This is a genomic window from Haloferax profundi, from assembly GCF_001469865.1.
In the GTDB taxonomy this organism is placed as follows: Archaea; Halobacteriota; Halobacteria; order Halobacteriales; family Haloferacaceae; genus Haloferax; species Haloferax profundi.
Genome location: NZ_LOPV01000118.1, coordinates 1 through 51,004, shown reverse-complemented (window position 1 = coordinate 51,004; position 51,004 = coordinate 1). Strand labels below are relative to the sequence as shown.

Below are 51,004 nucleotides of genomic sequence, written 5' to 3'. Positions count from 1 at the left end.
ACAGTGACCGCGGCTGGAACGTGATTTCGAGACCCCACGGGCAGTAGCGACTCAGTCGCTCGTCGTAGAACGGGGCACGCGTCGTCGGGAAGATGGGTTCGCCGCCGAAGGAGAACTCCCACGTCGAATCGTCGGGGTCGGTCGGGATGTCCGCCGGCCACGGTTCGGGGTCGTGGACGTGGAGGAACTGGAGGATGTGCCACAGGCGTTCGTGGTAGTCTGCTTCGGTCAGGTTCTCTGCGGGCGGTTTGAAGAATGTGACCAGCGAGCACGCCTCGGAGTAGTCGCGGTACACGTCGAGGTACTCCAAGACCGTGTCACGAAGCGCCAACAGGGCGTCTTTGTCGGTCATCGAATCGACGAACGTGTACAGGGCGTCGCCGTTTCGCTCGGACTCGACGCCGAAGTAACACGGAAAGGGTGCGCCGTCGTTCTCGCCGAGCATCGTCTCGCGGAACGTCTCGTAGTGCTGCACTGCCCACTCGGGAAGGTCACCGTCGTCAAGACGGCGACGAAGCACGTCTTGCTCCATCAACACCTGGTGTCCCGACTCGTTCATGCGCGGGGGTTAGTGTGTGGAGATTTGAGGATTCGGGTTTGGTGGTCGAATTCCACCCCCGAAATCGAGAGGGGTCGATGTCGACACAGACCAACGGTTCACAGGGGTCGGTCCATCTTCACGTAGCGCGTCTCGTAGCCAATCGACTCGTAGCAAGACTGTGCCGCCTCGTTGCGGGCGTGGACGCTCAACGCGGCGCGTTCACACCCGCGCTCGCGTCCCCACTCGTGCGCACGTTCGAGTAATTCCGTCCCGAGTCCCTCGCCGCGGGCGTCCGGGGCAACGTAGAGGTCCTTTACTTTCGCCACCGGGCCACGGGCAAAGATTGGCGGCGACTCGGAGTAGACGATGGTGGTATACCCGACGAGACACGCGTCGCCGTCGCCGTCGACTGCCACGAACGTCTGTACGTCCTCGTCGGCGAGTTGGTCTTGACGATACGCCACTGCGTCGGCGCGAACGTCGACGTCCTCGGCCAACGCGTCGTACTGGTCGACGTCGGTCATCTCGTCGGCGAAGGGGAGCCACAGTTCGTCGACGAGGGAGGGTACGTCGTCGTCGGTAACGGGGCGAATCTGCATGGGTACGGACGACTCGTAGAGGTGTCAAAAAAGTATCCTCATCGGGCGGGGGAAATCGGTTACTCGATTTCCAAGCCGCCGCCTGCACCGCCGTCGCCGCCGTCTTCGTCCCACTCCAGTTCGAACTCGATGCTCAGTTCGCCGGGTTGGCCCGCGGGCCCTTCGCGTTCGGCTTTCACCTCGAACGTCGGCGATGCCGGCGGTTCCATCGTCACGGACTGGTCGCCCGCTTTCAGCGTAATCGGTTCGCCAGCGTCGAGTTTGTCGGCGACGGCGCGGAGGTACGACGCGATTTCGGCACGTGTCTGTCGGCTCTCGGATTTGAACAGGACTTCTTCAGGCATAAGAGAACGATGGTCGCACGAGGGAATAAATCTCCCCTCGGTGGCAGGAGGTGTCCTGGAGAGCGATGGTCAGCGGGACTCGGAGCACGCTGGTCTGTGCCGGTCGGTGTGTGGAACTCAGTCTGCTCGCAGTCCTTCGGAGAACCGACTCTGGTTCTCTTCGGGTGCGGTAGCCGTGAACGCAGAGACGCCGAGCGTCAAGACGGCGGAGAGGAGCATCCCCCAGAGGGCGAAGTCCCACGTGAGATACGTCGGACCGAACACCGAGACGCCGGCGATTTCGACCGTCGGCAAGAAGACGTGTGCGAGGTAGAACGCCTGTCCACCGAGGATGCCGGCGAACATTCCCGTCCGATTCGTCTTCGCCCAGTAGAGTGCGATGATGACGGGGAGCGCCATCTGCGCGAATCCGCCGAACGCGGTGTCACCGACTTCGATGAGCGTGCCGGGGCGGAACAGACTGGCGACGAACGTCAGCGTCGCGAACAGTGCGACACCGATGCGTGCAATCCACGCTTCACGGTCCTCGCTCAGCGAGGCGTCGACGAACGGCCGGTAGAGGTCACGGGTGAAGTACGACGACCCGGAGAGGAGCATCGAGTCGGACGAGGACATCATCGCGGCCATCGCCCCGGCGACGACGAGGGCGGCGAACCAGACGGGCGTGTACTCGTTCAGGAGGACTGGAAGGACGTTCGCCCCCTCGGGAACCGAGATACCGAGGCCCGCCGCCCACGTTCCGAGGATGAAGGCAGGGACGAACAGCAAGACGACGAGAACGGGCCAGAGCGCGAACGAGCGCTTGAGAACCGTTCCCGACTTGGCGACGAAGAACCGCTGATTGATTTGCGGGAACATCGCCACGCCGAACGCGATGGTGACGGCCGTCGAGATGATGAACTGCGGCGAGTAGAGGCCCCCACCGAGGGCGAGGAACTCGGGTTTGTTCGTCGCGAGCGCGTTCGAGAGGGCGCTGGGTCCGCCTGCGGCGGTTGCGACCCACCCGACAGCAAGCCAGACGACGCCGAGCATGAACAGGCCCTGGAGCGTGTCGGTCCACGCGACGCCGCGCAGACCGGCGATGACGACGTACGCAATCATGAACACCGTGATGCCGGCGGCACCGGCCCAGTACGGGACGATTCCGTTCGTGAGGCCGACGATGGCTTCACCGGCACCCATCTGCTGGAGCATCACGTACGGGAACAGCCAAAAGAGGCTGATACCGGCGACGACGGCCCGGAGGCGCTTCGACCCGAAGCGGTCACCGAGCATCTCACCGAGCGTCACGTAGCCGTGGGCCTTGCCGACGAGCCACTGTTTGTAGCCGACGACGTACCAGAGGATGGCGAACAGGACGCCGTCCATGACGCCCATCACCAGAATCCACTCGGGGCCGGCACGGAACGCGAGGTCAGGGCCGCCGAAGAACGTGAACGCGGACAGGAGCGTCGCGAAGGTAGTAAACAGGAGGACGACGGTTCCGATAGAGCGCCCCGCGAGGTAGTAGTCCTCGGCGTTCTTACTCGTGAGGCGGTACGCGAGTAACCCGACTGCGAGGGCCACCACGAGGTAGACGCCGACGACGCCGAGTTGGATGCCGAGTGCGGAGACCATCAGCGGACCCCATCGACGATTCCGCGGTCCCACGCCCGGCGCGTGAACAGGTGGAAGACCACCGCTGTCAGTCCCATCCAGCCGATGTGCCACCAGAGCCACAGTGGGAGTCCGGCGAACACCCGACTATCTCCCCAGAGGAACCACGGGACAGCGAACGTCACGAGGACTGCGAACGTCGCAATCCAGACGTAATCGATGCGTGCTCTCGTCATGCTTGGAGACCATAGTTAACAATAGAACGTAAATCTTACCCTATTGTCCTACGTTACATCGTATTGGAGAATATTTTTCTTCAATACGCAGTGACGAATTTCTCAGACCACTCATAGGGCGTGGAAGTATGCCATCCGGAGTCCCTGCGATTTCCGCAGTCGCCGTCGGTGTGACTGGTGCTGGACAGTGGCCATCGCCGGAACAATTTCCCCCATCCCGCGTGAGCGTCGACGTATGAACTTCGGCATCCAGTTGTACTCGCTCCGCGCACTCGACGAACCGACGTCGGCGCTGGTCGAACGCGCCGCAGACGCCGGATTCGACGGCGTCGAATTCGCGGGACTCGACGACGACGACGCGATACGGACGGCACTGACGGACACGGGCCTGACGGCACCTGCCGCACACGTCGGTATCGACGAACTCGAATCCGACCTCGACGCGGTCTGCGAGCGATACGGGGCACTCGGCGTGGAGACACTCGTCGTCCCCTACCTCCCACCAGAGGCGTTCGCAGACGCCCAGACGGTCGACGAGACAGCACACCGACTCGACGACTTGACCGCGAAGTGTGACGACCGAGGGTTCAGACTCCTCTATCACAACCACGACCACGAACTCCAGACCGTCGCTGGCGAACCCGCACTCGACAGACTCGCCGACGAGTCCGGCGTAGGATTCGAACTCGACCTCGCGTGGGTGTTGGCCGCCGGATACGACCCCGTCGACTACCTCGAACGATACGCCGACCGCACGCCACTCGTTCACCTCAAAGACGTGGTCCTCGATGCGGACGCCGAGCGTGGTGGTCGTCCCGTCTCGCTCGGAGATGGGGAACTCGACGTCGACGCGTGTCTCGCCGCCGCCCGAGATGGGTTCGTCGAGTGGGCACTCGTCGAACACGACGACCCGTCGGACCCGGCCGAGTTCTGTCGCACCGCTGGTGAGACAGTGGCGTCACTCCGTAGAGAGTCGTAATCGAGACGGAGCGACTGCCGCGTTCGAATCGTCGGCCACGATAGATATTTCCCTCGGGCACGACTTATATAAAGACGTTCGTGGGTACCACCCATGACATCATCACAATCATCACATCATCACCTCCTCCGGGAGGACTTCACCAATGGACGACACTGCAAAATATCTCATTCACGCCTCCATCTCCGCCGACGGAGTAGTCGAACGGAGCGACGTCGTCGGGGCCGTCTTCGGGCAAACCGAAGGCCTCCTCGGCGACGAACTCGACCTCCGTGACCTCCAACAGTCTTCTAAGGTCGGTCGGATAGACGTACAGATTGACTCCGAAAACGGCCACTCGTTCGGTCAGATGACCATCGCGAGTAGTCTCGACAAAGTCGAGACGGCCATCCTCGCCGCCTCACTGGAGACGCTCACGCGCGTCGGACCGTGTCAGGCCGTCATCGAAGTCACGAACATCGAAGACGTTCGCGAAGCGAAGCGCCGGATGGTCGTCGAACGCGCCAAGGAACTGCTCACGGAGTCGTTCGACGACACCGTCATGACCTCCTCCGAGATTCTCGAAGAGGTCAAAGAGAGCGTCCGCGTCGAGGACATCACCGAGTATCACGGCCTGCCGGCAGGCCCGCGTGTCGCCGACTCCGACGCCATCATCGTCGTCGAAGGTCGCGCAGACGTGTTGACACTCCTCCGCTTCGGTATCAAGAACGCCATCGCCGTCGAGGGAACCAACATCCCCGACGACGTGGCCACGCTCACACAGGAGCGCACGGTCACGACGTTCTTGGACGGCGACCGTGGCGGGGAACTCATCCTCCGCGAACTCTCGCAAGTCGGCGACGTAGACTACGTCGCGTTCGCCCCCGACAAACAGTCTGTCGAGGACCTCGACCGCGCCGCGGTCATCCGCGCTCTCCGGAACAAGGTGGCATTCTCCTCGCTTCCGGACGACGGCGACTACCGGGCCGCAGTCGCTGCCGCCGGTGGCACGCCGGGAGTCCCGTCGGACCCTCGCCCGGAGTCGCCGACGACTGACGGTTCGTCGTCGACTCCACCCGCAGATGGCCCCACCGATGCGGTTACCGAAGCGAGTTCCGACAATGGCGGGACGGTCACCGTCGAAAAGACGACAGAGGTCGACACTGGCGCAGAGGCGGAATCCGCCCCAGACGACGTGTTCGACGAGTCCGAGGCCGAGACAGTCGCCGAAGCGGTCGACCCCGTCCAACCGACGCTGTCGCTTTCGGACCACGTCCGTGAGACGATTACCGACGGCAGCGGACTCGCTCGACTCCTCGATTCGGACCTCGGCCTGCTGGACGAAGTCGCCGTCGAGAAGATTTACGACACGCTCGAACAGACCGAACCGGCCCCCCGACTCGTCGTCGTCGACGGCGAGGCGAGTCAGAAACTCGTCGACATCGCGGCCCAACGCGGCGTCGGTGACCTCGTCGCCCGTTCGAAAGGCGAGTACGTGAAGAAACCCGTCAGCGTCCGTGTCAGGACCGCCGACCAGTTGCTGACGTAGGGTCGTCGCACCTCACCCGCCGGAGAGCGTTTGCTCACCCGTCGTAGACGAGTCGAATCGCGTCTTCACCGTCGAACGCGTCGGCGACACGTTCGTCGTGACGGAACCCGAGTGCATCGTAACACGCTCGCGCGCCGTCGTTCTCCGGATGGACCAGTAACGTGAGCGACGCGTCTGAGTGGCGTGCGTGATACGCTTCGACGAGTGCAGTGGCACGGCCCTCCCTGCGGGCGTCCGGGGCAACGACGAGTTCGGCGAGGTGGTCGCCGACGCCGAGGAGATAGCCCACCGGATGGTCGGCAGAATCGACGGAGACGAGAAGCGTTCCGACCGCAGGCCACGCGTCGAAGAGTTCGGGAGACGGGTGGCTGAGACGTCTGTGGAGCGACGAGAGCGCGTTCCGGTCGTCGGGGCGGGCGAGGCGGACGGTCACAGCGGAATCCACGCGACGACTGCACCCACCGCACCGCCGAGCGTCATGAGGAAGTTGACCGCCTGATTGCCGAGGCCGGCACCTTCGACGGTTGCGCCGAGGAGACTGTCGACAGTCATGCCGACGACACCGCCGACGAGGATTGCAATCGCCGCCGTCGAATTCGGAATCGGGAGCGGAAGCGACACGTACGCGATACCGGCGACGAGTCCCGCGCCGCCGATGCCTGCGAGTTCACCCTGCCACGTGACCGCACCGTCGGTTCCCGGCGGGACTCGCTTGAACGATGTGATGAGGCGGGGGTTGTCGAACAGGCCGCCGATTTCGCTGGAGAGTGTGTCGCTCATCGCGGCAGCGACTGACCCGGCGAACGCGAGGACGAACAGGTCGCTACCGAGTTGGTATCCAATCGTCTCCATCGCGGCGAATCCGACGACAGCGAGGAGCGAAACGGCCGAGTTGCCGAGGACGTTCCCCGTGCCGCGCGCCCCCTCGTTGCCCTCGGCGACGCCGCGTTCGGCTTTTCGGTCGTAGCGGAACTTGGTCGCGAGTGCGCCGATGCCAAAGAACGAAGCGAGGGCGAGAGCCCACCCGAACCCGCCGAATCCGACGGCGACGAGCAAGAGAAGCACGCCCGTAATCATGCCGGCGACGGAGGCGGTTCCGAGTGCGTAGGCGGCGTAGCCGAGTGCGACAGTCAGCAACAGCGAGACGCCGGTCTGTATGGGCGTGATGGGACCGGCAAGCCAGTCGACACCCCACAGCGCAATCCCTACGGTGAGCATGACGACGGGGTCGTCGCGCTCGTAGAGCGCAGACCGGAGGAGTGCCGCGACGAGTGCACCGAGCGCGGCGATGAAGGTGAACCGGGCAAGGTCCAGCGGGTCGCCGGTGATACTCACGACGGTTGCCTGTCCGAGCGTCCCAGCGAGGGTGCCGGCGGCCACGAACCCGGCAGAGTGTATGAACTCGTCGTCGAATTGCGTATCCACCAGCCGCGCTCCGAGGTTCCCGTAGGCGAGTATCAGCACGGTTGCGACGAACACCGTGAGGGGCATCCGTTCCCGTGGGACCGTCGCCAGAAGCGCCAACCCGGTCGCGGCGAGCGAAAAGCCGGCCAACCCGTTGAGGCGGCCGTCCTCCCGGTCGCCGGGTCGGGCGAACAGCTCGAAGAGCGGCCCGTCGTCGATGACGAAGGCCGCCAAGAGCGCGACTGCGGCGAAAGGTGCGAACGCGGCAGCGCCGAGACTGGGGGCCGCGAGGGCCAACGTCCCGACGACCGCGAATCCACCCGCTCGCCGTAGTGTGGAAGTCACATCGTTCGGTATCCCCGACTCGCACTTAACCCTCCCGACATCGGTGACTCGAACGCTCCACCCGCGTCTGGCGGCCCGCACACCGCACATCACGCCGAACCCGAAGTGTTAGAAACGTCGGCGCGTGTACAGACCTCCGTGGGATTGTACGACTACTACCTCGCCCTCCGATTCCGCCTCGACGACACGGCGGCACCCGAACACGTCGCCCTCGTCATCACCGAGCGCGACCTGTTAGAACAGGGTGCGTACGCCAAACTCGAAGCCGTCATCCGCTGGGCCTTCGAGTACGGGACCGAACGAGTCACTGTCTCGGTGAGCGTCCTCGACGAGGCAGTCGTCCCGACGCTCTCCCGTGAACTCCGCGAACTCGATACACCGTACCCCATCGCCATCCGCGAACCCGGCGATACCGAACGTGCCGACGCTCCCGTACAGGTCAACATCGGCCTCGGCGGAAAACGCGAGTTCGCCGCCGTCGTCCGCTCTCTCGCCGAAGAAGTCGACGCCGGCGAGTTGGACCCGGACGACATCGACGGCACCGACATCGAAGAGCGACTGGTGTTCCCCGACGAACCCGACTTCGTCGTCAAGACGGGTGCCGAACGTCTCTCCGACTTCATGATTTGGCAGTCGGTCTACGCGGAACTGTACTTCACCGACGTGAACTGGCGCGACTTCCGGAAGCGCGACTTCCTGCGGGCGTTGCGGGACTATCAGGACAGACAGCGGAGATTTGGCCGGTAGGGCGAATCACGTGGCAACTGTGTTGACACGCAGATTTGGGTGCCGCCCCGTGACTCAAAGGACCGTTTGGGCTTACAGAAAACATATTGTCGGCTGTGTGAACGTTCCGACATGAAGCGTCGCGAACTCCTCGCGCTCTCGGGTGCCCTCGCCGCCGCGACAGTGGCAGGGTGCATGGGCACCGAGAGTCCCCCGTCCGAGACGGACACGACCGCACCGCCCTCCACAGACACCTCGACCGAGACGCCGACGGACACCCCAACCGAGGAACCGCCCACCGGCGAACCGTCAGTCGACGACGAACGACTCGCCGCGCTCGCGTCCGGAAACGCCGCGTTCGCCCTCGAACTCCACAACCATCTGGCGGCCGAGACGGGTGGCAATCAGTTCCTCTCGCCGTACAGCATCTCTGTCGCGCTGGCGATGACTTACGCCGGCGCTCGGGGCGACACCCGCAAGCAGATGGAAGAGACGCTCCACTACACGCTCGGCGAAGACATTCATCCAGCCTTTGCCGACCTGCAAGCCGAACTCGACAGTCGGGCGACGGCGACGGACCGCATCAACGACAAAGAGGTCGATGCCTTCCAGTTGGCCGTTGCGAACGCCCTGTGGGGCGCAGAGGGCTACCCGTTCTCCGAGGACTACCTCGCGCTGTTGGAGGAGAACTACGGAGCCGGACTCGAACGGGCAGACTTCGCAGGCGACCCAAACGGAGAGCGCGAGCGAATCAACGAGTGGGTCGCCGACCAGACCGAAGACCGAATCGAAGACTTGCTTCCGGCGGACGTCATCACCCCGCAGACGGTCCTCGTGCTCACCAACGCCATCTACTTCATGGCGAGTTGGTTGCACAAGTTCGACCCCGCGAACACCGAAGATGGCACGTTCACCGCACTCGACGGCACCGAATCGACGGTTCCGCTCATGCACCACGAGTTCTCTCGCCTGAATTACGCGTCGGTTCCCGGTGCACAGGCCGTCGAACTCCCCTACATCGGCGAGCAGGTGTCGATGGTGCTGCTTCTCCCCGACGAAGGCGAGTTCGAGCAGTTCGAGCAGAGCCTCACCGCCGACCGACTGTTCGGCATCTTCCAGGAGATGAGCGACGCCACAGGAACGCTCGCGTTGCCCAAATTCGAGTTCGAGACAGAGGTCCAACTGTCGAAGGCGCTCTCGGATCTCGGGATGCCCACCGCCTTCGGGCCCGGCGCGGATTTCGGTGGCATGGTCGAAGACGGCGGCGGTGGCCTCTTCATCGACGACGTGTTCCACAAGTCGTTCGTCTCCGTGGACGAAGACGGAACCGAGGCGGCGGCGGCGACGGCAGTCGTCATGGAAGAATCGTTGCCCCCGTCGTGGGGTGAACTCCGGTTCGACCGGCCGTTCCTGTTCTGTATCCGTGACAAACCGACAGACGCCATTCTGTTCTACGGCCGCGTCGTCGACGCGGGTGCTGCGCAGGGTGCCGACTAACGTCTGAGAATCGGGTTTTACGTTCAGTCCGCCGTCTCGTCGGTCCGCTTCGCCAACTCGGCAGATACCTCGTCGGCCCCCGACGACGGCAGTTGTTCGCGGAGGCGACCCGCCACCGTTTTGGCGTCTTCGAACTCGACTTCGGCGACGGCCCGGACGAGTGCGACGGCGCGTTCGGTTCGCGTCCGCTGCCACGACTTCTCGCGCGACTCGTAGGTCCGGATGCCGCGGAGCAGGTCTATCTTCGAGAACTCCGGCCAGTATGGGGCACAGAAGTAGACGGCCGCTTCGTTGCCGTTGGCGTGCCACGGCAGGAAGTTCGAGGTTCGTTCGTCGCCGCCGGTGCGGATGATGAGGTCCACGTCGCGGACGGGTTGCCGCGACAGGTGGCGGTCGACCGCTTCGACGTCTACGTCGTCGGGCGAGAGGACGCCGGATTCGACGTCGCGGCAGACGTCACGGGCGGCGCTGAGTAGTTCTGCTCGGCCGCCGTACGCGAGGGCGATGTTGAGCGTGAAACTGTCGTAGTCGCCGGTCTGTGACTCGGCGTAGTCGATGGCGTCGCGGACGCGGTCGGGGAGCATGTCCACTTCACCGATGGCGCGGACGGCGACCTCCCGGTCGTGGACGCGTTCGGCGTCGGCGAACTCGTACAACTTGTCCTCGAAGAGGTCGAAGAGGGGTTCGCGCTCGTGTGGAGGGCGCTCGAAGTTCTCGGTCGAGAAGGCGTAGAGCGTCAACTCCTCGATGCCGAGTTCCTCACACCAGTCGAGGACGTTCTCGGTCGTCCGTGCACCCGCGCGGTGACCGTCGGGTGCGTCGTCACCCCGCTTTCTCGCGTAGCGGCGGTTTCCGTCTTGGATGATGGCGACGTGTGTCGGTCCGTCGTCGATTTCCCGAGAGAGCACACGCTCGTAGGCGCGTCGAAAGCCGCGTCGGACCCACCCGAACATGTACCGTCGATTGCATGCAGCGCCTATGTGTCTTGTGGGTCGTCTCGGCCGGGCAGACCGGATGCCGGAGTGACGACGACTGCGAGAGGAATCTGACCGACGAATCGCCATCCGTTTGTACCTCCCCGAGAAGAGACGCACATGAGCGAGACCATCGACGACGACCTCTACAAGCGGACGCTCGCACTACTCGAACCGGGTGACATCGAGTTGGTCGGCGCTATCGTCCACACCACTCTCAGCGGTCGCGAGGACCTCGAGATGCAGGAACTGACCGTCGCAATCAACGACGTCATCTCCGACCACGCAGACAAGGGCGACGCGTGGATTTACGCCGGCAACGACGACACCGACTTCTCCTCGAACCAGTTCCAGGGCCTCAGCGTCGAGGACGACGAGTTCGTCTGGGAGTGCCAGCAACTCCTGCGTGAGGGGACGTTCGACCTCGTGTTCTACTACGAGGCCACCGCCGACCACGACGCCATCGTCGAGGACCTCGAATCCCTCGACCACGTCGACCGCGTCACGCCCGTTCCCTGAACGCTTTTTTCCTCACTTCTCCGAACGCTGAACAGGCAGAATATCGGCCTGTCAGACTCGTCAGCGACCGAATCGTCCAAATCACACCCGTGAGAATAAGCGAGTCGTTTATTCCCTTCGCATCCTGAGTCACGCCCATGATACAGGCGGACGCGGACCTCTCTCATCTCGACCGCGCCATCGTCAACGCCTTTCAGGGTGGATTCCCCGTCGTCGAACGTCCATTCGAACCCGCAGCGGAGGCGCTCCGTGACCGCGGCGTAGACGTGACGGCGTCGGAACTCTGTCGGCGCATCCGTGAACTGGACGAAGAAGGCATCCTCTCGCGGTTCGGCGCACTCGTCAACGCGGAAGAAATCGGCGGAACGGCGACGCTCGTCGCCATGCACGCCCCGCCAGAGCGATTCGACGACGTGGCCGAGCAGGTCAACGACCACCGGGAGGTCGCACACAACTACGAACGAGAACACCCACACCTCAACATGTGGTTCGTCGTCTCCGTCGCCACGGAGTCACGTGTCGACGAGGTTCTCGGCGAGATAGAGGCGGAGACGGGACAACCGACCTACAACATGCCCAAGCGCCACGAGTTCCACGTCGGCGCGAAGTTCCTCCTCGACGGCCCCATCTCCGACGGTGACCTCGACCTCTCGCACCTCGGACCCGACGTCGAACCGTCCGACGAGCGCTTGCTCACCCCGGACGAGCGCGACTTGGTCTTAGAGATTCAGGGCGGTCTGCCGGTCACAGAGACGCCGTACGCCGACGTCGCCGACGCCCTCGGACAGGACACCGAGTGGGTCGTCGAGACCATCAAGCGCTTCGACGTCGAGGGGAAGGTTCGCCGCGTCGGCGTCATCCCGAACCACTACGCCCTCGGGTACAGTGAGAACGGGATGACCGTCTGGAACGTTCCCGACGACATCGTGATGGAGGTTGGCCCGGAAATCGCCTCGCTCGACTTCGTCACCCACTGTTACCGCCGGCCACGACACGAGGGCGTCTGGCCGTACAACTTCTTCGCGATGACCCACGGTCGGTCGAAAGCAGAGAGCGACGCCCGCGTCGAGCGGGTCCGTGAGGTCATGAGCGAACACTGGGAGGTCGGCGACGACGACTGGGACACGCTGTTCTCGACCCGAATCTTGAAGAAGACCGGAATCAGACTGGACGAGCGAGCAGACGCCAACACGGAGTGAGATGATTCCACTGGTTCACGACCTGTCCGGCGAGACAATCCTCGTGTTCGGAGGCGGGCCTGTCGGTGCCCGCAAAGCCCGACGATTCGCCCGCGAGGCCCGAACCGTCGTCGTGAGCCCCGAGTTCGCAGACCGGGACTTCGGCGACGCCGAACTCGTCCGTGCGGCCCCGGGACCCGACGACGTGGCCGGCTGGTTCGACCGGTTCTCGCCGGCACTCGCCGTGGCCGCGACGAACGATTCCGCGGTGAACGACGCCATCGTCGAATCGGCCCGCGAGCGTGGTGTGCTGGTCAACCGCGCAGACCGGAGTGGCGAACGCGAGGCCGGGAGCGTCGTCGTTCCCGCGACCGTAGACGACGGGGCTGTGTCCGTGGCCATCACAACCGGCGGGTCGAGTCCGGCGCTGTCGAAGTACCTCCGAGAACGTATCGAAGCCGAACTCGACGGTGCCGGTGCGATGGCCGAATTGACGGCCGACCTCCGCGCCGAACTCAAAGACGCGGACCACTCGCCGGCCGAACGCCGTGACGCGATTCGCGCCGTCGTGCGCGACCCGTCGGTTTGGAAGGCTTTACGTAGTGCGGATACAAACCCCCGACGAGAGGCAGCGCGCGTGATTACAGACACAATGCGAGGTGATTCATGAGAAACGCGGGTGTCATCTCTGGTGTGAGCGTCGCCCACGACCGGGCGAGCGTTCAGGAGATAGAGTCCGCGTCGAGCGACGACGTCGAGACGGTCGTCGCCCGACTGCTCGCGTGTGAGGGCGTCACGGAGGCGTTTTCGCTGCAGACGTGTAACCGAGCAGAAGCCTACGTCGTCACCGACGACGCCACCCTTGGCCGCCGTGCGCTAGAAGACTTCGCTCCCGACGTTCGAGACGGGAGCGTCCGCCACATGGACCACGAAGAGAGCCTTCGCCACCTGATGCGGGTGGCGTCGGGTCTCGAATCGCTCGTCCTCGGCGAAGACCAGATTATCGGGCAACTCAAGGACGCGTTCGAGGCGGCCCACGACGCCGGCAGCATCGGGCCGATGCTCGAAGATGCGCTGATGAAAGCCATCCACGTCGGCGAACGCGCCCGCAACGAGACGGCCATCAACGAAGGTGCCGTCTCGCTCGGCAGTGCCGCCGTCAGACTCGCTCGCTCGAAACTGGGGCACCCCGTCGAAGACGCCCGCGCCCTCGTCGTCGGCGCAGGCGAGATGGGCACCCTCGCCGCAAAGGCACTCGCGTCCGTCGACGTGTCCGAGTTGGTCGTCGCGAACCGGACCGTCTCCCACGCTGCGCATCTGTCACGCGAAATTCCGGGCATCACCGCCGCCGCGGGACTCGACTCCCTCGGTGAGTTGCTCGCCGACGCCGACATCGTCATCACCGCGACGAGCAGTCCGGACTACGTCGTCGACTCGGCACACCTCGAAGCGGCCGGTGCGACGATGCTCATCGACATCGCACAACCCCGCGACGTCGACCCCGCGGCCGACGACGTAGACGGCGTCCGCGTCCACGACATCGACGACTTAGAGACGGTCACCGACCGGACTGCGGCCCAGCGCGAACAGGCCGCGAAGCAGGTCGAGACGATGATAGACGAGGAGTTCGACCGCCTGCTGGCCGCCTACAAGCGCAAGCGCGCCGACGAGGCGATTAGTTCGATGTACGAGGCGGCAGAACACGTCAAACGCCGCGAGGTTTCGACCGCTATCTCGAAGCTAGAGGCGCAGGGTGGCTTGACCGACGAACAGCGCGAAACCGTCGAGTCCCTCGCAGACGCACTCATCGGGCAACTACTCTCCGCGCCGACGAAGAGTCTCCGCGACGCCGCGGGCGACGACGACTGGACGACCATCCAGACGGCGATGCGGTTGTTCGACCCCGGATTCGACGACTACTCCGTGCCGGACACTGCGACGTCGTCCAGTCGTCTGGGGGACGTCGCTGAGGGAGGCCACCCCGAAGTCGACGGCGAGTCGTCCGAAGACGAGATACCGCGCCGCGTCATCGAGCAACTCTCGGACGACTGACCGCGGCGACGACGACCGTTCTGTTTCGACCTGTTCTCCGGCGAAGGTTCATGTACCAAGCCGAGGCCATTCCACTTCGATGACCGTCTCACCACACCACTGGAGCGTCCAGCGGAGTTCCAACGCTGTCTCGTACTGGGTGCGCTCGGGTGTCAGGCGACTCGCCGCTCGACTCCGCACGTCCCGTGACCGCCGCCTCGCCGAGGCGACACCGCGACGACGAGTCTGTGACCTCGCCGGCGCGAACCGGGCGACTGTCGTCGGGACCGTCACCGAAGTCGCCGGCGACGGCCCGGCACTCCGTACGTGGGTCCAAATCGAGGGCGAAGGCCCGCCAGTCAGCGGGCGGGAGACACGCCCGTTCGGCTTGGACGATGGAACCGGTGTCGTTCGCGTTCGAGTCCCGCCCGATAGCGGCGTCCTCGTCGGCGCGGGCGGAGAGCAAACCGCAGTCGGAGCGCGAACCACCGCTCAGATAGTCGTCGGCGAAGGTGACCGCGTGTCGGTGAGTGGCCGGGTCCGTCGGGGACGTGGTGGGACGCGGATACTGACTGGCCCGCGGTGTGTCGTCACGCCGCCGCCGTGACGCGGGCGAATCCTTATCGGTTCGCCGAACGACATGTTTGGTATGGCCGAGGTACTCTCCGCAGCAGACGTCGACGAGCGATTGAACGACGAGTGGGAGCGTGACGGCGACGAAATCGTCCGTGTCTACGAGTTCGACGACTACCTCGACGGCGTCGCGTTCGCCGCGAGCGTCGGCGAAGTCGCCGAAGAGGAGTTCCACCACCCCGAGATAATCATCCGGTACAAGAAGGTCGAAGTCCGCCTCACGAGTCACGAAGAAGGCGGCATCACCGAGAAGGACCTGCGTCTCGCCGACCTGTTCGACGCCGAGTTGTGAGGGATGCCACTCAGATACGTCTTCAGGGTGCGCTTTCGACTGGATACGGCCCCCGGCGTCGGAACCGACCCCCAAGAGTTCGAGACAGTCGTTCGTGTCACCCCACCGGAACCCGGTGAATCCGGGTGGATGCTGTTCCGTGACGCACTCTGGCGTGGCGAGGTGAACGACCCAGTCTACGCCTGCCAACTCGCAGAGTCGTGGGTCGACGTTCCGGTCGTCTCCTGTGAGTTCGCCGAACTCCGAACCGACGAGGACGACTTGGAGACCCTTCGGGAGGCTATCGCCGCCGAGTTAGACGAGTTCAACGCCGAGTCGGTCCGCGACGTGCTTCACAAGTACTTCGGGAGCGCGATTCACGTCGAGTCGGCGGAGGGTGAGGACTGAGCACCCGCCGGTGGGAACCGACGAGACACCGCCGACAGACGGCGAGACACTGCTGGCGACCGGGGATACTCGTCGGCAGAAGACCTTTATTACCAGATGACCTACTGGATTGTCCGAATGGTCGCCGACAACTACGACTTCTGGCTGTTCGACCTCGATGGAACACTCGTCGATGCCGAGTGGTCGTACACGCGTGACGTGTTCGACCGGGTCGGTGACCGGTTAGGTCGCGAGTTCACCGACCGAGAGGCAGAGACGATATGGCACGGACTCGGTGGCGCACGCGACCCGACGCTCCGCGAGTGGGGTGTCGACCCGGCCGACTTCTGGCCTGCCTTCCACCGCGAAGAAGACCCGTCGAAGCGCGCGGAGGCGACGTACCTCCACGACGACGCCGCCCGACTCGTCGAGGCAGTCCACGACGCCGGCCGACCGGTCGGTATCGTCACGCACTGCCAACAATTCCTGACCGACCCCGTGTTGGACCACCTCGACATCCGCGACTGGTTCGACACCGTCGTCTGCTGTACCGAAGAGACCGGGTGGAAACCCGACTCCGCACCGGTCAAGCGTGCCATCTCACAACTCGGACTCGGTGGCAAACTCATGACCGACGGCGGCACGTCCGGCGTTCTCGCCGGTGACGGCGAAAGCGACATCGGCGCGGCGTGGAACGCTGGCCTCGACGGCGTCCACGTCGAACGCCACGGCCCCGAACACCGCGGGCGATGTGTCCTCGGCGAGTATCGCGTCCAGACGTTCGACGAACTCCTCCGGTCGGTGTGACGACTCGAAGTCCAGTGTGACCGAGAACCCCAAAACTCGTCGAACGGCAAGAAAAGAGATATCGGTTCAGTAGAGCGTCTCGTCGGGTGCCTGTCGAGCGAAGATGTCGCCTGTACTCGTGATGGCGAATTGGAAGTCACCGTACGGGAAGCGAACCTCGATGCCGGGTCGTTCTTCGTCTTCGAGGACCGGCCGGAGTAACGCTTCGAGTGCGTCGGCGTCGATAGATTCGTAGAGTGGGTGTTCGATAGCCGGAAGTCCGGCGTGTGACTCGATGGACTCGACGACGACGATACCCAGTTCCTCTTCACCCAGCCACTGGCCGATGAGTTCCCAGTCCTGGTCGAGACGAAGCGTCGCCTCGGAGGCGGCACTCTCGTGGTCAGCGAGGGCTTCGGCGACTGCCGAGAGACCGCTCGTGAGTGACTTCTCAGCGTCGGAACCGCACACGAGTTCGTCCACGTGTCGAAGGACCGAGACAAAGTCGTCCGGACCGGCCTTCTGGACGTACTCGGATACCTCCGCGTTGGTCGCGGTGCCGGCGACTTCAGACCACTCTTTCGCGGTGAACAGAACGATGGAAACCTCGTCGTCCTGCTTTCGAACTGCTTCCACGAGTGGGACGCCGTCGGGGAGCACCAGCGAGTCACTCACGACACAGTCCACTGGGTGTGACGAGAGGACCTGGAGCGCTTCGGTGGCAGTCTCTGCGGTGAGGAGGGAGACAGCGTCGAGTTGCCGAAATGTCGCCTCTGAGAGCGCGAGCATGTCGGCGTCGTCGTCGACGTGGAGGACCGTCCGGGAGCTACACATACCAGGTCGTACTCACTACGAGGATAAAAACATTCTACTTATCTTATAATTCTCTGAGACGAAACTGTCCAAAAAATCGAGCGCCGTGTTTACCGGCTCTCGTACCCGCTGAGCGATTCGAACACGTCGTCACTGTCTGCGAGTAACTCACCGAAACGGCGCACGCTCTGTTTGTCCGTTCGGTCCGGGTTGGCGACGACACGAACCGGTTGTTCACCGAGTGCCACGAATTCGAGGCCGAGTGTGTCGGCCGTCTCGCGGAGGCCGAGGCCGACGTCTGCCCGCCCGGTGAGGACGGCGCGTGCGGGACTCTCGAACGCTTTCAGTCCGCTGTCGAATCCGACGATTGCCTCGACGAGTTCGTGGCGCGTCGCTCCGCGTTCCTCCGCGAGGGCGGCGACAGCGTTCCCGAGTTCGGTTCGCAGACCGGAGTTCGTATCCCGGTTGACGAACCGAAGGTCCGAATCGACCAGGTCGACGAGGCCCGCCACGTCGGCAGGGTTGTCGGCGGGGACGACGAGTCCCCACTCGCGGGTCCACGACCCGAGTTCGACGGCGTCCACGTCGCCGCGCGAGTCGCCCGCGACGACGGCAACGTCCGGGACGCCGTCACGAAGTCTCCGGAGTCCCTCGCGCGACCCGACGGCGAGATATCGCGGTGACGGCACGTGGTCGAGGAGACGCGACAGTGCCGGGTCGTCCTCGCCGACACCGAGCAGTTCCGGCGGTCGAACGTCCGGTGAGAAGAGTTTGACCGTGACCGCCTCGCCTTCGGCGAGGTACTCCACGTCGGCGTGAACTTCGACCACGCCGTCCGCTTCGACCAGACTCGTCGTCGCACCCGACCCTTTGTCCACCGGGTAGACCAGCGTCTCACCCGACCCGTCAGTCACCAAGCCGACTGGCATGAGTCGCGTCCGTCCCTCGGCGTATCGCTCGCGGACGGCCATCGACCCCTCGATGGTCGCGGTCCGCGGTTCGGGCAGGCCGGCGGCGTCGCGGATGGCCGGCGCGACGAAGGTTCGGAAGATGGTGAGAGCAGAAACCGGATACCCCGGCAGGCCGATGTAGGCGCTCCCCTCGCCGAGCGTGCCGACCAGCATCGGTTTGCCCGGCTTGACCGCGACGCCGTGGAGGAGCAGTTCGCCGCGTTCTTCGACGACCTGGTAGATGACGTCGACGGCGCTCGCCGAAGTGGACCCCGAAGAGAGAACGAGGTCACACTCGTCTGCTGCCTCGTGGAGCAGTCGCTCCATCTCGTCGTAGTCGTCGCCGGCGTGTGGGTAGAGTTTCGGGACGCCACCCGCGTCTTCGACGCCGGCAGCGATGGTGTACGAGTTTACGTCGTAGATTTGGCCCGCCTCGGGTCGAAGGTCCTCGCCGGGGCGGACGAGTTCGTCACCAGTCGAGACGATGCCGACGACGGGCGCACCGCGGACAGGGACTTCGTCGAGTCCGAGCGCCGAGAGGAGGCCAATCTCGCGCGGCGTGATGCGAGTGCCCGGTCCGAGAGCGCGTGCACCCGCCGCGATATCCGTTCCGGCGGGCATCACGCTGTCGCCCGGCGCGACGGCCTTGTAGACGACGAGATTGCCGTCGCGTTCTTCGGTACGTTCGACGATGACGACGGCGTCCGCACCGGGTGGCATGACCGCCCCCGTCGAAATCTCGACGGCGGTTCCGGGTTCGACTTCCACGTCGGGTTCGGTTCCCGCGTGGACTTCGCCGACGAGTTCGAGTTCGAGGGGGTCCGCCTCGTCCGCGCCGAAGGTGTCGCGGGCGCGGACCGCATAGCCGTCCATACTCGCACGGTCGAATCCGGGGACGTCCATCTCGGCGTCGATTCGTTCGGCGAGGATGCGTCCGCGGGCGTCCGAGAGCGCGACCATCTCCGTGTCGGGCGTCAGTTCGAGCGACGCGATGGTCTCACGGGCCGCGTCGGGGGACGCGAGGTCACGGAACTGCTTTCTCATGCGGACCACTCCCATCCCGCGACAGATACGGTTTCGCCTTCCTCGTACCCCTCTTTCTCCTCGGGGACTTCGACCCACCCGTCGGCGAGGGCGACGCTGGAGAGGATACCGGACCCACTCGTTCGGGTCGGTTCGGCGGTGGGTTCGTCACCCGACTCGTCGAGGCGGACGCGGGCGAACGTTCGCGTCCCGGGCGAACTTGGAATCTTGCGAGTCAGCGTCGCCTCGACAGTCGGGAAGGGTCGCATCGGAAGCGACCCGACCGCTTTGAGCACCGGGCGCAGGAACTGGAAGGCGTTGACGACGCAGGCGACCGGATAGCCGGGAAGCATCACGACGGGTGTGTCTTCGACCACGCCGAGAGCGACGGGGTGGCCGGGTTTGAGCGCGACGCCGTGGACCAGTACCTCGCCCATCTCGGAGATGACCTCGGGGATGAGGTCACGCTCACCGACAGACGACCCGCCGGTGGTGACGATAACGTCGTGGTCGAGGTCAGATTCGACGGCTTCGCGGAGCAAGTCGGCGTCGTCGACGACGATGTCTCGGTACGTCGCGTCGCCGCCCCAGCGTTCGACCAGACGCGAGACGGTCAATCCGTTCGTCTCGATGACCTCGCCGGGTCCGGGGTCGGACTCGACGAGTTCTTCGCCGGTCGGGACGATGGCGACACGCGGATGTTCGAAGACGGTCACCTCGTCGATGCCGACAGACCGGAGGAGGCCGAGGTCCGAGGGGCGAAGTTCGTGTCCAACGTCGAAGAGTGGGTCACCTTCGCGGACGTCTTCGCCGCGTTCACCGACGTTCTCACCCTCCGCGAGGGCGTCGAACACTTCGAGTTCGTCGTCGAATCGCTCGGTGTCTTCGACCATCACGACGGCGTCAGCGCCGTCCGGGAGGTCACTGCCCGTGTGGACGCGGACCGCCTCACCCGGTGCGACCGACTCGTCGGCGACCCGGAGGACGTTCGGCGACCGACCGCTGGCACCGAAGGTGTCGCTGGCGCGGACTGCATAGCCGTCCATGGCGGCGCGGTCGTAGCCCGGAACGTCCGCGGGCGCGACGGCCGGGTCGGCGAGTGCTCGACCATCGGCCTCGCCGAGCGGAAGTCGTTCGGTCCGTTCGTGCGGCGTGACCGCCGCGAGGAGTGTCTCGCGGGCGTCCGCAAGCCGGGTTCGTTCCTTGAACCCGGCCGTGCGTCGGTCGTGGTGGTTCATGGCCGTCCTTCGGTGCCGGGGGCAAAAAGCGTCGGCCTCACGACATCGGCCAGTCGTGGACGACCCCTCGGTGGCGGCCGAAATTGCCGACTCACACGCGTATTCACACGGTGAGGTACCGCCGGCTTTTTCGACACCGCCTCCCTATGGTCGTTCATGTCAACATTGCGCGACGCGCTGTCCGAACTGCCGGACGCGGTGTTCGCCGACCTGTTGGAGTCCGAGACGTCGTACCTGTTGGTCCTCGACCTACCGGGCGTGACCGCCGAGACTGCCGACCTCAAAGTCGAGAAAGGCCGATTGCTCGTCGAGGCGCGGCGCGACAAGCAACTCCCTCCGGAGTTCGACTACGTCCGCGAAGAGCGTCCACTGTTCCTCGATGCCGAACTCCCCCTCCCCCCGGATGCCGTCGCCGACGACGCCGAAGCGTCCATGGAACGTGGGGTTCTCGAAATCCGCCTCCCCAAACGTGAGGCCGCCCCAGAGCGGACCATCCCCATCACCACAGGTGACGAGGATGCCTCGTCGGCCGGTCAGAAGAATTCTGGCGACGGCGACGCCTGACGGGGCGAGGTGGTCACGCTGGTCAATTTCCGCGCCTACTGGCGGTTCCTCGTCGTCGTCTATCAGTTCTTCCCGCTCATCGTCGCGTACACCCGCGACAAGCGGAAGTACCTGTTCTTCGGCCGTGGACGCACCGTCTCCTCAGAGATGCGTGTCGAACGCGCCGAAGTCCTCTTAGAGTCGCTACTCACCCTCGGACCGACGTTCATCAAACTCGGGCAACTCCTGTCGACACGGCCCGACATCCTCCCACCCGAGTACATCGACGTGCTCGGAAGTCTTCAGGACGACGTGCCACCCGCTCCGTGGGACGAGTCGGAGGCGGTCATCGAAGAAGAACTCGGCCCGGTCGACGAGGCGTTCGACTCGTTCGACACCGACCCGATTAGCGGCGCGAGTCTCGGGCAGGTGTACGTCGCGGAGTACGAAGGCGAGAAAGTCGCCGTCAAGGTTCGCCGCCCCGGTATCGAAGCACTCGTCGAGGCCGACCTGCGGGTGATTCGCTGGTCGCTTCCCATCCTCATGCGGTTCATCGGACAGGGACGCGCGTTCTCGCTGGAGAACCTCGCCGACGAGTTCGCCAAGACCATCCGCGAAGAGATGGACTACGACGAGGAGGCGAAGACCCTCCGACAGATTCAGGAGAACTTCGCAGACGACGACACACTCGTCATCCCAGAACCCATCGAAGAACGCTCCGACGACCGAGTGCTGACGATGGAGTACCTCCCGGGGACGAAGATAAACAACGTCGCCGCGCTCGACGAACTCGGCATCGACCGGACCGAACTGGCGACGAACTTGCAGCGCACCTACCTGCAGATGATCGTCCAAGACGGCGTCTTCCACGCCGACCCGCACCCCGGGAACCTCTCTGTCACCGACGACGGGAAGATAATCTTCTACGACTTCGGGATGCACGGCGAGGTGGACCCGTTCATCCAAGAGAAGATTGTGGAGTTCTACATCGCCGTCGCCAACCAGGACGTCGACGGTATCCTCGACACACTCATCGAGATGGGGACGCTCAGCCCCAACGTCGACAGACAGGTGATGGGCGACGTGATGGAACTCGCCATCGCCGACGCGCGTGGCGACGACATCGAACAGTACCGCGTCAATCAGATCCTCGAACAGGTCGAATCGACTATCTACGAGTTCCCCCTGCGACTGCCGCGCAACCTCGCGTTGGTCCTCCGCGTCGCTGGCGTGGTCGAAGGCGTCTGCGTCACGCTCGACCCGGACTTCGACTTCATCGCGGTGGCGACCGACTATCTCACAGAACAGGGCTACCGCGAAGAGAGCATCGAGAAAGTCGCCAAGGGCGTCGGCCAACAGGCACAGAAGACCGCCCAGTCGCTGTTCCGCGTGCCGCCGAAACTCGAACGCGTCCTCGACAGGGCAGACCGCGACAACCTGACGGTCAACGTTCGCCTCGAAGACAACAAAGGCGTCCTCGACAAACTGGCGAAGCGACTCATCTACGGTATCTTCCTGTCGTTCGGGTTCGTCTCGACGGTCATCGTCTACGCGTTAGACCCACAGAACCTCCTCGCCGTCGGCGCGGCGGGCGTCCCGACGGCGTTCGTCACCATCCTCCTGTGGCGGTCGTTCCGGAGTCGAAAAGGTATCCGGGCGACGCCACAGTTCACGCGGCAGAACCTTCGACAGCGCCGCGAAGAGTAATCAAAGCTGAGAATCGGGCGCGTAATTTTATGCGCCCCCGTGGCGTCACCTCCGGCCATGACCGAGTGGCGTCCGGTGGTCGTGGGGGTGTGCCTCGCTGCGTGTACCGAGGCACTCGTCTTCTTCATGACGGGGCAGTTCACCCTCGTCGGCGGCGTCACCGGAAGCGCACTCGCGGGCTATACAGTCGGTACAGACCCCGCCGACGGTGGCTGGCACGGGTTGATGACCGGTGTCGTCTGGGGGTGTGTCCTGATGCCCGTCGCGATTCTCCTCACGTTCCTCAACCGGACGCCGATTCTCTTTCCGTTCCAGTACCTCGTCCCCATGTTCGAGTCGCCCGGCGAACTCACGACGGCGATTATGCTGGCCCTCTCGTTGCCGAACGTCGCGTCGGGAGCGCTCGGCAGTCTCGGACGGCGTGACGCACAGGGAACGTGGTTCGACCCGTCGATGGCGGACGTAGACGGCGTCGAAGATGCGTGACGAGAACGCCATCGCGCAGTTCGGATAGGCTACGTGAAAGATTCGCGTGCGAGAGCGGTTCCAAACCGTTTATACCCTCCATCCGATAACGAGTGAGCATGGCGAAAGAGCAGAAGCAGGTGCGCGAGCTCCAAGAAGGCAGCTACGTCAACATGGAAGACACGCCGTGCAAGATTTACGCCTACAGTACCGCGAAGCCCGGTAAGCACGGTAGCGCCAAGGCCCGCGTCGAGGCCCGTGGCGTCTTCGACGGCAAGAAGCGCTCGCTCTCCCAGCCCGTCGACGCGAAGGTGTGGGTCCCGATTATCGAGCGAAAGCAGGGTCAGGTCGTCTCCGTCACCGGCGAGGACGCCCAGATTATGGACCTCGAAACCTACCAGACGTTCACGATGCGCATCCCCGACGACGAGGACCTCAACCCCGAAGACGAAATCGAGTACCTCGAGTTCGAAGGCCAGCGCAAAATCGTCTAAACGGGGGATACAGAGATGTTCCCTGGGGCTATCGCAGACCGAGAGGTCGCCGACTACGTACTGCTCGGTGCCCCGCTCGACATCTCCACTTCCTTCCAACCTGGAACCCGTTTCGGACCGAATCGCATCCGCCAGTTCGCCGAGTCGTTCGACGACTACGACCGGCGAACTGACCAATTCTTCACCGAGCTAGCTGTCCACGACGCGGGCGACGTCCGCGCGTGGGACGACGCTCCTGACTACGTCGATTGGCTCACCGGGAGCGTCCGCGACGCCGTCTGGGACGACGCCGTTCCGGTCGTCCTCGGCGGAGAGCACACTGTCACCGCAGCGGGTGTCACGGGTGTCGACCCGGACGTGTTCGTCTGTCTCGACGCACACCTCGACCTCAGAAGAGAGTACGACGGCAACGAGTGGAGTCACGCGACGATTACGCGCCGCGTTCTGGACGAACTCGACGTGGACGAAGCGGTCATCCTCGGTGCCCGAACCGGGTCACCCGACGAGTGGGAACGCGCCGAGGCCGACGACGTGACTGTCGTCGCTCCCGAAGACGTGCCCGAGTGGGACCCAGACTTCGGCGACGAGTCGGTCTACCTGAGCGTCGATATCGACGCCGCCGACCCAGCGTTCGCACCGGGAACGGGCACCAAAGAACCGTTCGGCCTCACCTCCCGCGAGATGCGCGACGTGGTCCACGCGGTTGCCCCGCACACCGACGGATTCGACGTGGTCGAAGTGAACGACAGAGACGACGGACAGGCAGCGTCGCTGGCGGCGAAGTTGCTGCGGGAGTTCGTCTTCTCGCACGCCGCCGCCCACGACTGACCACCATCGTCCCCGGGCACTGCCACACCGGACTCGGCCACTGCCACACCGGATTCGGCCACTGCCACACCGGATTCGGCCACTGCCACACTGGATTCGGCCACTTCGACTCGGTTGCCATCCCGTTTCTTACAAGTCATCGAGTCACAACTACCCTGTATGGACCTCTCCACTGTCGTCGCTCGATTCGACGAGACGCTCGCCACCGACGAGTTCGCCGACGTAGACGCCAGCGCGAACGGCCTGCAAGTCGGACCGGACGAGAAGTCGGTCGAGACGGTAGCCTTCGCCGTCGACGCCGCCGAAGCGACCATCGAGGCCGCCGTCGAGGCGGGCGCAGACCTCCTCGTCACGCACCACGGCCTCGTCTGGGGCGGCCTCGACCGGGTGACGGGACGTGACTTCTCCCGCATCGAACCACTCATCCGCGAAGACGTGGCGCTCTACGTCTCGCACCTGCCACTCGACGGACACCAAGAACTGGGGAACGCTGCCGGTCTCGCGGACCATCTCGGTCTCACGGACCGCGACCCATTCGGGTCGCTCGGACCGGTCCACATCGGACAGACGGGGTCGTTCGAGTCGCCGAAGACGACCGACGAGGTCCGCGACGCACTCGACGAACTTGACGGGAACGAGGGAACGCGAGTCTTCGACTTCGGCCCCGACGAGATTTCCGACGTCGCAATCGTCACCGGGTCGGGTGTCGATTGGCTAGACGAAGCCATCGAGTCCGGCGCAGACGCGCTCGTCACGGGCGAAGGCAAACAGAAGGTGTACCACGAAGCGCGAGAGGCGGGCATCACCGTCTTCCTCGCGGGGCACTACGCGACGGAGACGTTCGGCGTTCGTAGTCTCGCCGAGCGTGCCCGAAAGATGGGGCTGGAAGCGGTGTACATCAGTCACCCGACTGGGCTGTAGACACGCTTTTCACACACTGACGAGTCTGCCACTCTCCCGCACAGCCTCGCTGGACCGGGGCGTTCAAACGCTCGGGCGTCGCACTCCCTCGCATGAGCGACCACGACGACGCCCACGATGGCGGACACGACGACAGCGGGGGGCACGAGGACGACGCCCACGACCACGACGGCGGGTACGAGATGCCGGAACGCGAGGAGTTCAGCCACGACCCACTCGGTCACGCCGAGGTCCACGCCGGCATGACCGTCGGTGAACTCGTCGAACAGTACGGTCACGCCGGTATCGGCGCGGCAGACGTGCACGAAGCGGCCGACATCTACGCCGAGATGCTCGCCGACGAGGACTGCACGGTGTTCATGTCGCTCGCGGGCGCGATGGTCCCGACCGGGATGCGGAAAATCGTCTCCGACCTCATCCGCGACGGCTACGTGGACGCACTCGTGACCACGGGCGCGAACCTGACCCACGACGCTATCGAGGCAATCGGCGGCAAGCACCACCACGGAAGCGAGCACCACCACGAGAAGACCCCGCGCGAACACGACGAGACGCTCCGCGACGAGGAAGTCGACCGCATCTACAACGTCTATCTCCCGCAGGAACACTTCGCCCTGTTCGAGTCGCACCTGCGCGACGAGGTGTTCCCGGCACTCGAAGCAGAGGGCGTCGTCAGCATCGAACGACTCTGCCGCGAACTCGGCCGGGCTAACAGCGAAGTCAACGAAGAGCAGGGAATCGAAGAGGACGCGGGTGTCGCCGCCGCGGCCTACGAGTCCGACGTACCCATTTACTGCCCCGCGGTACAGGACTCCGTCCTGGGTCTGCAAGCGTGGATGTACTCGCAGACGTCGTCGTTCTCGCTGGACGCGCTCTCGGACATGACGCCGCTCACGGACCTCGCGTACGACGCCGACAAAGCGGGGTGTCTCCTCGTCGGCGGCGGCGTCCCGAAGAACTTCACGCTCCAGACGATGCTCGTCACGCCCGGCGCGTACGACTACGGCGTCCAGATTACGATGGACCCCGCGGCGACCGGCGGTCTCTCGGGTGCGACGCTCGACGAAGCGCGTTCGTGGGGTAAGTTGGAGAAAGACGCCCGGAACGCGACGGTTCTCGGTGACGCGACCATCATGCTCCCGTTGCTCGTGGCGGCGGCGCGAGACCGTCTCGACTGAACCGAACGAGTCCGTATCCGTCCCCAACCTGACGGTCGTGGGATACCTTTTTGCACGAATAGCACCCTTCAACGTGAAGACATGGCACAGGAGGGGGCGCGGGGCGTTCGAGTCTGTCTCGATATCTGGCATCCAGACTGCTGGACACTGGAAGTCACCGACGCGACAGACGCAGGACTCCTCGGCCACGGCGTCCACGAGATAGACGGCCTCGCGAACGGCCGGTTCACGGCCTACGCGGACACGGTGGCCGAACTCGACGAACTTGTCGAGACGATTCGGGCGTCCGACCTGACGGACTCGGTGTGGGAGACGGACGAACACGACGGCGACACCACTGTTCCGGGACGTGCCTCCCGCGGCATCGTCGTCCGCTACACCCTCTCGAACTCTATCAACGACGCACTCGTCTCGCGGGGGTTCATCCCCGACGAACCGGTGCGAATGCAAGACGGGCGTGAGCGGTGGACCGTGCTCGTCCACGAGACGCGCCAGACGGTCCACGAACGCCTCGAAGAAGTCCGCGACGAGATGGACGCGGACGTCGACGTCGAACTCATCACCGCACCGGACAGCGGGAGTGGTATCTTCCGGACGGACACGCTCTCGGACCGTCAGCGAGAAGTGTACGAGTTGGCCCGCCGCCGCGACTACTACACGTGGCCGCGTGAGGTGAGCGCGGCGGAGTTGGCCGACGAGTTGGAAATCTCGAAGGCGACGCTCCTCGAACACCTCAGAAAGGCGGAGTCGAAGCTTCTCGGCGACGAACGAGACGCGCCCCTCTCATGAGAGGGAGGGGTCTTTTCCCGAACAATCGTTCCATGTCATAGCATGTCATCGGTAGACGTGAACGACGGACGGAGCCTGTCCCGCGACATCGGGTTGTTCGGGGCGATAAGTACCGTGGTGGCGGGAACCCTCGGCGCGGGGTTGTTCGTCACGCTCGGCACCGCGAGTTCGACGACCGGACCGAGTGTGATTCTCGTCGTCATCCTCTCCGGGATGTTGGCGATGAGCATCGCGCTCAACTACGGGTGGATGGCGACTATCTTCCCCGCTGCCGCCGGGTCGTACGCCTACGTCTCTCGGACGTTCGAGAGTCGTCTGCCCGGGTTCATCGTCACGTGGTCGAAGTGGTTGGGGTACATGGCCGCAGACGCCGTTCTCGCCATCGGGTTCGGCAGTTACTTGCAGGTGTTCTACCCCGCCGTCGACCCGGCGCTGGCCGGATTTGGGCTGTTGACCGTGCTCTTCCTCGTCAACCTCGTCGGGTCGAAGAGTTACAGCGTCTCGCAGAACGCCATCTTCGGCTTCCTCATCCTGTCGATACTCGTCCTCGTCTTGCCGGGGGCACTCAACGTCGACCCAGCGAACTACCAACCGTTCTTCACCGGCGGGTTCGACGGCTTCGTCGCCGCCGCCGTCCCGTTGTTCTACGCCTACATCGGCATCGCCGTCGCCGGCCAGATGGGCGCAGAAGTGAAGAATCCCTCGCGTAACCTCCCACTCGCGATGGCCGGCGGGACGGCCATCCTCATCTTCCTGTACGTCCTCACCGCTGCCGTCATCTACGGCGTCGTCGGCGACTACACCGTTCTCGCCAACTCGGCGCGGCCACTCTCGACTGCCGCAGAAGTGTTCCTCGGCGACATCGGGACGACTATCGTCGCCATCGGAGGCCTGTTGGCGACTGCCTCGTCGGTCCACGCCGTCATGGCCGCTGGCATCAAGATGCCGTACTCCTGGGCGTGGGACGAAGTGTTCCCGAAGCAGTTCTCTGCCGTCTCCGACCGCTTCGGGACGCCGCACTGGTCGCTTTTGACGCTCTACGTCGTCGCCTCGGGACTCACCTTCTGGAGTACCGGCCTGAGTCAGGCCATCGCCATCGCGACGTTCAGTTACCTCATCGCCTACGCCGCGGTGTCGATAACGGTCCTCTACATCCTCTACACCGACTCGACGCTCGGTGAGGAAGCCGGATTCTCGCGCCCGGCGCTCCTCACCATCACGGGACTCGTCGGGTCGCTCGGTGCCGTCGGCCTCCTGACCGAGGCCTACAAAGGGTCGCTGTCGGTGTACGTTCCGTGGGTCGCCCTCGGCATCGTCATCTTCGGCGCGTACTGGTACCGCGGGCAGCAGAGAGACCACGACGTGGAGGCCATCCTCGGGACGCTTCCCGGCGTGCCGTCCGACGAGTACAACCCGTCCGTCCGGAGTGTGAGTGATGACTGACGGAACCGACGATTCCGGGCAGAGCGGAGGCATCTCGGGTGACGGCCCGCGCGTCGACCCAGACGAGACTATCGGCCTCCTGCAAGACCTCGTGCAGATTCCGAGTCCGTACTTCGAAGAAGACGAGATAGCCGAGTTCGTCTACGACTGGTTGGACGCCCGCGGCCACGACCCGGAATACCACCACGTGAGCGAACCCAACATCACCGAGTACGAAGGCGACAACGTCGTCGCTCGGTTGGAAGGGTCTGACCCGGACGCGCCGACGCTCCTGCTCAACGCCCACATGGACACGGTGCTGCTCGTCGAAGACTGGGACGAAGACCCCACGTCGGGGCGTATCGAGGACGGCAAACTGTATGGACAGGGTGCGTGCGACATGAAAGGTGGCCTCGCGGCCGTCATGATGGCGTTCGACGCACTCGCGGAGTACGACCTCGCCGGCGACGTGCTTCTCACGGCTGTCGTGGACGAAGAGGGGCCGTACGGCCTCGGCACCGACCGTCTCATCAGAGACGGCATCGTCGACGACTGCGACGCCGCAATCGTCACCGAACCCGGACCGATTCTCGCACAGGAAGATATCGCGAATCCGGCGCTCTTACTCGGCGCTCGCGGGCGGTACTTCTACGACATCGAAGTCCGCGGAAAGGCCGCCCACGGGTCGAAACCGCACACCGGAATCAACGCCGTCGTCGAGGCCGGCAAACTCGCAGCAGCACTGGACGACCTCGACGTCGGGTCCCATCCGAAACTCGGCGACGGGTCGGTCTGCCCGCTGAAGATAGAAGGCGGGAGTCAGACCCTCTCGGTGCCGGAGCGGGCACGCCTCATGGTGGACCGCCACGTCGTCGTCGGGGAGACGCTGGAAGACGCTCGCGCCGACGCAGAACGCGTCGTCGACGAACTCGACCTGGAGAGCGACGTCGACGTTGGCTTCCGCGAGGCTCCCGAGGACGACATCCTCTACGGTCCGTACGTCACAGACGAGGACCACCCACTCGTCACGGCCCTCACCGACTCGACCCGCGCCGTCTCGGGGACCGACCCGGACTACGGCTACTTCTCCAGCGTGGGCGACTTCAACTACCTCGGCGACAGGGCGGACCTCCCGACGGTCATCGTCGGCCCGGACGGCGAGAACATCCACGGTGCCGGCGAGTTCGTCTACACCGACGAAGTGGTGGAAGTCGCGGACATCGTCGCCGACGCCGCCGTTCGACTGCTCGACTGAGAACCTCGCTGTCGCGTCACGCCACGCTATTTTCGGTCGTCGCCGTTCTCAGCGCCGAGAACTGGGAGAAAACAGCTAACAACGTCGAGGTGACACCCTCGAATCGAATGAGAGACTGGTCGCTCGGGGCGGTCATCGCGGACCGTTCCGACGTCGAACTCGCCGCCATCTTCGAGCGAATTTGGGAGTCCCGCGGGTACGAGACGCACGTCACCTTTCACGGAACAGACGTCCACGTCGAAGCCGAAGGTGAGACGCCCGAAGGCACACACAGGGCGGTCCGCATCTGGATTTCGACGACGAGACGCGTCACCGCGGACAAGACCAGCGCGTTCGTCCGGAACTGCGACCACGCTGGAGAGGAACCCTACGTGGCGGCTATCGGGCGTGGTCGACTCGAAGACGACGCACACCGACCCGGACTGGTCGAACTCGACGCGTCCACTATCGCCGTCGAAGTCCGCGAGGCAGGTATCGAGTCGTTCGTCCGGGAGATGGTCGAGACCACCGACCGACCGAAGACGAACTGGTTGGGAGACCCAATCGAAGACGACGACGAGTCCGGTGAGGAAGAAGCGTCGGACGCCGATGCATCCGACGAAGACGACGACACGGTCACCCGGCGAGAGGCCCTGAAGAAGGCGAGTCGGTACGTCGGTGGCGGCCTCGTCACGTATCTCGTCGTCGAACGCATCTCCGACGTCGTCCAACAGCCGCCGGCAGTCCGCGCGGCGGTTGCGCGTCGCGTCGCGTGGGTCGAATCACGACTTCCAGACTTCGAACTGCCGTCTGTCGAGTGGTCGCTCCCGGAACCTCGACCACTCTACGAAGACGGTCCGCAGTCCAACACCACGACGGCGGCGAGCACGCTCGACGACGCGTCGGTGATTCCGTACGGAGACCTTCGGGCGGACCCAGACTCGTACACTGGAACGTCTGTGACCTACGCGGGGCGCGTCTCCGAGACGCTCGAACGCGGAGACACACGACTCGCCACCGTCACCGTCGAGAACGACGCCGGGAAACCACGGGGAGACGTCGTCATCCGGTGGCCTACGGGACAGTTCTTCGACAACGACGTCAGTTTCCGACTGCTCGAAGGCGAGCGCGTTCGGTTCTGGGGCGTCGTCGCCGGCGAAGGCTCGGTTTCTGGTGGCGTGGCCTACCCACGAGTCGACGTGTCGGTGCTGGAGGAGGCGTGAGTCAGGCGTCGATTCGAGACCGATGGTGATTACTCGGATGCGGGGCGATTCTCAGGTGGCCGATGACGACGGCACCGTTCCGAACCGAACTAGGCACTCGGTGATGCGGAGCCCTATGAGTGCCGAGGCCACTCTCTCGACAGAGAGATGCATCGACCGACCCACCCATCGGGCGACGCGACCTGTCGATAGGTGTATGACGCACTCGGGAACACGTCTGCGGTGTCGTCTCCACCGAGAAACTCTGATGGACACCAACGAATTAATCTCACGTCACCGTCAACGCACAGGTGCATGAGTGGACAGCGGGACCGGTTCGGCGGCTCGATGGATGTTCTCTACGGGAAGGCAGACTTGGTTCCGCTGCCCGACGAGGAAGCTGAACGGCTGTTCTACCAGAACATGATGACTGTGGCGGACGCACAAGAGCTGAAAGCGGACATGCTCGCTGACCCCGAAACAACCGTATTCGAAGCACACGAGCGGCAGTTAGAAGGAATCGCGACGAGTTACGAACGGCGGTGTCGCCAACTCGCCGGCGACGACTACGAAGAGACCGCGATGGCGTACCAACGCGGCGAGCGTGACGACCACGTCGGCGCGTTGACCGCCTACTATTTCGAGGGACTGTGGCGGATGCAGCAGTACGCGACGATTACGGACACGATGTTCTTCCCGATCATCCTTCGGTATCCGAACTGTGTCACAGTCAACATCCGTTTCGCGAGTGGACACACCACGACCAAGTCGCTCGTCTACGAGTCACCGGAACACTCGACGGAAGAACTCGACGACGAGTACGCCGAGCGGTACTACAACGAGGGGTTGTACTCGCAGAAGCAGGCTGCGAAGGCCATCAGAGAGTGTGCACAGATTGTCCGAGAGCAGTTCCCCGACCCTGACGAAGTCCCCTTCGAGGAGCGAAAATACGGGGGCATCGTCTCTGCCATCGGGCGGCGAGGTCCCGTGTTCTCGACGATGCTCGAATCTGTCGAACCCGACCCAGACCGGTTTTCTGGACCGCCAGCCCACCCGATGCTCGTCGACGAAGGGCCGGAAGCCAAGCAGACCACACGGGAGTTACTTCCCGAAGAGTCGTTCGTCGTCTGAAGGGTAGCGCTGGGATGAGTCGGCGTCGGTGATATCACGCCCGTCACACACCTCACACAGAGGCCGTGTCGTCGACTGCCGCCTGCAAGTCGTCGAGGAACGTCGGGTCGTACTCCTCGTCGACGTGGTTCACGTTCCACAGACCGGATTCACGTATCTTCTCGCTCCGACTGTCGTTTCCGAGCCAGCCGTCTGGACGGGGGTCCACGGCCGCTCGCTGGTAGTGACTGAGCAGTGCGATTGCGTTTCGCTCGATGGACGCTCGCTGGCTCTCTGGACTCGGTTCGTCGTCGACGGCGAGCCACACGAACGGTTGTTCTCGGATGTACGCACTCACACGTCGTTCGAGGATGTACTCTTCGTCGCGAACCGCCGACCGGTCACGGTCGATGCTCGACCACCGAGCGTCCCAGTCGGGGTAGTCGTCGTGGAGGCCGTATCTCTCGATAATCGCTTCGCCGACACGCTTCCGATAGACCGAGCCACGGTGGTTCCCGCCGTGGGGGTGGTTGGAACTTCCGCTCCCCGTTCCGTAGTGCTGTTTCAATCGGTCCCAGAGCGACGTGCTGCTCCCCGCCGACACGGCGTGCGTCCCGATACGAGTAACACGGGACTGGTCAGACGACGCTCTGGTCGTCCCCGGTTCGAGGAAGAAGTAGACACCGCGGGCTGGCCACTCCATGTAGCCGGTGCAGTCCTTGAGCTTTCGAGTCCCGCCGACCCGGTTCGTGAGGTCAGAGAGCAGTCCATAGAACCGGTTGAGGCCACGCTGTCGAGACACGTTCGTAGCTCGCTTCGTTCTCGCACAAAGTGTTTCGCCCTCTGCGACGCCAGCGAACGAGGGCAGAGTTGGCCACCGAACGTCATTCGAGGAGGCGAGTCTGTGGGTCACGCTCGGGTGGAACAGCGACTCGCTCCTGACGCTCTTCGTCCGACGAACGCCGCTGACTGGCGAGTGCATTCGCCAAGTCCCGGACGAATGGCCGGTAGTCGTCGAAGTCGAGGTAGTCGAACCGCGGATGCTTCACGAGTGACCAGGCCACGTCGGCGAACGCCTTCAGTCGAGATGGGCGTTCGACGAGTGGGAAGTCGTCGAAGAGGACGCTGTGGAGGTACAGCAGTTCGCCCCTGACGAGGTGTCCGGCGATACCGACTCGGTACGACGAGTCGATTTCGTCGCGGCGGCCGGTGGCGAGCAGCCAGTAGTAGTAGGGGAAGTCGACGCCAGCCTGTACGGTGAAGGGAAGCGACGACCAGAAACGTGGGTTGACCTCCATCAGTTTGAACTCGCCAGTCTCCGGGTCACGAAGGAACTCGACCATCGCCAATCCGTCCCACTCGAGGTGGTCGAGGAGGGCGCGTCCCGCCGCCTCCAAGTCGGGAATAGACACTGACTCGCGGAACGAACTCGGGCCACCGGCGTACTTGTAGCCGCGAATCTGTCGGTGTTGGAACGTCGCGACTGCCTCGCCCTCGTCGTAGAGTGCGAAGAACCCGTACTCGTCGGTCGTCGGGACGTACTCTTGGACGATGGGGACGTGATTCATCGTCGCGAGCAAGTCGTCGAGGACGGGAATCTCTCCCTGTTCGACGTACTGTGTGGTGCCCCGTCCAGACACCTGTTGGCCAGTTTCGCTCCCGAGGTACTCGTCGGCGACGAGGTTGTACCGCGACTTGACGATGAGTCGCTGGTCCCAGTCGTCCCACTCGTCGAACAGTCTCGTCTTCGGCGCGGGAACGCCAGCCTCGGCCGCGGCTTCGAAGAGTTCTTTTCGGTCTTGGACGCGCCGAAGCGTCTCGAACGATGGCCACGGCGTCCCAACGTGTTCTGCGAACTCGTCTTTGAACCGCGAGAGTACGTAGATATCTTCCTCACGGACGGGGATTATCGCACGGACGTCCGGTCGTCTCGCGAGTGCCAGCAACTCGTCACGGTACGCGTCGGTATCCGTCGGCGGAGCAGTGACAACCGCTTCGTCACAGTACTTCGAGGCGAAGGCTGCTGCAGTCGGATTCTCCGAGACGACGATGGTGTTGATTCCACGCCGGCCAAGCGAGCGAACACAGGCGACGCTACTCGGAGCCGTGATTCCCGGAACCACGACGGTTCCGACTGCCTGCCGACTGCTCGATATCTCTGTCACCATACTCGTGAACGAAACTGTAGGCCCGCAAATGGTGGCCCGTAGATTCGGTTGAAGTACGTCTTCGACCAGTATAATTGTATCCTGAGTAACGAATTCTAACGTGTTCGAATCACCCTTTCGACGGAGAGCAACGTAACTCCCGTCACCGTCAGCACCCCATACACGCGTCCCCCTCGTCTGGGACCCGTCGGGCGTCGAGTTCGGCGGCATTCGTCCTGCGACTGTCAGTTAATACGACAGCGTGCGTATCTCTCGGTGTGATTCCAGATGGTATCGATTCTCGTCGCGTACGGGTCGGGTGAAGGACAGACAGAGAAGGTCGCCAGGTACGTCGGTGGCGTCCTCACGGACCGTGGCCACGAGGTCACCGTGAAACGCGTCACCGACGACCCAACTATCGACGTGGGGGCGTTCGACGCGGTACTCGTCGGGTCGCCAGTCAACAATCGAAGACACCTGCCAGCAGTCGTCGAATTCGTCGAGAGGAACCGGGAGGTGCTCGCCAGTCGGCCGAACGGGTTCTTCCAGTTGTCGCTCGCGTCCATCGTCCCACTCAGGTGGGCGCAGAGTGGAGCACAGGAGTTCGTCGACGACTTCGTGTCGAACACGGGATGGAACCCCGACCACGTCGGCCGCTTCGCCGGCGCGGTGAAGTACTCGCAGTACGACCCACTGGAGCGCGTGCTGTTCAAACTCGTCTCGGCAGTGACGACTGGCGACACGGACACCTCCCGTGACTACGAGTACACCGACTGGGAAGAGGTGGAGACGTTCGCGGTGGCGTTCGCGAACGACGTGGAGGCACGTCTCACCGCTCGCAGTGCCGAAGAGAGAGGGATGTCAGGGCTGAAACGTGCTTCGCAGGCCGTTGCTGGCGCTGTGCTCCTCGTCGGCGTCGCGGGGGTCGCATACTGGGTTGCAGCGCGCCGATTTACACCCGCCGAGTGCTAGCACAGGAGAATTCTGCGCATCACTCGTTCAGTATCCCTCTACGACGTGGCCAAACTGCCGAGCCCTGTTGTAGCACACTGAGAATCGAGAACGTCGTTAAGAGTCGACACGACGAACCGAGACCTATGCACCTTGGACTCATCATCGAGACGAACGAACCAGAACGAATCTGGAACGCGTTCCGACTGGCTAACACGGCGCTCGACGAAGACAACCTCGTCGAAGTGTTCCTACTGGGGGACGGTGTCGAAGCACCGGACATCGAGACAGAGACGTACAACCCACACGGCGTGATACGGCAGTTCCTCCAGAACGGCGGCGAACTGTTCGCCTGTGGGACGTGTCTCGATTCACGAGGCCTCGAAGCGAGCGAACTCCGCCCCCGGTCGACGATGAACGACTTGCTCGGAATCGTCGAACACACGGACAAAGTCGTCTCGATTGGGTGACGACGAGACACGCGTCACGAAGCGAACTGGTACAGAATCCTCTCGAGAAGAGTTATCGTTGGTAAAATCGGTGTCTTTCGCCGCCGTCAAGCGGTGTACTAAACTAGTTTAAAGACGCGTCAGGTTCGCTGCGCGTGGTCCCTTGGGGGACGATTCGATGCTGAACTCCACTTCTTGGTCCTCTTCGAGGTCCGGGCCGCCGATGTCTTCCATGTGGAAGAACACGTCGTCGTCAGCATCGTCCGTCGAAATGAAACCGTAGCCGCCAGTGTCGTTGAAGAAATCAACGTTTCCTTTCGCCATTGCTTTTGGACACAATCAGAGTAGATGGATAAGACCACCGATATTTGTTTCTCAATGCGGAAAATAATTTGAATCTATTTCTCCTATAGACGATGTTGTGGACATTTGCACACGCACATGTGGCTTTGAAGGCGCTCACCACCCACATCGACGACGAGAGCCACAGCTTCTGTGGTATCCACACTTCCCTCCCGACGGGGGCGTCGAAGCGACAGCGCTGCGTTCGAGATTGCCAATCGCAGGACGTCGTGGAGATTTTATCGACGGCCGGGCGCGACAGCGACGAGAGGGTGTCACGACGACACGCGAGAAATCTGGATGGAAGACAGACAGTCTCTGGTGACAGACAGTCTCGGACCGAAGACCACGGAAGGGCTAATCTCTCGGGTGACAAATCTATCAGCCAGATAACCCTCTTCGAACCGCCCGAATCGTCGGTTCGACAGTACGAGGCCGAGACATGCAACCACACGTACCGATAGATAGCGACGAACCAGACGAAGAGCAGACAGGTGCGACGGGATTCAGGTACTGGGCACCGCTCATCACGGTGAGTGTCGCGATGTTCATCGGGACCATCGACTCCTCGATGATGAACGTCGCCGTTCCGGCTATCGTCTCCGACCTGAATACCGACGTGACAGCGGTTCAAGGCGCAATTTCGTTCTACGGCCTTGTCATGGCGTCGTTGATGCTCCCGGCCGGGCGTGTGGCGACGATGTACGGTCTCAAACGCATCTACGCGTTGAGTCTCGTCCTCTACGGTCTCGGCACGCTTCTCGCGGCGATAAGCTGGAACATGGGTGTCCTCTTTCTCGGGTGGTCTGTCGTCGAAGGCGTCGCCGCGGCGGTCCTCTTGCCACTCGGATTCACGCTCGTCGTCATCAATTACGAGGGGAAAGACCGTGCGATGGGACTTGGGCTGTTGGCCGGCGTCTCTGCGGCGGCGGCAGCGCTCGGGCCGATATTCGGTGGTATCCTCACGACGTTCTTCACGTGGCGGTACGGATTCGCCGGTGAGTTCATCCTCGCTCTCGTCGCACTCGCACTCGTTCCGTTCCTCACCGACTACCGCGACAGCGACGTGACGTTGGACTGGGTCGGCGCACTCCTCTCGAGTATCGGCATCGGGGCACTCGTCCTCGGGTTCATCCTCGGCGGGAAGTACGGGTGGATTCGGGAGGCCCGCCCGTTCGTCGTCGGCGGAACGCAGGTGAACCCCCTCGGCCTCTCGCCGACGGTCCTCCTCGTCGCCGGTGGGGGTGTCTTACTCGTCGCCTTCGTCCACTGGCAGTTCCGACGTGAACGACGGAACGAGACGCCACTCGTCCCCATGCGCGTGTTGAACAACGGCGGGTTCGTCTCCGGGGTGACCACGTGGGTGTTCCGGTCGGTCGCACTCGCGGGGTTCCTGTTCGTCGTCCCGCTGTTCCTCCAGTCGGCCGTCGGGTTCACTGCGTTCGAGAGCGGAGTCGCACTCCTCCCGTTTTCCATCGCCGGGTTCGTCTTCGCCCTCGGAACGACCGGGTGGCGAAAACGCATCCAGCCGAAGTACCTCGTCCAAATCGGGACGGGACTGATGATTGGTGGTCTCTTGCTCCTCTACGGCCAGACGAGTGTAACCACGACGATAGCGGAGATGCTGCTTCCGATGGCTATCGTCGGCACTGGTCTCGGACTCGTCATGGCCCAAATCGTCGACTTGACACTCTCGTCGGTCGCCGACGAAGACGTGTCCGAAGCGTCGAGTACACTCAACGCGACGGGGATGCTCGGGTACGCAATCGGGACCGCTGTCTTCGGGTCGGCCCTCCTCTCGTCGTTCTATCGCGGTGTCGTCGACGGCGTACTCCTCACTCGCGGAATCACCGTAACTATCGGGCAGCGACAAGATATCGTGATTCTCCTCGAAGACGCCCGCGAGATAGCCACCGAAGCAGAGCGCCAAGCAGCGTTCGCCGCCCTCTCACCCGAACAACAGCAAGCACTCGCCGATATCGTCCAGGGCGCGATGGTCTCGTCGATGGAATTGACACTCCTCTTCATCGTTGCAGTCTCTGTCGTCATGCTCGCCGCAGCGACGTTCCTTCCGACCCAGAAACCGACGGTAGACGAGGTGGTCGACGTCGACAAGCCGTCCGAATCTGTGATTCGCGCGGACGATTGAGTCGGCCCTGCCACGTAGGCGTGGATTTCTGGACTCTTTTTAAGTTCATGTCCGCGATATGTCGAGATTGACAGTGTTTAACCGACGAATTCATTTCTTTCCGTCACAAACTCCCCGGCCAGATGAGCGAGCAGCAGGTGACGTTCAACGGGGACACGGAGGTACTCTTTCGGCAGGCAGTCCGGACACCGCTGCCGAACGAGGACGCAGAACGTGTGTTCTACGAGAACATGATGAACGTTGCGGACGCACAAGAGCAGAAAGCCGACATGCTCGCTGACCCCGACGTATCGCTCCTCGAAGCGTACGAGACGCAACTCGAAGGCATCGCCGCGAGTTACAAACGGCGCTGTCGTCACATCGCAGGCGACGACTACGAAGAGGTTGCACAAGCCTACCAGCGGGGCGAGCGAACGGACCGAGTCGGTGCCTTGACGGCGTACTACTTCGAGGGACTGTGGCGGATGCAACAGCGAATCACCGTCACGGACATGCTCTTTTTCCCGATTATCCTCCGGTACCCGGACAGCTTCACGGTGAACATTCGGTTCGCCAGCGGGTACAAGACGACGGATTCGGTCCTCTACGAGTCACCGGAGCACTCCAGAGAGGAACTCGACGACGAGTACGCCGAGCGGTACTACAACGAGAGCCTCTACTCACAGAAGGAGGCGGCCGAGCACATCCGCGACACCGCCCAAATCATCCGCGAAGAGTTCCAAGACCCCGACGAGGTGCCCTTCGACGAGCGAAAGTACGGCGGTATCGTCTCCGCCGGCGGGCGAAAAGGGTCTGTGTTCTCGTCGATGCTCCAGCGTGTCGACCCCGACCCAGACAGGTTCTCGGAACCAGTCGACCAATCCACGCTCGTCGACGAAGGACGAGAAGCAGCACGCACCGAACGTGAGTTACTCCCCGACGGAAGTATCGTCATCTAACCCCGGTCTGTCGTCAGCTACCCCCGTTCGTCGTTATCTCTCCGTCCTGTCTCTTTCGGTAGACTCGACCCCACCGTCTGCCTCTGCTCTCGGTTCGACGGCGGTGTCGTCAGACGAGTCGGTGACCACGAGGGCCGCGTCGTCCACGTCGACATCGTCGGAATCGACTGCGTCGCGGGTCACGTCGAATCTATCGAGGGCGACACGGAGGTCACCGGCGCGTTCTGCGAGACGGTCGACACGCTCAGAGACGTCCGACAGCGACGCGGTCTGTTCTTCCGTCGCCCCGACGGCGTCCCGTGCACCTGCACTGGTTCGTTCGCTAATCTCGGAGACGTCTTCGACCATGGAGACGACTTCGCTCGTCGCGCGGGCCTGCCGTTCGGTCGCCCGTCGAATCTCTTGGATGCCGTCAGCAGTCTCTTCGACGTCGTCGACGATGGTGTCGATAGCACCCATCGCCTCCTCGATGGTCTCTGAGCCTTCTCCAACGCGGGTCTGTGTCTCGCGGATATCTGTCGCCGTCGCCTCGGTCTGTTCGCGGACTCGCTCGATAGACGACCCAATCTGTCCGGTCGCATCTTGCGTCTCCTCTGCGAGTTGTTTGACTTCGTCGGCGACGACGGCGAACCCGTCGCCCGCGTCGCCTGCACGGGCCGCTTCTATCGACGCGTTCAGTGCGAGGATGTGTGTCTGTGAGGCGATTTGGTCGATGAAGTCGACGACAGACTCGATGTCTCCGATGACAGTCTCGAGTTCTTCGACCTGTTCGACGGTGTTCTCGGTGGCCGTCTCGATGGTTCGAAGTTCCGCAACCGCTTCGGCGGCGGCGTCCCGTCCGTATTCGCCGCGGTCGACTGCCGCGTCGGCACGGTCTGCAACTTCTGCGGCGGACGCACTCACCTGTTGAATCGTCGCCGAGAAGTCGTTCATCCGCTCTGTCACGTCGTCGAGGTGGTCGTCTTGTTCGACCACGTCGTCGAGGATAGTCGTCATCGACGCCGTGACCGCTTCACTGGCTTCGTTCACGTCCCCGACGCTGGCGCTGGTCTCTTCGCTCGCTTCGGCGACCGATTCGCTGAACGTCTGTGCGTCGGCGATGACCGTCCCGAGTTCGTCCATCGTCTGGTTGTAGGTCCGCGCGATGTCTGCCATCGCCTCACTCTCGGAGTCGGGGTCCATCCGACACGCGATGTCGCCCTCGGCGCACCGTTCCATGACTCTCCGGTACGCTTCAGCCTTCGATTCGAGGTGTGCGTTCAGTTCCTCTGCGTCGCGGAGATTCTGTCGGAGGGACACACGCATCTCGTCGAACGAACTGTACAACGTCCCGAACTCGTCGATTCGCTCCGTCTCGAGGTCCGCGTCGAGGTCACCGTTCGCCATCTCTTCGGCCCGCGTCGTCAACTCGCCGAGTGTTCGTGTCGTGCGCCGACCGACGACCAGTGCGACGGCACCGAGTGCGCCAATCGCGGTGAGAATCGTCACGAGAAGGCCACTTCCGACGCTATCGCGGACACTGTAGGCGCTCGACGTTGGAACCGCCGTCGAGAGTGTCCAGTCGACACCGTCGAGAGTCGTGTATGCAACGACGGCGTCGTCTGTCTGTTCGAGTGCCGTACCGTTCGCGTCGAGGGCAGAAGCGGCGGCCGGTACACTCTCGTTCTCCGCCGTGGAGACGATTTCCGACCCATCAGACTCGTACAGGGTCGTTCGACTTCCGGCCATCGTCTGTTCTGTCTGGGCGACGCGCGCCGGAAGGCCGACGGTGACGACCACGACAGACTCGGCATTTTCCGGTGGTTTACTCGCCAGTGCAAACGACTGTTTGCCGTCGACAGGTGAGGAGAACGTCTCCGACGAGACGTAGACGAGGTTCGGTTCCGGGTTGACGTTCTGTTCGATGTCGCCCCATGGGAGACCCGCCTCGGAGACAGTCGTTCCTTCCAACGAACTGGCAGTGCTCTCTTTGATTTCACCAGTGGCGAAGTCGACGTAGTGTATCGCCGTCAAGTCGTCCTGTCCGAGTTCCGAACTCCGCTGGAACAGGTAACTACTCACCGCTTGCTGGTTTCCGAGTTGGAGTTGCCACGCCGCAGACGTGGTTCGCGTCTCTAGCCGTTTACTCGCTATCCACGACTCGAACCCGTCCGCTTGAAGTTCCGCAGTCGACGTGAGTTGCTGTTCGACCTGGTCGTCCAGCGACTCCTGTACCTGCGTGTAGGTGACAGCGCCGACGCCCGCCATGACGACCATCGCGAGGACCACTGCAGTGAAGAACTTGCGCGCGTACGTCTTCCGGACCGCCCGTGAGACGGTCGACGAGGGTATCACACTCGAGATTCGAGCGGTGAGGCTGTCGAAGAGACGCTCGGGGACCAACTTCCGACCACGCAACCAGCGTTTACGCATCGACTCGGTGTCGTTTTTCAACAGTGATAAATCAATCTACTATATAGTATGTTGAGACAGACAGTGGCGAATAGATACGAAATCGAGTACCAACTGGGTGGCACCCATTCCGAGAACACAGATAGACAGTGTAGAAGCCCATGCGCAACTATTAGCGATTCGAGAGACGGGAAACCGAGGAGAGAATTGTGTCATATTTTGGTAATGCACCTGTTGAATACAGGCTGTGAGTTTCAGTAATGATATTTGCTATATAGTTATATGTAATGATAGTGGCTCCACACCCATCAGTCGGCGACGATATCATTACCCACCGAATCCAACTGCCCCCTATGGCGGGTCACGCGTCTACCGGCCACGGCGACACACCGAGAGACGTCGTCAGGTTCTACCTCCTCGACCATCGGACCATCGTCGGGAAAGCGATAGACATCGCACTTCTCGCGCTCAACCTCGTGTTCGTCGGGGTGTTCGTCCTGGAGACGTACCCGTTTTCGGCGCAACTCCAAGAGACGTTCTGGCGTATCGAAGTCGCCATCTCGCTCGTCTTCCTCGCGGAGTACATCCTCAGAGTGTACGGGGCGAAGAGTCGGGTCAGCGAGGTTTTCAACGCGTACTCGATGGTGGACTTGCTGGCGATTCTGCCGACGCTCGCCGTCTTGGTCTCTCCGTTCCCCGTCGTCGCGGCCAACATCGGATTCCTCCGCGCGATTCGGGTGGTCCGTGTCCTTCGGTTCTACCGCTTCACGCAGGACGAAGAGTTCTTCTTCGGAACCGTCACAGTCGGCACGCTTCGCGTGATGAAGTTGCTGTTGACCGTGTTGACCATCTTCTTCGTCGCCGCAGGCATGTTCTACTCGTTCGAATTCCGGGTGAATCCGGGCGTCAGCACGTTCGGTGATGCGTTTTACTTCGTCGTCGTCGCTCTCACCACGGTCGGATTCGGCGACATCGTTCCGGTCACGCAGGGCGGCAGGTGGGTCACCGTCGCTGCAATCTTGGCGGGTATCATCCTCATCCCGTGGCAGGCGAGTAAAATCGTCAAAGAGTGGGCGCACAGAGACAAGGTCAACGTCGTCTGCGAGAGTTGCGGACTGGAGTACCACGACCCCGATGCGTCGCACTGCAAGTCGTGCGGTCACGTCATCTACCAAGAGTACGACTCACGGGAGTGACGTGGACGTGGTCGCAGGAAGTAACGACTAGCCGTGTTCTTCGACAGAAAACGACCGGCAGTGGGTGGGAGACACGGGCGTCCGTGTTGGTGCCGGTCGGGTGATGGAGGTTTCGAGGGCCGACGTTCTGTCGTCGGTTAGAACAGGCTCAGCGGGTTGAGCATGCTCACGAACGTCAGGAGGTTCTCCTGCGAGAATTCGATGACGTCGACGACGAGGTACTCCGTCTGGACGATGAGTTCTTCGGTGTAGACGATTCTATCGGCCATCTCACCGATACGGTCGGCCATCTCGCCGATTTGGTCTTCCGTGTAGCGGACGCCGTCGAGACTCTCGAGGTAGAGGACTTCGCCGTTCTCTGCGAGGACGATGACGACGGTGTCCACGTCGAACAGTCCGTTCGGCACCTGGAACATCGCGTAGGTGCTCCCGTCCTGAAGCGGCGCGTAAATCATCGACTCCGCTCGACTCGTCTCGGCGAAGTAGAACGTGTCGCCGGGCGCGAGTTCGAGGTCGTACCCCTCGTCGGCGGCGGATGCGGTCGTCGCCACGCCCGCGGCAGCGAGACCACCGAGCGAAACTGTACCCAATCTGTTGAGGAAGGTTCTCCGTTTCATGTGGTTGCAGTGTCCGTCTCGCGACGTATATTGTGTATCACGAGCAAGACTGTGTCGTGTCGTACCGGGTCAGAGCATTTGAATTTGACGTAAACACCACTATTTATGTACTTCTGAGCCATTCCTCTGGTTGCTGTCGCGGGACGACATTGCCCAAACCAACCACAACTATCGAGTCAACATCGGCCATCGTCCCCCGACCGATTTTACATACAGTGCCTTCGAACGTTACGTATGGACTACACGACGTTCGGATCGACCGGAACCACCGTGAGTGAACTCTGTCTCGGGTGTATGAGCTTCGGGACCGACTGGGACGACTGGACACTCGACCGCGAAGAGAGTCGCGAACTCATCGAGCGTGCCATCGAACTCGGTATCAACTTCTTCGATACGGCGAACGTCTACTCCTACGGCGAATCCGAGGAGATTCTCGGCGAGGTGCTCGCGGAGTACGACCGCGACGAGATGGTCGTCGCGACGAAGGTCTACGGGCAGATGCGTGACGACGACCCGAACTCGGGTGGCCTCTCCCGCAAGACCATCGAGCAGGAACTCGACAACTCGCTCGACAGACTCGGGATGGACACCGTCGACCTCTACCAGATTCACCGCTGGGATTACGACACCCCAATCGAACAGACACTCCGCGCCCTCGACGACGCGGTCCGTCGCGGGAAGGTTCGACACGTCGGCGCGTCGTCGATGTGGGCCTACCAGTTCGCCGACGCACTCCACACGTCTGACCGACTCGGCCTCGAACGGTTCGTGTCCATGCAGAACCTCTACAATCTCGCCTACCGCGAGGAAGAACGCGAGATGCTTCCCCTCTGTGCGAGGGAAGATATCGCCGTGATGCCGTGGAGTCCGATGGCCGCCGGGTTCCTCACGCGTCCACACGGGGCGTTCGAATCGACGACTCGAGGCGAACACGAAGCAGACGTCGGCCGTCCGTACGAGGAAGGTGGCGGCCCCGCTGTGAACGAGCGTGTGCAGGAACTCGCCGAGGAGAAGGACGTGAAGATGGCTCAAATCGCCCTCGCGTGGCAGTTCCACAAAGACTGGGTCACCACGCCAATCGTCGGGACGTCGAGCATCGAACACCTCGAAGACGCCGTCGAAGCCCTCGACATCAAACTCTCGTCGTCCGACATCGACTACCTCGAAGAACCCTACCAACCGGTGCGCGTCTCCGGCCACGAGTAAACGCACTCGGTCGAACCTCGTCCCGCTTTCCTCGTCGCATCCGACAATCAGACAGGAGCCACTGATTGAACATGAACATTTATTATAGATAGCTCTGTACTGCCGGGTACACCATGTCGGTCGTACGCGTACTTCACTAACTCTCCTCGTCGCCAGCATCGCCGTCCGACCGACCCGAACCACACCCCACAACCGTGAGCACACACACACGTCCAACGTACGAACCGACCCTGCAAACAGACCACCCGTCACCGAACACGACAGCCGACAACACCGACACAGACTCGTGGGTCGCCCGGTGTCAACGCCAGTTCGAGTCCGCACGAACCGAACGCATCCACAACCTCTTCGACCGGGAGAACCAGTCGATGCCGAAGATGGACTGAGAGACGGGCCTATCCGTTGTCCGACGCCACAGTTCCTGTTTCCGAGAGTGATAGCACCCCGTCCACCGACAACTCGGTCACCGAAGCTGGCGTCCCGTGTTCCAACAATAATCTCCGCCACCCGTCACCGACGGCGGGAGTGGGACTAGTTGTCGCTGCTACCTCATCGTTCAGATAGTACTCCTCCATAGATAGGGTGTCTATGGAGCACATTGTCGTGCTAGGGGCTGGTGCTGGCGGAGCGATGACGGCAAACATCCTCCGTCGGAAACTCGACCGCTCCGACGTCCGTATCAGTATCGTCGACAAGAGCAGCAAACACGTCTACCAGCCGTCGTTCTACCTGATTCCGTTCGGGTACATGGAACCGGAAGACCAGTTCCGCGACGTTCGCGACGTGATGCAGTCGGGCGTCGAGTTCGTCGAGGACGAAGTCGTCGGCATCGACCCGGATGCTCAGGAGGTCCACCTGGACGCCGCCGAAGACGGCCTCTCGTACGACTACCTCGTCGTCTCGCTCGGCCATCGACTGGCCCCCGAGAGCATCCCCGGCATGGCAGAAGGGTGGGAAGAGACGGATGCGGTGTATCCGTACTACCACTACGAGGCCGCGGTCGCGATGCGCGAGGCACTCGAAGACTTCGACGGCGGGACGTTCGTCGTGACCGTCCCCGATACGCCCATCAAGTGCGGCGGCGCGCCGATGAAGATGACCATGCTGGCGGAAGATTACTTCCAGCGACAGGGTATCCGCGACGACGTCGACGTCGTGATGACCAAGCCCGGCGACGCCATCTTCGGCGTCTCACCCTACCGCGAGAAACTCGAAGAGATATTCGAGGACCGTGACATCGAGTTCGAGCCGAACTTCACCGTCTCCGAAGTCGACTACGAGAATCAGATCATCCACTCCGAAGAAGGAGAGGAACTCGACTACGACCTGTACGCTCCCGTCTCGCCCCAGTACGGACAACCCGCAGTCACCGAGAACTCGCCGCTCACCGAGGGTGACGAGGAGAACGACGGCGAGTACATCACCGTCGACGACTACACCCTGCAACACACCGAGTACGACAACGTGTTCGCTCTCGGTGACGCCGACGACACGCCCAAGTCGCGCACCGCCGCTGCCGCCCGGAAACAGGCCCACGTCGTCGCCGACAACCTCTCGTCGCTCGTCGAAGGCGGACGGATGACGAAGGAGTACAGCGGATACGCGGCCTGTCCGCTCCTCACGAAGAAAGGCAAGGCGATGATGGCTGAGTTCGACTACGAGGAGAGCATCTCCGCTCCGGTCGAGAGTCGGATGAACTGGATTATGGACATCAACATCCTGCCGTCGTTCTACTGGAACGCCTGGATGCGCGGATACGACCCCCTCCCCTGAACTATGGCATCCGAAACACAGGCGCTCGACGAGATTGTCGACGCCGACAGCGACACCGACGTCCTCGCGCAGGCTATCGAGCGGAACGCCGACGAACTGGCCGAACTGCTGGAGTTGATGGTCACGGCCCAAGACCTCGCGGCGGACCTCACGCCAGAACTCCGCGAGACGGTCCGCGAGAACCGCGAACCAATCCGTGAACTCCGAATCGCCTTCGAGCGCGAAGAGACGCTGCGACTCTTCCAGAAAGTCGGCGACGAGGCCGACACACTGGTCGAACTCCTCGACGTACTCGCGGTGTCACAGCGTGTCGCGGACGAACTCGTCCCCGGCGTCCTCGACGCCGTTCGGGAGAACCGCGACGTCGTCGAACGGCTCCGCTTCGCGCTCGAACGCGAGGAGACAATCGTCCTCGTCGAACGACTCGGCGAGAATATGGACACGTTCGTCGAACTCGTCGACTTGCTCGACGCGACGACGGACCTCGCCGAAGAACTCGTCCCCGGTGTCCTCGACGCGACGCGGGAGAACCGCCACGCCATCGAGGACCTTCGGATGGCCGCCGCCGGATTCGCCGACGGGTACGCAGAACACGACGTGGACCTGTACGAACTCGGCCACAACGCCGCCAACGTCGTCGCACTCACCGAGACGCTCGGCGACCCACAGGTCACGGAGGCACTCGAAGCGACACTCGACGCGTTCGCCGACGACGACCCGAAACCAATCGGTCTCTTCGGACTGCTCGGGGCACTGTTCGACGCCGACGTTCGTCGCGCACTCGGCCGCCTCGTCGCCGCCGCGCGCGCACTCGGGCGAGTTGGCCGCGAGTAGAAAGAGAGACGAAACGCGGCCCTATTCGCTCTCCGAGGGGTCGCCGGTTCGAATCGGTGCGCCGACCATGTTGCCCCACTCTGTCCACGACCCGTCGTAGTTCGAGACGGCCTGGTAGCCGAGGAGTTCCGAGAGGACGAACCACACGAGTGCCGACCGTTCGCCGACGTTACAGTAGACGATGACTTCGTCGTCTTCGTCGAGGTCCATCTGGGCGAACTCCTGTTCGAGTGCGCCGCGCCCTTTGAACCGACCCGCGTCGCCGACCATCTGTGTCCACTCCACGTTGACCGTGTTGGGGACGCGCCCGGCGACACGAGCATCTGCTCCCCCTGCCGTCTCGCCGCGGTACTCCTCCGGCGAGCGAACGTCCACGATGGTTACGTCTCGGGAGAGCGCCGCTTGCACGTCGCGCCGATACGCCCGGATGCGCTCGTGGGGGTTCTGCGCCGTGTAGGTCGTCTCCGAGACGACAGGCACGTCGTGCGTCGTCGGGAATCCCGCGTCGACCCAGTACGACTTCCCACCGTCGAGGAGTCGCACGTCCATGTGTCGGTAGTACTTGAGCGTCCAGTAGACGAGCGCGGCGTACTCGTTCACCCCGTCGCTGTAGAGGACGACGGTACTGTCGGGCGTGATACCCAGGTTCCCGAGAACGGATTCGAACGTCTCGGTGCCTGGGATACTCGCCGTATCGACGTCGAGGAAGTCTTCGTCAGGGTCGAGGTGAACAGCACCTCGGATGTGGCCTTCGTCGTAGGAGTCGGTGACCTCGACGAGTCGAAGTTCGGGGTCGTCTGCCTCGAACGCGTCGAGACGCTGTCGAACCCACTCGGGGTCGACGAGCGCACCACGGGCGAATTCGGTTCTGTCACCCCCGACTGCACCGTAGGCGATACTGTAACAGGATTGTCGGCCGTCGTGGAGTGCCGGCGACGACTCGACCAGGCCCGCTTCTTCGAGTTGCGTGAGTCCGTAGCGCGTCGTGCGCGACGAGAGGAGCGTCTCTTCGGTGAGTCCTTTCAGCGTCATCGACCCCATCCGAAGGAGCGTATTGTAGATGAACTTCGAACTCGGCGGCAACTCTCGGAGGACGTCTTCTATCTCAGAGTTGTTCATGTACCTCGCAATATTGGGTATGGATTCACCTTGCATGAAGGTATTGTTTCACTAGTGACCGGTCGCTTCGTCCGTGGGTTCCGAGAGAGGTAGCCACAATTATTGTCTCTACCTCGTTCAGAACCGGGAAATAGCCGCCTCGACCCGTGAAAAGCCGGAAATAACGTGTCTCGCTCGAACCCTTATACGTGCATTTCCTATACAATACCGTGTATGGTCGAAACCATCACGGCTGAAGAGCTGAGGGATATGATCGATGCGGACGAGGACTTCGTCCTCTTCGACACGCGAAACCCCGAAGACTTCGAGGGCTGGCACATCGCCGAAGCCGAGAACGTCGAGTACTCCGGCGACAACGACGAACTCGTCGGTGACTTCGACGCTTACAAAGACGACATCGGCGCTGGCGACACTGTCGTGACCATCTGTGCGACCGGCAACTCTGCGAGCAGTTTCGCCGAGTACCTCGAACGAGAGGGCTTCGCCCACGACGTGAAGACCGTCGAAGGTGGGATGGAGTCGTGGAGTATGGTCTACGACGTCGTTCCGATTTCCACCTCGAACGACGACCTCGTCCTCCTTCAGTTCCAGCGTCGCTCGAAGGGCTGTCTCGGCTACCTCGTCGGCTCGAAGTCGGCAGGAGAGGCCGCCCTCGTCGACGTGACCCGTGCGACCGACGTCTTCGTGGACGCCGCCACCGAACGCGGTCTGGAAGTCACCCACATCCTCGACACCCACATCCACGCCGACCACATCTCGGGTGGTCGCCGTCTCGCCAGCAAACTCGACGTTCCGTACCACCTCGGTAAGCCCGCCGAGACACGCGACCCACAGTTCGAGTTCGACGCCATCGAACCGAACGGCACCGTCGAACTCGGCGACGTGGACATCAAGGCCGTCCACACGCCCGGCCACACGACTGGCATGACCTCTTACCTCGTCGACGACGAGGCACTCTTGACCGGCGACACCCTGTTCGTCGAGTCCATCGGCCGGACCGAACTGCAGTTCGCCGACAAGGACGCCCGCGACGGCGCTCGCGTCCAGTACGAGACGCTCCACCGCGTCATCATGACCGAACCGAACGACGTGAAGATTCTTCCCGGCCACTTCTCGGTCACCGACGACGGACAGTACATCGACGTGACGCCCGGCCAGCCGATGTTCTCGACGGTCGGCTACCTCTGGGAGAACAACGAGATTCTCCGGATGGCAGAAGACGACTTCGTCGAACACATGTTCGAGAACCTCCCCTCGAAGCCGCCGAACTACGAGACGGTCATCGCCACGAACGCCGGTGAGTACGAACCGGACGGCGAGGACGAAGAGAACGAACTCGAACTCGGCCCGAACCGCTGTGCGGCCACGTCCGACAGCGCCGTCGCCGACGACTAACCTCCCTCACACACGGTCCCCTAACTCCCCCCACCACCACACCGAACCCTCCACCCCTCACCCTGTCACCGCATGTTTGGAATCGAAAACCTGTCCGGAAACTCGCAAGCAGCGGCACTCGTCGGTATCGTTCTCGTCGAGGCCATGGTATTGTACGTTGGATACGGCGCACTAGAGAGCGTCGTCGGTCCGACTGTCCTGAAACTCCTCGGAGGTGACTGACGATGATGGAGATTTTCGGAATCTCGGCCGCCATGTTGGTGATGTTCGCCGGATTCGGCCTCCTCATCGGCATCCTCTTCGGCTTCTTCGGGATGGGCGGGTCGTTCCTCGTCACCCCAGCACTGCTCGTCATGGGCTATCCGTCCAGAGTCGCTGTCGGGTCTGGTCTCGCGTTCGTCTTCGGTACCTCCGTCATCGCGACGTTGAAACACCGTGACCTCGGTCAAGTCGACTACAAACTCGGCGTCTCGATGATTATCGGGACCACCGTCGGCCTCGAAGTCGGGAAGGAAATCGTCCTCCACCTCGAAGAACTCGGTCTCGCTGGCAACATCATCAGCATCACGTACGTGCTGCTGCTCGGTGGCATCGGCGCGTTCGTCACCTACGAAGCACTGAAAGGTGGCGGCGACGGCGGCGTCAGCCACGACGTCGAAGAAGACGCCGAAATCAACGCCGACGACATCCCCGAGATAGCGAAGAAGATTCAGAGCTACTCGCTTCCGCCGATGATTACCCTGCGCGGTGGCATCCAGGTCTCGCTCTGGATGGTCCTGCTCGTCGCCTTCGCGACGGGTCTCCTCTCGGGCTTCCTCGGCGTCGGTGGCGGCTTCATCCGTATGCCCGCGCTGTTCTACCTCATTGGCGTGCCCGTTCCGATTGCGGTTGGGACCGACCTGTTCGAGATTATGTTCTCGGGCGGGATTGGTTCGTTCCTCTACGCGCAGTCCGGCGGTGTCGACCTCTCTATCGTCGCTCCGCTCCTCGCTGGCTCCGCGCTCGG

The 51,004-nt window shown here is 63.0% G+C and carries 53 protein-coding genes; 36 read left to right on the top strand and 17 right to left on the bottom strand.

The window, feature by feature from the left end; translation table 11 throughout:
- The 5 genes from AUR66_RS06495 to AUR66_RS06475 form a co-directional block, all read right to left on the bottom strand.
- A partial coding sequence (locus AUR66_RS06495) for a YqcI/YcgG family protein (protein WP_058571667.1) occupies positions 1-559 on the bottom strand: 559 nt, incomplete at its 3' end.
- A gap of 98 nt (positions 560-657) precedes the next feature.
- On the bottom strand, positions 658-1,140 hold the full coding sequence (locus tag AUR66_RS06490; protein WP_058571666.1) for a GNAT family N-acetyltransferase: 483 nt from the start codon (positions 1,138-1,140) through the stop codon (positions 658-660).
- A 59-nt stretch (positions 1,141-1,199) separates the two neighbouring features.
- Entirely contained in the window at positions 1,200-1,484 is a 285-nt protein-coding gene (locus AUR66_RS06485) for an amphi-Trp domain-containing protein (RefSeq protein WP_058571665.1), read from the bottom strand.
- A gap of 117 nt (positions 1,485-1,601) precedes the next feature.
- Entirely contained in the window at positions 1,602-3,101 is a 1,500-nt protein-coding gene (locus tag AUR66_RS06480) for a sodium:solute symporter family protein (RefSeq protein ID WP_058571664.1), read from the bottom strand.
- Positions 3,101-3,316 carry a DUF3311 domain-containing protein gene (locus AUR66_RS06475; protein ID WP_058571663.1) on the bottom strand — a complete coding sequence of 72 codons (216 nt, stop codon included), beginning with the start codon at positions 3,314-3,316 and terminating at the stop codon, positions 3,101-3,103. Before AUR66_RS06475 ends, AUR66_RS06480 begins: the two co-directional genes overlap by 1 nt.
- A gap of 235 nt (positions 3,317-3,551) precedes the next feature.
- Between AUR66_RS06475 and AUR66_RS06470 the strand changes: the two genes are divergently transcribed.
- Together AUR66_RS06470 and dnaG are read left to right on the top strand one after the other, a co-directional pair.
- On the top strand, positions 3,552-4,295 hold the full coding sequence (locus AUR66_RS06470) for a sugar phosphate isomerase/epimerase family protein (protein ID WP_058571662.1): 744 nt from the start codon (positions 3,552-3,554) through the stop codon (positions 4,293-4,295).
- 145 nt (positions 4,296-4,440) lie between these two features.
- On the top strand, positions 4,441-5,823 hold the full coding sequence (gene dnaG, locus AUR66_RS06465; protein ID WP_058571661.1) for a DNA primase DnaG: 1,383 nt from the start codon (positions 4,441-4,443) through the stop codon (positions 5,821-5,823).
- Between the two features lie 34 nt (positions 5,824-5,857).
- On the opposite strand, the gene AUR66_RS06460 is transcribed toward dnaG, so the two are convergent.
- A complete protein-coding gene (locus AUR66_RS06460) occupies positions 5,858-6,256 on the bottom strand; it encodes a GNAT family N-acetyltransferase (protein ID WP_058571660.1) in 399 nt (132 codons plus the stop codon).
- Positions 6,253-7,572: a DUF92 domain-containing protein gene (locus AUR66_RS06455; RefSeq protein WP_058571659.1), complete on the bottom strand. Its 1,320-nt coding sequence runs from the start codon at positions 7,570-7,572 to the stop codon at positions 6,253-6,255. Before AUR66_RS06455 ends, AUR66_RS06460 begins: the two co-directional genes overlap by 4 nt.
- Before the next feature lie 138 nt (positions 7,573-7,710).
- On the opposite strand from AUR66_RS06455, the gene AUR66_RS06450 reads away from it, so the two are divergent.
- The gene (locus AUR66_RS06450) at positions 7,711-8,319 is read left to right on the top strand and encodes an undecaprenyl diphosphate synthase family protein (protein WP_058571658.1); all 609 of its coding nucleotides are present in this window, start codon (positions 7,711-7,713) and stop codon (positions 8,317-8,319) included.
- Positions 8,320-8,430: 111 nt separating this feature from the next.
- A complete protein-coding gene (locus tag AUR66_RS06445; protein ID WP_058571657.1) occupies positions 8,431-9,795 on the top strand; it encodes a serpin family protein in 1,365 nt (454 codons plus the stop codon).
- Between the two features lie 23 nt (positions 9,796-9,818).
- Here AUR66_RS06445 and uppS read toward each other — a convergent pair whose 3' ends face one another.
- Positions 9,819-10,748, bottom strand: a complete 930-nt coding sequence (gene uppS / locus AUR66_RS06440) for a polyprenyl diphosphate synthase (RefSeq protein ID WP_058571656.1) — start codon at positions 10,746-10,748, stop codon at positions 9,819-9,821.
- A gap of 141 nt (positions 10,749-10,889) precedes the next feature.
- On the opposite strand from uppS, the gene AUR66_RS06435 reads away from it, so the two are divergent.
- The 8 genes from AUR66_RS06435 (at position 10,890) to AUR66_RS06400 (ending at position 16,595) form a co-directional block, all read left to right on the top strand.
- Positions 10,890-11,288, top strand: a complete 399-nt coding sequence (locus tag AUR66_RS06435) for a DUF5778 family protein (protein ID WP_058571655.1) — start codon at positions 10,890-10,892, stop codon at positions 11,286-11,288.
- A gap of 137 nt (positions 11,289-11,425) precedes the next feature.
- Positions 11,426-12,487 (top strand): siroheme decarboxylase subunit beta, encoded by a 1,062-nt coding sequence (gene ahbB, locus AUR66_RS06430; protein WP_058571654.1) that lies wholly within the window; start codon positions 11,426-11,428, stop codon positions 12,485-12,487.
- A gap of 1 nt (position 12,488) precedes the next feature.
- On the top strand, positions 12,489-13,136 hold the full coding sequence (locus AUR66_RS06425) for a precorrin-2 dehydrogenase/sirohydrochlorin ferrochelatase family protein (RefSeq protein ID WP_058571653.1): 648 nt from the start codon (positions 12,489-12,491) through the stop codon (positions 13,134-13,136).
- The gene (gene hemA / locus AUR66_RS06420; RefSeq protein WP_058571652.1) at positions 13,133-14,518 is read left to right on the top strand and encodes a glutamyl-tRNA reductase; all 1,386 of its coding nucleotides are present in this window, start codon (positions 13,133-13,135) and stop codon (positions 14,516-14,518) included. The genes AUR66_RS06425 and hemA overlap by 4 nt, the downstream gene beginning before the upstream one ends.
- A gap of 79 nt (positions 14,519-14,597) precedes the next feature.
- Entirely contained in the window at positions 14,598-15,104 is a 507-nt protein-coding gene (locus tag AUR66_RS06415; RefSeq protein WP_231727778.1) for a hypothetical protein, read from the top strand.
- A 42-nt stretch (positions 15,105-15,146) separates the two neighbouring features.
- The gene (locus tag AUR66_RS06410) at positions 15,147-15,422 is read left to right on the top strand and encodes a 4a-hydroxytetrahydrobiopterin dehydratase (protein ID WP_058571651.1); all 276 of its coding nucleotides are present in this window, start codon (positions 15,147-15,149) and stop codon (positions 15,420-15,422) included.
- Positions 15,423-15,425: 3 nt separating this feature from the next.
- Complete coding sequence (gene lwrS, locus AUR66_RS06405) at positions 15,426-15,809, top strand: LWR-salt protein (protein ID WP_058571650.1); 384 nt, start codon at positions 15,426-15,428, stop codon at positions 15,807-15,809.
- 117 nt (positions 15,810-15,926) lie between these two features.
- Entirely contained in the window at positions 15,927-16,595 is a 669-nt protein-coding gene (locus AUR66_RS06400) for an HAD family hydrolase (protein ID WP_058571670.1), read from the top strand.
- A gap of 66 nt (positions 16,596-16,661) precedes the next feature.
- Here AUR66_RS06400 and AUR66_RS06395 read toward each other — a convergent pair whose 3' ends face one another.
- The 3 genes from AUR66_RS06395 to AUR66_RS06385 form a co-directional block, all read right to left on the bottom strand.
- Positions 16,662-17,408: a response regulator gene (locus AUR66_RS06395; RefSeq protein ID WP_082682146.1), complete on the bottom strand. Its 747-nt coding sequence runs from the start codon at positions 17,406-17,408 to the stop codon at positions 16,662-16,664.
- Positions 17,409-17,497: 89 nt separating this feature from the next.
- Positions 17,498-19,381 carry a molybdopterin biosynthesis protein gene (locus tag AUR66_RS06390; RefSeq protein ID WP_058571668.1) on the bottom strand — a complete coding sequence of 628 codons (1,884 nt, stop codon included), beginning with the start codon at positions 19,379-19,381 and terminating at the stop codon, positions 17,498-17,500.
- Positions 19,378-20,598: a molybdopterin molybdotransferase MoeA gene (locus tag AUR66_RS06385; RefSeq protein ID WP_058571649.1), complete on the bottom strand. Its 1,221-nt coding sequence runs from the start codon at positions 20,596-20,598 to the stop codon at positions 19,378-19,380. The genes AUR66_RS06390 and AUR66_RS06385 overlap by 4 nt, the downstream gene beginning before the upstream one ends.
- Positions 20,599-20,754: 156 nt before the next feature.
- Here AUR66_RS06385 and AUR66_RS06380 point away from each other — a divergent pair, with 156 nt between their 5' ends.
- The 12 genes from AUR66_RS06380 (at position 20,755) to AUR66_RS06325 (ending at position 32,512) form a co-directional block, all read left to right on the top strand.
- Entirely contained in the window at positions 20,755-21,162 is a 408-nt protein-coding gene (locus AUR66_RS06380) for an Hsp20/alpha crystallin family protein (RefSeq protein WP_058571648.1), read from the top strand.
- Positions 21,163-21,171: 9 nt separating this feature from the next.
- Complete coding sequence (locus AUR66_RS06375; protein ID WP_058571647.1) at positions 21,172-22,848, top strand: ABC1 kinase family protein; 1,677 nt, start codon at positions 21,172-21,174, stop codon at positions 22,846-22,848.
- A gap of 57 nt (positions 22,849-22,905) precedes the next feature.
- Positions 22,906-23,334 (top strand): DUF5518 domain-containing protein, encoded by a 429-nt coding sequence (locus AUR66_RS06370; RefSeq protein WP_058571646.1) that lies wholly within the window; start codon positions 22,906-22,908, stop codon positions 23,332-23,334.
- 98 nt (positions 23,335-23,432) lie between these two features.
- A complete protein-coding gene (locus AUR66_RS06365; RefSeq protein ID WP_058571645.1) occupies positions 23,433-23,807 on the top strand; it encodes a translation initiation factor IF-5A in 375 nt (124 codons plus the stop codon).
- 15 nt (positions 23,808-23,822) lie between these two features.
- Entirely contained in the window at positions 23,823-24,635 is an 813-nt protein-coding gene (gene speB / locus AUR66_RS06360; RefSeq protein WP_058571644.1) for an agmatinase, read from the top strand.
- A 159-nt stretch (positions 24,636-24,794) separates the two neighbouring features.
- Positions 24,795-25,556 carry a Nif3-like dinuclear metal center hexameric protein gene (locus AUR66_RS06355; protein WP_058571643.1) on the top strand — a complete coding sequence of 254 codons (762 nt, stop codon included), beginning with the start codon at positions 24,795-24,797 and terminating at the stop codon, positions 25,554-25,556.
- A gap of 92 nt (positions 25,557-25,648) precedes the next feature.
- Positions 25,649-26,734, top strand: a complete 1,086-nt coding sequence (locus tag AUR66_RS06350) for a deoxyhypusine synthase (RefSeq protein ID WP_058571642.1) — start codon at positions 25,649-25,651, stop codon at positions 26,732-26,734.
- Positions 26,735-26,815: 81 nt separating this feature from the next.
- Positions 26,816-27,523, top strand: a complete 708-nt coding sequence (locus AUR66_RS06345) for a helix-turn-helix domain-containing protein (RefSeq protein ID WP_058571641.1) — start codon at positions 26,816-26,818, stop codon at positions 27,521-27,523.
- A gap of 42 nt (positions 27,524-27,565) precedes the next feature.
- Positions 27,566-28,966, top strand: coding sequence for an APC family permease (locus tag AUR66_RS06340; RefSeq protein WP_058571640.1), 1,401 nt, complete (start codon positions 27,566-27,568; stop codon positions 28,964-28,966).
- Positions 28,959-30,200 carry a M20 family metallopeptidase gene (locus AUR66_RS06335; protein WP_058571639.1) on the top strand — a complete coding sequence of 414 codons (1,242 nt, stop codon included), beginning with the start codon at positions 28,959-28,961 and terminating at the stop codon, positions 30,198-30,200. The genes AUR66_RS06340 and AUR66_RS06335 overlap by 8 nt, the downstream gene beginning before the upstream one ends.
- Before the next feature lie 107 nt (positions 30,201-30,307).
- A complete protein-coding gene (locus tag AUR66_RS06330; RefSeq protein ID WP_058571638.1) occupies positions 30,308-31,402 on the top strand; it encodes a hypothetical protein in 1,095 nt (364 codons plus the stop codon).
- A gap of 294 nt (positions 31,403-31,696) precedes the next feature.
- Positions 31,697-32,512 (top strand): hypothetical protein, encoded by an 816-nt coding sequence (locus AUR66_RS06325; protein WP_058571637.1) that lies wholly within the window; start codon positions 31,697-31,699, stop codon positions 32,510-32,512.
- A gap of 52 nt (positions 32,513-32,564) precedes the next feature.
- Here AUR66_RS06325 and AUR66_RS06320 read toward each other — a convergent pair whose 3' ends face one another.
- On the bottom strand, positions 32,565-33,293 hold the full coding sequence (locus AUR66_RS06320) for a hypothetical protein (protein WP_058571636.1): 729 nt from the start codon (positions 33,291-33,293) through the stop codon (positions 32,565-32,567).
- 82 nt (positions 33,294-33,375) lie between these two features.
- Entirely contained in the window at positions 33,376-34,659 is a 1,284-nt protein-coding gene (locus AUR66_RS06315; protein ID WP_197409685.1) for a carboxylate--amine ligase, read from the bottom strand.
- 267 nt (positions 34,660-34,926) lie between these two features.
- Between AUR66_RS06315 and AUR66_RS06310 the strand changes: the two genes are divergently transcribed.
- Both AUR66_RS06310 and AUR66_RS06305 read left to right on the top strand, forming a co-directional pair.
- Positions 34,927-35,610, top strand: a complete 684-nt coding sequence (locus AUR66_RS06310; RefSeq protein ID WP_082682145.1) for a flavodoxin domain-containing protein — start codon at positions 34,927-34,929, stop codon at positions 35,608-35,610.
- A 125-nt stretch (positions 35,611-35,735) separates the two neighbouring features.
- Entirely contained in the window at positions 35,736-36,059 is a 324-nt protein-coding gene (locus AUR66_RS06305) for a DsrE family protein (RefSeq protein ID WP_058571635.1), read from the top strand.
- 108 nt (positions 36,060-36,167) lie between these two features.
- Here the strand turns inward: AUR66_RS06305 and AUR66_RS06300 are convergent, their stop codons facing one another.
- Positions 36,168-36,362 carry a cold-shock protein gene (locus AUR66_RS06300; RefSeq protein ID WP_058571634.1) on the bottom strand — a complete coding sequence of 65 codons (195 nt, stop codon included), beginning with the start codon at positions 36,360-36,362 and terminating at the stop codon, positions 36,168-36,170.
- A 460-nt stretch (positions 36,363-36,822) separates the two neighbouring features.
- Here AUR66_RS06300 and AUR66_RS06295 point away from each other — a divergent pair, with 460 nt between their 5' ends.
- Positions 36,823-38,529, top strand: a complete 1,707-nt coding sequence (locus AUR66_RS06295; RefSeq protein WP_058571633.1) for an MFS transporter — start codon at positions 36,823-36,825, stop codon at positions 38,527-38,529.
- A gap of 122 nt (positions 38,530-38,651) precedes the next feature.
- Positions 38,652-39,467 (top strand): hypothetical protein, encoded by an 816-nt coding sequence (locus tag AUR66_RS06290; protein ID WP_058571632.1) that lies wholly within the window; start codon positions 38,652-38,654, stop codon positions 39,465-39,467.
- A gap of 33 nt (positions 39,468-39,500) precedes the next feature.
- On the opposite strand, the gene AUR66_RS06285 is transcribed toward AUR66_RS06290, so the two are convergent.
- Complete coding sequence (locus AUR66_RS06285) at positions 39,501-41,879, bottom strand: methyl-accepting chemotaxis protein (protein WP_082682144.1); 2,379 nt, start codon at positions 41,877-41,879, stop codon at positions 39,501-39,503.
- A gap of 332 nt (positions 41,880-42,211) precedes the next feature.
- On the opposite strand from AUR66_RS06285, the gene AUR66_RS06280 reads away from it, so the two are divergent.
- On the top strand, positions 42,212-43,054 hold the full coding sequence (locus AUR66_RS06280) for an ion transporter (protein WP_058571630.1): 843 nt from the start codon (positions 42,212-42,214) through the stop codon (positions 43,052-43,054).
- Positions 43,055-43,191: 137 nt separating this feature from the next.
- Here the strand turns inward: AUR66_RS06280 and AUR66_RS06275 are convergent, their stop codons facing one another.
- Positions 43,192-43,671 carry a hypothetical protein gene (locus AUR66_RS06275; protein WP_058571629.1) on the bottom strand — a complete coding sequence of 160 codons (480 nt, stop codon included), beginning with the start codon at positions 43,669-43,671 and terminating at the stop codon, positions 43,192-43,194.
- 234 nt (positions 43,672-43,905) lie between these two features.
- Between AUR66_RS06275 and AUR66_RS06270 the strand changes: the two genes are divergently transcribed.
- The 4 genes from AUR66_RS06270 (at position 43,906) to AUR66_RS06255 (ending at position 47,484) form a co-directional block, all read left to right on the top strand.
- Entirely contained in the window at positions 43,906-44,877 is a 972-nt protein-coding gene (locus AUR66_RS06270) for an aldo/keto reductase (RefSeq protein ID WP_058571628.1), read from the top strand.
- A 194-nt stretch (positions 44,878-45,071) separates the two neighbouring features.
- On the top strand, positions 45,072-45,263 hold the full coding sequence (locus AUR66_RS06265; protein WP_058571627.1) for a hypothetical protein: 192 nt from the start codon (positions 45,072-45,074) through the stop codon (positions 45,261-45,263).
- Positions 45,264-45,465: 202 nt separating this feature from the next.
- Positions 45,466-46,650 (top strand): NAD(P)/FAD-dependent oxidoreductase, encoded by a 1,185-nt coding sequence (locus AUR66_RS06260; RefSeq protein ID WP_082682143.1) that lies wholly within the window; start codon positions 45,466-45,468, stop codon positions 46,648-46,650.
- A gap of 3 nt (positions 46,651-46,653) precedes the next feature.
- On the top strand, positions 46,654-47,484 hold the full coding sequence (locus AUR66_RS06255; RefSeq protein ID WP_058571625.1) for a DUF1641 domain-containing protein: 831 nt from the start codon (positions 46,654-46,656) through the stop codon (positions 47,482-47,484).
- Positions 47,485-47,505: 21 nt separating this feature from the next.
- Here the strand turns inward: AUR66_RS06255 and AUR66_RS06250 are convergent, their stop codons facing one another.
- The gene (locus AUR66_RS06250) at positions 47,506-48,603 is read right to left on the bottom strand and encodes a rhodanese-like domain-containing protein (RefSeq protein ID WP_058571624.1); all 1,098 of its coding nucleotides are present in this window, start codon (positions 48,601-48,603) and stop codon (positions 47,506-47,508) included.
- Between the two features lie 213 nt (positions 48,604-48,816).
- On the opposite strand from AUR66_RS06250, the gene AUR66_RS06245 reads away from it, so the two are divergent.
- The 3 genes from AUR66_RS06245 to AUR66_RS06240 all read left to right on the top strand — a co-directional run.
- The gene (locus tag AUR66_RS06245) at positions 48,817-49,998 is read left to right on the top strand and encodes an MBL fold metallo-hydrolase (protein WP_058571623.1); all 1,182 of its coding nucleotides are present in this window, start codon (positions 48,817-48,819) and stop codon (positions 49,996-49,998) included.
- Positions 49,999-50,070: 72 nt separating this feature from the next.
- Positions 50,071-50,220 carry a DUF7512 family protein gene (locus AUR66_RS21815; RefSeq protein ID WP_197409684.1) on the top strand — a complete coding sequence of 50 codons (150 nt, stop codon included), beginning with the start codon at positions 50,071-50,073 and terminating at the stop codon, positions 50,218-50,220.
- 2 nt (positions 50,221-50,222) lie between these two features.
- Positions 50,223-51,004 (top strand): sulfite exporter TauE/SafE family protein (locus tag AUR66_RS06240; protein WP_082682142.1); only part of this gene is annotated, 782 nt, incomplete at its 3' end.

What these genes read in the sequence shown, in the direction of transcription:
- AUR66_RS06390 (WP_058571668.1), bottom strand. Translation starts at nt 19,381, where the DNA reads ATGAGAAAGCAGTTCCGTGACCTCGCGTCCCCCGACGCGGCCCGTGAG.
- AUR66_RS06305 (WP_058571635.1), top strand. Translation starts at nt 35,736, where the DNA reads ATGCACCTTGGACTCATCATCGAGACGAACGAACCAGAACGAATCTGG.
- AUR66_RS06470 (WP_058571662.1), top strand. Translation starts at nt 3,552, where the DNA reads ATGAACTTCGGCATCCAGTTGTACTCGCTCCGCGCACTCGACGAACCG.
- AUR66_RS06445 (WP_058571657.1), top strand. Translation starts at nt 8,431, where the DNA reads ATGAAGCGTCGCGAACTCCTCGCGCTCTCGGGTGCCCTCGCCGCCGCG.
- AUR66_RS06290 (WP_058571632.1), top strand. Translation starts at nt 38,652, where the DNA reads ATGAGCGAGCAGCAGGTGACGTTCAACGGGGACACGGAGGTACTCTTT.
- AUR66_RS06270 (WP_058571628.1), top strand. Translation starts at nt 43,906, where the DNA reads ATGGACTACACGACGTTCGGATCGACCGGAACCACCGTGAGTGAACTC.
- AUR66_RS21815 (WP_197409684.1), top strand. Translation starts at nt 50,071, where the DNA reads ATGTTTGGAATCGAAAACCTGTCCGGAAACTCGCAAGCAGCGGCACTC.
- AUR66_RS06335 (WP_058571639.1), top strand. Translation starts at nt 28,959, where the DNA reads ATGACTGACGGAACCGACGATTCCGGGCAGAGCGGAGGCATCTCGGGT.
- uppS (WP_058571656.1), bottom strand. Translation starts at nt 10,748, where the DNA reads ATGTTCGGGTGGGTCCGACGCGGCTTTCGACGCGCCTACGAGCGTGTG.
- AUR66_RS06295 (WP_058571633.1), top strand. Translation starts at nt 36,823, where the DNA reads ATGCAACCACACGTACCGATAGATAGCGACGAACCAGACGAAGAGCAG.
- AUR66_RS06255 (WP_058571625.1), top strand. Translation starts at nt 46,654, where the DNA reads ATGGCATCCGAAACACAGGCGCTCGACGAGATTGTCGACGCCGACAGC.
- speB (WP_058571644.1), top strand. Translation starts at nt 23,823, where the DNA reads ATGTTCCCTGGGGCTATCGCAGACCGAGAGGTCGCCGACTACGTACTG.
- AUR66_RS06325 (WP_058571637.1), top strand. Translation starts at nt 31,697, where the DNA reads ATGAGTGGACAGCGGGACCGGTTCGGCGGCTCGATGGATGTTCTCTAC.
- AUR66_RS06340 (WP_058571640.1), top strand. Translation starts at nt 27,566, where the DNA reads ATGTCATCGGTAGACGTGAACGACGGACGGAGCCTGTCCCGCGACATC.
- AUR66_RS06350 (WP_058571642.1), top strand. Translation starts at nt 25,649, where the DNA reads ATGAGCGACCACGACGACGCCCACGATGGCGGACACGACGACAGCGGG.
- AUR66_RS06480 (WP_058571664.1), bottom strand. Translation starts at nt 3,101, where the DNA reads ATGGTCTCCGCACTCGGCATCCAACTCGGCGTCGTCGGCGTCTACCTC.
- ahbB (WP_058571654.1), top strand. Translation starts at nt 11,426, where the DNA reads ATGATACAGGCGGACGCGGACCTCTCTCATCTCGACCGCGCCATCGTC.
- hemA (WP_058571652.1), top strand. Translation starts at nt 13,133, where the DNA reads ATGAGAAACGCGGGTGTCATCTCTGGTGTGAGCGTCGCCCACGACCGG.
- AUR66_RS06285 (WP_082682144.1), bottom strand. Translation starts at nt 41,879, where the DNA reads ATGCGTAAACGCTGGTTGCGTGGTCGGAAGTTGGTCCCCGAGCGTCTC.
- AUR66_RS06435 (WP_058571655.1), top strand. Translation starts at nt 10,890, where the DNA reads ATGAGCGAGACCATCGACGACGACCTCTACAAGCGGACGCTCGCACTA.
- AUR66_RS06260 (WP_082682143.1), top strand. Translation starts at nt 45,466, where the DNA reads ATGGAGCACATTGTCGTGCTAGGGGCTGGTGCTGGCGGAGCGATGACG.
- AUR66_RS06250 (WP_058571624.1), bottom strand. Translation starts at nt 48,603, where the DNA reads ATGAACAACTCTGAGATAGAAGACGTCCTCCGAGAGTTGCCGCCGAGT.
- dnaG (WP_058571661.1), top strand. Translation starts at nt 4,441, where the DNA reads ATGGACGACACTGCAAAATATCTCATTCACGCCTCCATCTCCGCCGAC.
- AUR66_RS06275 (WP_058571629.1), bottom strand. Translation starts at nt 43,671, where the DNA reads ATGAAACGGAGAACCTTCCTCAACAGATTGGGTACAGTTTCGCTCGGT.
- AUR66_RS06315 (WP_197409685.1), bottom strand. Translation starts at nt 34,659, where the DNA reads ATGGTGACAGAGATATCGAGCAGTCGGCAGGCAGTCGGAACCGTCGTG.
- AUR66_RS06280 (WP_058571630.1), top strand. Translation starts at nt 42,212, where the DNA reads ATGGCGGGTCACGCGTCTACCGGCCACGGCGACACACCGAGAGACGTC.
- AUR66_RS06490 (WP_058571666.1), bottom strand. Translation starts at nt 1,140, where the DNA reads ATGCAGATTCGCCCCGTTACCGACGACGACGTACCCTCCCTCGTCGAC.
- AUR66_RS06365 (WP_058571645.1), top strand. Translation starts at nt 23,433, where the DNA reads ATGGCGAAAGAGCAGAAGCAGGTGCGCGAGCTCCAAGAAGGCAGCTAC.
- AUR66_RS06415 (WP_231727778.1), top strand. Translation starts at nt 14,598, where the DNA reads ATGACCGTCTCACCACACCACTGGAGCGTCCAGCGGAGTTCCAACGCT.
- AUR66_RS06400 (WP_058571670.1), top strand. Translation starts at nt 15,927, where the DNA reads ATGGTCGCCGACAACTACGACTTCTGGCTGTTCGACCTCGATGGAACA.
- AUR66_RS06310 (WP_082682145.1), top strand. Translation starts at nt 34,927, where the DNA reads ATGGTATCGATTCTCGTCGCGTACGGGTCGGGTGAAGGACAGACAGAG.
- AUR66_RS06425 (WP_058571653.1), top strand. Translation starts at nt 12,489, where the DNA reads ATGATTCCACTGGTTCACGACCTGTCCGGCGAGACAATCCTCGTGTTC.
- AUR66_RS06345 (WP_058571641.1), top strand. Translation starts at nt 26,816, where the DNA reads ATGGCACAGGAGGGGGCGCGGGGCGTTCGAGTCTGTCTCGATATCTGG.
- lwrS (WP_058571650.1), top strand. Translation starts at nt 15,426, where the DNA reads ATGCCACTCAGATACGTCTTCAGGGTGCGCTTTCGACTGGATACGGCC.
- AUR66_RS06300 (WP_058571634.1), bottom strand. Translation starts at nt 36,362, where the DNA reads ATGGCGAAAGGAAACGTTGATTTCTTCAACGACACTGGCGGCTACGGT.
- AUR66_RS06370 (WP_058571646.1), top strand. Translation starts at nt 22,906, where the DNA reads ATGACCGAGTGGCGTCCGGTGGTCGTGGGGGTGTGCCTCGCTGCGTGT.
- AUR66_RS06245 (WP_058571623.1), top strand. Translation starts at nt 48,817, where the DNA reads ATGGTCGAAACCATCACGGCTGAAGAGCTGAGGGATATGATCGATGCG.
- AUR66_RS06355 (WP_058571643.1), top strand. Translation starts at nt 24,795, where the DNA reads ATGGACCTCTCCACTGTCGTCGCTCGATTCGACGAGACGCTCGCCACC.
- AUR66_RS06485 (WP_058571665.1), bottom strand. Translation starts at nt 1,484, where the DNA reads ATGCCTGAAGAAGTCCTGTTCAAATCCGAGAGCCGACAGACACGTGCC.
- AUR66_RS06410 (WP_058571651.1), top strand. Translation starts at nt 15,147, where the DNA reads ATGGCCGAGGTACTCTCCGCAGCAGACGTCGACGAGCGATTGAACGAC.
- AUR66_RS06395 (WP_082682146.1), bottom strand. Translation starts at nt 17,408, where the DNA reads ATGTGTAGCTCCCGGACGGTCCTCCACGTCGACGACGACGCCGACATG.
- AUR66_RS06385 (WP_058571649.1), bottom strand. Translation starts at nt 20,598, where the DNA reads ATGAACCACCACGACCGACGCACGGCCGGGTTCAAGGAACGAACCCGG.
- AUR66_RS06475 (WP_058571663.1), bottom strand. Translation starts at nt 3,316, where the DNA reads ATGACGAGAGCACGCATCGATTACGTCTGGATTGCGACGTTCGCAGTC.
- AUR66_RS06330 (WP_058571638.1), top strand. Translation starts at nt 30,308, where the DNA reads ATGAGAGACTGGTCGCTCGGGGCGGTCATCGCGGACCGTTCCGACGTC.
- AUR66_RS06380 (WP_058571648.1), top strand. Translation starts at nt 20,755, where the DNA reads ATGTCAACATTGCGCGACGCGCTGTCCGAACTGCCGGACGCGGTGTTC.